This is a genomic window from Micromonospora sp. AKA38 (assembly GCF_027925725.1).
Classification (GTDB): Bacteria; Actinomycetota; Actinomycetes; order Mycobacteriales; family Micromonosporaceae; genus Micromonospora.
Window position 1 is genome coordinate 2,220,855 of record NZ_BNEI01000005.1, and the last position, 57,671, is coordinate 2,278,525.

At 71.4% G+C, this 57,671-nt stretch carries 38 protein-coding genes (1 of these 38 only partly in view); 17 read left to right on the top strand and 21 right to left on the bottom strand.

Annotated features, from left to right (window positions below):
- A protein-coding gene (locus tag TPA0908_RS26725) for a copper resistance CopC family protein (protein ID WP_281942465.1) crosses the window boundary here: on the bottom strand, positions 1 to 238 show its 5' portion. It extends 302 nt beyond the left edge of the window; 238 of the gene's 540 nt are visible here — the first part of the coding sequence; its start codon is at positions 236 to 238; the stop codon falls past the left edge of the window.
- On the bottom strand, positions 235 to 708 hold the full coding sequence (locus TPA0908_RS26730; protein ID WP_281942467.1) for a hypothetical protein: 474 nt from the start codon (positions 706 to 708) through the stop codon (positions 235 to 237). Before TPA0908_RS26730 ends, TPA0908_RS26725 begins: the two co-directional genes overlap by 4 nt.
- A gap of 241 nt (positions 709 to 949) precedes the next feature.
- Between TPA0908_RS26730 and TPA0908_RS26735 the strand changes: the two genes are divergently transcribed.
- Complete coding sequence (locus TPA0908_RS26735) at positions 950 to 2,302, top strand: FAD-dependent monooxygenase family protein (RefSeq protein ID WP_281942469.1); 1,353 nt, start codon at positions 950 to 952, stop codon at positions 2,300 to 2,302.
- Positions 2,303 to 2,375: 73 nt separating this feature from the next.
- Here the strand turns inward: TPA0908_RS26735 and TPA0908_RS26740 are convergent, their stop codons facing one another.
- The 8 genes from TPA0908_RS26740 to TPA0908_RS26775 all read right to left on the bottom strand — a co-directional run bounded on the left by TPA0908_RS26740 (position 2,376) and on the right by TPA0908_RS26775 (position 15,664).
- A complete protein-coding gene (locus TPA0908_RS26740; RefSeq protein ID WP_281942471.1) occupies positions 2,376 to 3,224 on the bottom strand; it encodes a maleylpyruvate isomerase N-terminal domain-containing protein in 849 nt (282 codons plus the stop codon).
- 220 nt (positions 3,225 to 3,444) lie between these two features.
- Positions 3,445 to 4,500, bottom strand: a complete 1,056-nt coding sequence (locus TPA0908_RS26745) for an enediyne biosynthesis protein (RefSeq protein WP_281942472.1) — start codon at positions 4,498 to 4,500, stop codon at positions 3,445 to 3,447.
- The gene (locus TPA0908_RS26750) at positions 4,497 to 6,467 is read right to left on the bottom strand and encodes a CRTAC1 family protein (RefSeq protein WP_281942474.1); all 1,971 of its coding nucleotides are present in this window, start codon (positions 6,465 to 6,467) and stop codon (positions 4,497 to 4,499) included. The genes TPA0908_RS26745 and TPA0908_RS26750 overlap by 4 nt, the downstream gene beginning before the upstream one ends.
- An 87-nt stretch (positions 6,468 to 6,554) precedes the next feature.
- Entirely contained in the window at positions 6,555 to 7,883 is a 1,329-nt protein-coding gene (locus TPA0908_RS26755; protein WP_281942709.1) for a cytochrome P450, read from the bottom strand.
- A 29-nt stretch (positions 7,884 to 7,912) separates the two neighbouring features.
- Entirely contained in the window at positions 7,913 to 8,446 is a 534-nt protein-coding gene (locus tag TPA0908_RS26760; protein ID WP_281942476.1) for a flavin reductase family protein, read from the bottom strand.
- The gene (locus tag TPA0908_RS26765) at positions 8,443 to 8,883 is read right to left on the bottom strand and encodes an acyl-CoA thioesterase (RefSeq protein WP_281942478.1); all 441 of its coding nucleotides are present in this window, start codon (positions 8,881 to 8,883) and stop codon (positions 8,443 to 8,445) included. Before TPA0908_RS26765 ends, TPA0908_RS26760 begins: the two co-directional genes overlap by 4 nt.
- A gap of 2 nt (positions 8,884 to 8,885) precedes the next feature.
- Complete coding sequence (locus TPA0908_RS26770; RefSeq protein ID WP_281942480.1) at positions 8,886 to 14,672, bottom strand: type I polyketide synthase; 5,787 nt, start codon at positions 14,670 to 14,672, stop codon at positions 8,886 to 8,888.
- Positions 14,669 to 15,664: a DUF1702 family protein gene (locus TPA0908_RS26775; protein ID WP_281942711.1), complete on the bottom strand. Its 996-nt coding sequence runs from the start codon at positions 15,662 to 15,664 to the stop codon at positions 14,669 to 14,671. The genes TPA0908_RS26770 and TPA0908_RS26775 overlap by 4 nt, the downstream gene beginning before the upstream one ends.
- Positions 15,665 to 16,612: 948 nt before the next feature.
- On the opposite strand from TPA0908_RS26775, the gene TPA0908_RS26780 reads away from it, so the two are divergent.
- The 4 genes from TPA0908_RS26780 to TPA0908_RS26795 all read left to right on the top strand — a co-directional run bounded on the left by TPA0908_RS26780 (position 16,613) and on the right by TPA0908_RS26795 (position 21,454).
- A complete protein-coding gene (locus TPA0908_RS26780) occupies positions 16,613 to 17,440 on the top strand; it encodes a helix-turn-helix domain-containing protein (RefSeq protein ID WP_281942482.1) in 828 nt (275 codons plus the stop codon).
- 837 nt (positions 17,441 to 18,277) lie between these two features.
- On the top strand, positions 18,278 to 19,822 hold the full coding sequence (locus TPA0908_RS26785) for an MFS transporter (RefSeq protein WP_281942484.1): 1,545 nt from the start codon (positions 18,278 to 18,280) through the stop codon (positions 19,820 to 19,822).
- Positions 19,800 to 20,450, top strand: a complete 651-nt coding sequence (locus TPA0908_RS26790) for a MerR family transcriptional regulator (RefSeq protein WP_281942485.1) — start codon at positions 19,800 to 19,802, stop codon at positions 20,448 to 20,450. Before TPA0908_RS26785 ends, TPA0908_RS26790 begins: the two co-directional genes overlap by 23 nt.
- Positions 20,451 to 20,578: 128 nt before the next feature.
- Positions 20,579 to 21,454, top strand: coding sequence for a S41 family peptidase (locus TPA0908_RS26795; protein ID WP_281942488.1), 876 nt, complete (start codon positions 20,579 to 20,581; stop codon positions 21,452 to 21,454).
- A gap of 235 nt (positions 21,455 to 21,689) precedes the next feature.
- Here TPA0908_RS26795 and TPA0908_RS26800 read toward each other — a convergent pair whose 3' ends face one another.
- From TPA0908_RS26800 to TPA0908_RS26825, 6 genes are all read right to left on the bottom strand, one after another.
- Complete coding sequence (locus TPA0908_RS26800) at positions 21,690 to 23,282, bottom strand: alpha/beta hydrolase (RefSeq protein ID WP_281942490.1); 1,593 nt, start codon at positions 23,280 to 23,282, stop codon at positions 21,690 to 21,692.
- Positions 23,283 to 23,478: 196 nt separating this feature from the next.
- A complete protein-coding gene (gene dpgB, locus TPA0908_RS26805; RefSeq protein WP_308447845.1) occupies positions 23,479 to 24,198 on the bottom strand; it encodes an enoyl-CoA-hydratase DpgB in 720 nt (239 codons plus the stop codon).
- Entirely contained in the window at positions 24,192 to 25,256 is a 1,065-nt protein-coding gene (gene dpgA / locus TPA0908_RS26810) for a 3,5-dihydroxyphenylacetyl-CoA synthase DpgA (protein WP_281942494.1), read from the bottom strand. Before dpgA ends, dpgB begins: the two co-directional genes overlap by 7 nt.
- 614 nt (positions 25,257 to 25,870) lie before the next feature.
- The gene (locus TPA0908_RS26815; protein ID WP_281942497.1) at positions 25,871 to 27,031 is read right to left on the bottom strand and encodes an epoxide hydrolase family protein; all 1,161 of its coding nucleotides are present in this window, start codon (positions 27,029 to 27,031) and stop codon (positions 25,871 to 25,873) included.
- A 124-nt stretch (positions 27,032 to 27,155) separates the two neighbouring features.
- Entirely contained in the window at positions 27,156 to 28,337 is a 1,182-nt protein-coding gene (locus TPA0908_RS26820) for an acyl-CoA dehydrogenase family protein (protein ID WP_281942499.1), read from the bottom strand.
- Positions 28,338 to 28,474: 137 nt separating this feature from the next.
- Positions 28,475 to 29,857: an FAD-dependent oxidoreductase gene (locus TPA0908_RS26825; RefSeq protein ID WP_281942501.1), complete on the bottom strand. Its 1,383-nt coding sequence runs from the start codon at positions 29,855 to 29,857 to the stop codon at positions 28,475 to 28,477.
- Positions 29,858 to 30,336: 479 nt separating this feature from the next.
- Between TPA0908_RS26825 and TPA0908_RS26830 the strand changes: the two genes are divergently transcribed.
- Together TPA0908_RS26830 and TPA0908_RS26835 are read left to right on the top strand one after the other, a co-directional pair.
- Complete coding sequence (locus TPA0908_RS26830) at positions 30,337 to 31,899, top strand: B12-binding domain-containing radical SAM protein (RefSeq protein WP_281942503.1); 1,563 nt, start codon at positions 30,337 to 30,339, stop codon at positions 31,897 to 31,899.
- Positions 31,900 to 32,434: 535 nt separating this feature from the next.
- Complete coding sequence (locus TPA0908_RS26835) at positions 32,435 to 33,556, top strand: pyridoxal phosphate-dependent aminotransferase (RefSeq protein WP_281942506.1); 1,122 nt, start codon at positions 32,435 to 32,437, stop codon at positions 33,554 to 33,556.
- A gap of 74 nt (positions 33,557 to 33,630) precedes the next feature.
- On the opposite strand, the gene TPA0908_RS26840 is transcribed toward TPA0908_RS26835, so the two are convergent.
- Complete coding sequence (locus TPA0908_RS26840) at positions 33,631 to 38,625, bottom strand: non-ribosomal peptide synthetase (protein WP_281942508.1); 4,995 nt, start codon at positions 38,623 to 38,625, stop codon at positions 33,631 to 33,633.
- A gap of 822 nt (positions 38,626 to 39,447) precedes the next feature.
- Between TPA0908_RS26840 and TPA0908_RS26845 the strand changes: the two genes are divergently transcribed.
- Entirely contained in the window at positions 39,448 to 41,175 is a 1,728-nt protein-coding gene (locus TPA0908_RS26845) for a hypothetical protein (protein ID WP_281942509.1), read from the top strand.
- Positions 41,176 to 41,266: 91 nt separating this feature from the next.
- Here the strand turns inward: TPA0908_RS26845 and TPA0908_RS26850 are convergent, their stop codons facing one another.
- Positions 41,267 to 43,021: a hypothetical protein gene (locus TPA0908_RS26850; RefSeq protein WP_281942511.1), complete on the bottom strand. Its 1,755-nt coding sequence runs from the start codon at positions 43,019 to 43,021 to the stop codon at positions 41,267 to 41,269.
- Positions 43,022 to 43,842: 821 nt separating this feature from the next.
- Here TPA0908_RS26850 and TPA0908_RS26855 point away from each other — a divergent pair.
- Both TPA0908_RS26855 and TPA0908_RS26860 read left to right on the top strand, forming a co-directional pair.
- Positions 43,843 to 45,027: an NAD(P)/FAD-dependent oxidoreductase gene (locus TPA0908_RS26855; RefSeq protein WP_281942713.1), complete on the top strand. Its 1,185-nt coding sequence runs from the start codon at positions 43,843 to 43,845 to the stop codon at positions 45,025 to 45,027.
- 106 nt (positions 45,028 to 45,133) lie between these two features.
- Entirely contained in the window at positions 45,134 to 45,931 is a 798-nt protein-coding gene (locus tag TPA0908_RS26860) for a hypothetical protein (RefSeq protein WP_281942513.1), read from the top strand.
- A 415-nt stretch (positions 45,932 to 46,346) separates the two neighbouring features.
- On the opposite strand, the gene TPA0908_RS26865 is transcribed toward TPA0908_RS26860, so the two are convergent.
- On the bottom strand, positions 46,347 to 47,342 hold the full coding sequence (locus TPA0908_RS26865; protein WP_281942515.1) for a DUF1702 family protein: 996 nt from the start codon (positions 47,340 to 47,342) through the stop codon (positions 46,347 to 46,349).
- A 56-nt stretch (positions 47,343 to 47,398) separates the two neighbouring features.
- Positions 47,399 to 48,478, bottom strand: a complete 1,080-nt coding sequence (locus tag TPA0908_RS26870) for a carboxymuconolactone decarboxylase family protein (protein ID WP_281942517.1) — start codon at positions 48,476 to 48,478, stop codon at positions 47,399 to 47,401.
- A 310-nt stretch (positions 48,479 to 48,788) separates the two neighbouring features.
- Between TPA0908_RS26870 and TPA0908_RS26875 the strand changes: the two genes are divergently transcribed.
- Together TPA0908_RS26875 and TPA0908_RS26880 are read left to right on the top strand one after the other, a co-directional pair.
- Complete coding sequence (locus TPA0908_RS26875) at positions 48,789 to 49,601, top strand: TIGR03084 family metal-binding protein (RefSeq protein WP_281942519.1); 813 nt, start codon at positions 48,789 to 48,791, stop codon at positions 49,599 to 49,601.
- Positions 49,602 to 49,953: 352 nt separating this feature from the next.
- Positions 49,954 to 50,850, top strand: a complete 897-nt coding sequence (locus tag TPA0908_RS26880; protein ID WP_281942521.1) for a helix-turn-helix domain-containing protein — start codon at positions 49,954 to 49,956, stop codon at positions 50,848 to 50,850.
- A gap of 72 nt (positions 50,851 to 50,922) precedes the next feature.
- On the opposite strand, the gene TPA0908_RS26885 is transcribed toward TPA0908_RS26880, so the two are convergent.
- The gene (locus tag TPA0908_RS26885; RefSeq protein ID WP_281942522.1) at positions 50,923 to 51,372 is read right to left on the bottom strand and encodes an SCP2 sterol-binding domain-containing protein; all 450 of its coding nucleotides are present in this window, start codon (positions 51,370 to 51,372) and stop codon (positions 50,923 to 50,925) included.
- 299 nt (positions 51,373 to 51,671) lie between these two features.
- Between TPA0908_RS26885 and TPA0908_RS26890 the strand changes: the two genes are divergently transcribed.
- The 5 genes from TPA0908_RS26890 (at position 51,672) to TPA0908_RS26910 (ending at position 57,476) form a co-directional block, all read left to right on the top strand.
- Positions 51,672 to 52,202: a DUF5987 family protein gene (locus TPA0908_RS26890; protein WP_281942715.1), complete on the top strand. Its 531-nt coding sequence runs from the start codon at positions 51,672 to 51,674 to the stop codon at positions 52,200 to 52,202.
- Positions 52,199 to 53,836, top strand: a complete 1,638-nt coding sequence (locus tag TPA0908_RS26895; protein ID WP_281942523.1) for an FAD-dependent oxidoreductase — start codon at positions 52,199 to 52,201, stop codon at positions 53,834 to 53,836. The genes TPA0908_RS26890 and TPA0908_RS26895 overlap by 4 nt, the downstream gene beginning before the upstream one ends.
- 70 nt (positions 53,837 to 53,906) lie before the next feature.
- The gene (locus TPA0908_RS26900; protein ID WP_281942525.1) at positions 53,907 to 54,995 is read left to right on the top strand and encodes a carboxymuconolactone decarboxylase family protein; all 1,089 of its coding nucleotides are present in this window, start codon (positions 53,907 to 53,909) and stop codon (positions 54,993 to 54,995) included.
- A 509-nt stretch (positions 54,996 to 55,504) separates the two neighbouring features.
- Entirely contained in the window at positions 55,505 to 55,942 is a 438-nt protein-coding gene (locus TPA0908_RS26905) for an SgcJ/EcaC family oxidoreductase (RefSeq protein ID WP_281942716.1), read from the top strand.
- 193 nt (positions 55,943 to 56,135) lie between these two features.
- Entirely contained in the window at positions 56,136 to 57,476 is a 1,341-nt protein-coding gene (locus TPA0908_RS26910) for an extracellular solute-binding protein (protein WP_281942527.1), read from the top strand.
- The last annotated feature ends 195 nt before the right edge of the window (positions 57,477 to 57,671 follow it).

Sequence of the window (57,671 nt, forward strand, 5' to 3'; positions counted from 1 at the left end):
CCTTGTCCCCGCTGGGGCCGATCACCGTGAGGTGCATGACGCGCGGGTTCGGGGCGACGTCGAACCGCAACGCCACCTGGGTGGGCGAGACGGCGACCGACGCGCCGTCGGCGGGCTCGACGGCCTCCAGCCGGGCCGGCGCCGCCCGGCCGAAGACGAGGTAGACCACCAGCAGCGCCAGCCCGACGCCGGCAGCGCCGAGGAGCAGCCGGCGACGGGTCGGTGACACGGCGGTCATGCCGGCAGTGGACGGCAGCTACAGATCATGTCTCGCGACTCGGCCCGCGACGGCCGCAGGTGGTAGTACATGGCGACGACCATCGGCAGGAACACCACCGTGTTGTAGAACAGGTGCAGTTCGACGCGGGGCAGCACCAGTTGCAGGATGCTGGTCGGCACCGCACGACCGGCCAGGAAGTGCCCGCTCTGCGCCTGGACCAGCAGCAGGAAGTGCTCGATGTGGTGCCAGAACTGGATGGCGAGCGCGACCGTCCACCAGGTCCGGCTGCGGCCGACGAACCCGGGGCGCAGCAGGAACAGGAAGACAAGCATCACGATCGCGTACCCGTAGTGCAGCCATTCGGACTTGATGAGCCACGGGAACGGCATCCCGAGCACGCCGCGTGCCTGCGCGGGCGTCCAGCCCAGCACCCAGATCTGGTAGGCCTGGGTGAGGTGCTCGGCCCAGTGCGCGAGAACGATGACCATGAACACGGAGAGAGCGGCTCGGTGGTGGCGGCCGTTGAGCCCCCAGGGACGGCCGGTTCTGGTGTCCGGCGAAGACTCCACGAGGTTGGACACTACGACTCCCGATGTCAACGAACACGAATCGCTCCATTGTGTAACGCCGCAGCGACGGATAGCTATCTCCAAACGTGCTGCCTTGCGCCGTCGAGGTGCGCACGCCGAGAGGCGGAGGGACCCGTCCGGTCCACCTAGCATTCCGGTCATGGTCTCCGCAGGCGACGCCGTGGTGCTCGGCGGCAGCATGGCCGGCCTGATCGCCGCCCGGGTGCTGAGCGAGGCGTACGACACCGTCACCGTCGTCGACCGCGACCCGCTGCCCGAGGAGGCGGCGGCCCGGCGCGGGGTGCCGCAGTCCCGCCAACTGCACGTGCTGCTGGCGCGCGGCCGGCGGGCCCTCGACGAGCTCTTCGAGGGGCTCAGCGACGAGCTGTCCGCCGCCGGCGCGCCCCTTGTCGACCTGCACGACCAGGTGCACTGGTGCAACGACGGCCATCCGATGCGGCGCGCCGCCTCGGACCTGGTCGGCGTGGGCGTCAGCCGCCCGTTGCTGGAGAGCACGGTGCGCGCCCGGGTACGGAACCTGGGCAACGTCCGGTTCTGCCCGCCCGCCGAGGCGACCGCGCTGCTGAGCACCGAGGACCGCAGCCGGATCATCGGGGTGCTCGTGACGCCGCGCGTCGGGGCCGCGTACCCGATCCACGCCGACCTGGTGGTCGACGCCTGCGGTCGGGCCTCCCGCAGCCCGGTGTGGCTGGCCGAACTCGGCTACCCGACCCCGCCGGAGCAGCGGGTCCCGGTGGACGTCACCTACGTCACCCGCGTCTACCAGCGCGAACCCCGGCACCTCGACGGACTGCTCGGCGCGCTGACCAACGCCGTGCCGGGTCGCCCCCGCACCGGCATCGTCGCCGCGCAGGAGGACGGCCGGTTCGCGGTGGCGCTCAGCGGGATGCTCGGTGAGCAGCCGCCGTCGGACCACGAGGGGTTCACCCGGTTCGCCGAGTCACTGGGCATGCCGGTGATCAGCCGCTTCGTGCGCGACGCCGTCCCGGTGGGCGGCCCCGCCCAGATGCGCTATCCGGCGAGCGTGCGCCGACGCTACGAGCGGCTGCGCCGCTTCCCGCTCGGCTACCTGGTGGTGGGCGACGCCGTGTGCAGCTTCAATCCGGTGTACGGCCAGGGCATGACGGTCGCCGCCACCGAGGGTCTGCTGCTCCGCTCGCTCCTGTCCGGCGGCCCGGACCGGCTGGCCCGGCGCTTCTTCCGCGGCGCGGGCAAGCTGATCGACGGCCCGTGGTCCATCGCGGTCGGCACGGACCTGCGGTTCCCGCAGGTGCCGGGCCCGCGCTCGGCGCGGGTCCGGCTGGTCAACTGGTACGTCCACCGGCTGCACGCGGCGGCCCGGACCGACGCGGTGCTGGGCGAGGCGTTCCTGCGCGTGCTCAACCTCGTGGACCCGCCGACCCGACTGCTCCGCCCCGCGATCGCGCGCCGGGTCCTGCGTGGTGGCGGCGCCGACCCGGTGCCGTCGGCGAGTGTCGCGGGCGGCCGGTGACCGTCGCGGGGTCGCCGGGCTCCGCACGGCGTCGACGCCCCACGCCGCCGGGTCACCGGCGGCCCGCGCACCGTCAGCTCGGGCAGCGGACCTTGCGCATGAACGCGAGCATCAGCCACGGCCTGGGGCCGCCGACGCGGACGCCGCGGGAGAGCATCGCCCGCACGGGTGAGACCCGGCCGAAGAGCATCAGGTTGAGGACCACCGGGTCGTAGCTGACCCGGACGTCCGGCCGGGTGCCCGGATCGGCGACGCTCACCACGTTCCGGTCGAGCAGCAGGGTCACCGGGCGCGCGTGCCGCGACTCGAAGGCGACCGCCACGCGCACGTCGGGCAGCGGCTTCGGGGTGTCGAGCAGGTGACCGTACCCGTCGCGGACCAGCCCGACGAAGAAGACCTCGAAGAACGCCGCCGCCTCGCCGGGCGGGATCTCGTGCGGGAGACCGGCGGCCCGGGCGATGTCCCAGCCGTGGATGTTGAACTCGTTGACGATGTGGGCGAACAGCCCTGCCATGGTGAGCGTCGAACTGCCCAGCCAGGGCAGCGGCGCCGACGGGTCGACGTCGCTCGTGGCGTCGAGCATCGCCGCGCAGTTCGCGCGGATGCGGGCCGCCAGCGCCCCCGGGTCACGCTCCTCGCACAGGCGCATCACCTCGACGTTGAGGAGGCTGAGATCGTCGACGTTGGTGCGCTGCCACTGCTCGTACAGGCCGGGGTGCGGAAACGCGGGTTCGGGGTAGGCCCGGGTGATGACGGCGTCGAGGTCGGTCACCGTGACCAGGTGGACCGCGGTGTCGACGACCGACCACTCCCGGGTCGCCCGCACGTCGGGCGGGGCCTTCTCGACCAGGGCGGCGAACCGCTCGCCGGCGGCGGTGACGTCGTCGCGGATCGACTCCCACTGCTGGGTGGACACTTCCATGCCGGTGCCTCCGTCCGGTTGCCGAGCAACGTGGGAAGCCCGCGGTGACCGAACATCACGGGTACCCAGTGTGCACAGTAGACGACGGAGGGAACATCCGGGGGAAGCTGTCCGCAATGCGCTGGCGAGCACGTGTCGGTGAAGCGACCGGACCGCCCTCCCCACTGCGGTGCCCCGCAGGGTGGAGGACGGTCCGGTCGGTGTCGTGCCGGGTGGCGGGTCAGCGCGCGATCGGTAGCTCGACCGCCGCGGGCGGCGGCACCGGCTGCACCGGGGTGCGCTCGCCACGCCGCTCCATCAGCCACTTGCCCCACCAGAACAGGCCCCGGGCCAGGCAGACGATGGTGACCGCGAAGAACAGCGTGTAGACCACGTTGAAGACCATCAGGACGCCGTACACCATGGCCACCGAGGAGCCGAACATGAACTGGTTCCGCGCCTTCGACGGCGTGGTGCCCGGGTCGGTGATCATGTAGTTGGTGAACAGCACGAACGCCACCCCGGTCATGATGCTCAGCGCCGACCAGAGCTGCACGTCCCAGACGTAGTGCCGGATCAGCGCCTGGATGACGAAGCCGCCGACCCAGCCCACGATCAGCGCGACCTTCTTGGTGAGCATCGCGTTGAGGATGGTGCCGGCGGTGAGGACCACCATCGGGATGAACATCCGGAAGACGTCGGGCACGTTCTCCGTGAAGTGGTACGGCGGTGCCACGTTGACCCACGAGAACGTGATCAGCGCGATCGTGATGCCGAAGTTCGACGGGTTCATGAAGTGCCGCATGCGCCCGTTGATCGGCGCCTGCAGCACCGCCTTCTGGCCGATGGCCACCACCGCCGCGAAGGCGATCGGCCAGAACATGTCGTTGGCGTAGAGCAGCATGTTCACCGCGAGCGCGGTGATGTGGGTGGGCAGCAGGAACGTGTAGACACCCCACGCGCCGTTGCCGCTGTAGGCCGGCCGGCGGCCCAGGGACCGGGCCGCGACCGCCTCGATCACCAGCTCCACGGTGTACCCGAGCGCCAGGATGAACAGCGGCCAGGTCCAGGGCTGCTCGAACCCGAGGATCGTGTAACCGAGGATGTTGAGGATGGACATGGAGATGGCGAAGTTCCGCAGGGCGAGGTAGCGCGGATCACGCTTGTCCACCCGGGGTACGGGCGGTCGGGTGTCGACGCCCCGGTGGGCCCCGCCCGGGCCGGCGCCGTTGCGGGCCGCGTCGGCGGCCTCGACCGTGGTGGTCGCGCCTTCCGGGGCGCGTTTGACGTCCGTCATGGCTTGGTCAGCTCCTGGGCTCGGTCGGTGAGCATGAGGTCGTGCCACCCGGCGGAGAGGGACAGCGTCTGCTGGTGCCGGGCGCCGGAGAGATCGCGCCAGCTCAGCTCGACGGTGACGGGTGCGGCGCCCTGGGCGCCCAGCCCGAAGAACACGTCGAAGCTGCGCTTGCCCGAGTGCCCGCCGCCGCCGTCGAGCTGGGCGAGCTGGGTGCGGCCGTCGGCCGTGGTCACCCGCGCCTGCGCGCCGTACGCCGGGGTGCCGGCGTCGCCGGACTGGCCGGCGCCGAGCGCGGGCCGGTGCAGCCGCAGCCCGAGGAAGTTGCCGATCTCCGTCTTGGTGTTCTTGTAGAAGGCCGGTGGCCCCCACTGCCGCGCCACCGCGAAGTCCTGGCGGCCGTCGCCGTCGGTGTCGCCCACGGCGACCCCGCGCGTCGGGGTCCGGTCGGCGAGCCCGAGCTGCGGGCTCAGGTCGACGTACCGGCCGTTGCCCTCCGGCGCCCAGAACGCCAGCGCGTTGGAGCCGGCGATGTCGTCGCCGGGCTGGGCGTTGGGCCACATGTCGGGCTCGCGCAGCATCAGGTCGTTGCTGGCGGCCAGCTCCTGGAGCCAGTTGAACCGGTTGATCGTGCCCTTGACGAAGCCGCAGGACTGCACCACGACGAGCCGGCCGCTGTTGTCGAAGTCGGCCATCTTCGCGTCCCAGCCCCAGCCGACCCAGGCGAGGTTCTTCGCCGCGGCCTCGTTCTCGAAGGGCGCGATGCCCTTGCTCATCCGCTCCCGCGCCTCCTGCGGGGTCTTCGCGGTGTTCAGCCAGACGAAGTTGCTCTCCTCCAGCCCCCACGACTCGGTGATGTTGCTGACGAAGGCGTCGAACCGGCCGGTGCCGGACAGGTCGGCGAAGTCGACCGACATCCCCTTGAACGAGTCGTGCCCCATCACCAGCGACTTCGGGTCCAGCGGGCCGCGGCGGCCCTCGGCCAGCTTGAACCTGATCCGGCCGGGCGTCGACACGTTGTGGAAGAACCGGTCGTTGCCGAAGTCGTTGGCGAGGTACAGCTCGGGCAGCAGGTCACCGTCGAGGTCGGCGGAGGCCGAGGCGAGCGTCCACCCGGTGGCGTACCGGGGGTCGATCGCGTCCTGCACCTCGTAGGTGGCGGTCGGCTCGGCGCCACTGGTGGCCCCGGTCCAGCGCAGGATGTGCGCCCCGCCCGCGTTCTGCGCGCGGGACATGGAGTGGTTCATCTGCACGTTGGGCAGGCCCTGCGGGTCGAGCACCTGCGAGTCCGGGAAGTAGTTGAAGATGCCGATGTCGGGCCGGCCGTCGCCGTCGAAGTCGGCGACCGCGGTCGCGTTGGTGTTCCAGAGCGGCCCGCGGTAGAGGCCGTCGGTGGTCTTCTGCTGCGGGATCAGCTCGACCGGGTGGTACGACGCCAGGCTCAGGCCCCGCGCGTCGCTCTTCTGCAGGAACAGCACGGGCGTCCGACCCCAGTAGTTGACCAGCAGGTCGGTGCGGCCGTCGACGTTGAAGTCGCCCGGCACGCATCCCATCGGCGCGATCGCCGGACCCATCGGCAGCGGCGCCGGCTCGACCACGAACGGCGCGTACGTGGCGCCGCCGCCGGGCGCGGGAGTGACGACGACGCTGTCGCTGCGCGGGTCGACGAGGCACAGGTCGTTGGCGCCGCCCTTCCCGTCGAGGTCGTTGAGCGCCACACCGGCGCCGACCGACGAGATCCAGGAACGGATGTGCTTGTACTTCGGGTTCACGGTACGGACCGTGCGCTGCGGCAGGCCCGGCGGGAACGCGATGGGCAGTTCGGTGAACGCGAACCGCGATGCCATCGCCTCCCGGTCCGCCGCGGACGCGGACGGCAGTCGCGAGATCGTGAACAGCCCCGCGACGAGCACCAGAACGAAGATTGCGGGAATGAGCCGGCGCAGCGGACCCACTGGTTTCGGTGGCAACGCTCCCCCTCGGGGTGACGCCCGTCGAGGACGGGCTCCTTGTGTGGTGCGGTCACAGGTGACGGCGGTCCGTCACCCGGTTGTCCGTCAGTCGGCCGAGCTGATGGTCATCGGCATGCCACCGCGCATGCGCAGCGACAACATCGGCTCCGGGACGACCTGGTGGGTGGCGACCTTGGTGAGCCGCAGCTCCCGGACCAGCATCGAGAGCACGAAGGCGGCTTCCATCAGGCCGAGATGGTTGCCGACGCAGAACCGCGGTCCCGCGCCGAACGGGATGTAGGCGTACCGCGGGCGGTCGGTGGACCGGACCGGGTCGAAGCGTTCCGGGTCGAACTCCTCCGGGCGGTCCCAGAAGGCCCGGTGCCGGTGCAGCGTGTAGGGACAGATCAGCACGTCGACGCCGGCCGGCACGTGATACCCGCCGACCACGTCGTCGGCGAGCGTCTTGCGCGGCAGGATCCACACCGGCGGGTACAGCCGCACGACCTCGTCGATGACCATCGCGGTGTACCGCAGCCGGCCCAGGTCGTCGAAGGTCGGCAGCCGGTCCCCGAGTACGGTGGTGGCCTCCTCCCGCAGCCGCTCGCGTACCTCGGGATGCTTGTCGACCAGGTAGAGCGCCCAGCTCAGCGTGCTGGCGGTGGTCTCGTGCCCGGCCAGCAGCAGGGTCACGAGTTCGTCCCGCAGCCGCTGCCGGCCGACCCGCGGGTCGGACTCGGCCCGGGCGGACACGATGAGCCGCGACAGCACGTCGTCGCGGTCGCCGGAGTGCTCCCCGCGCTCGTCGACGAGCTGGTCGACGATCGTCTGCAGCCGACGACGGGCGCGCCGGAACCGCAGCTGACGCGGCAGCGGCACCCAGGGCGGCACGGCGCTCAACGTCGCCAGCTCGAACATGGCCTGGTCCTGCACCGCCGTGAAGTCACGGCCGATCGACGGGAACCGGCCGAGGTCGGTGTCGAGCAGGGTGCGCCCGAGCACCCCGAGCGTGAGGCCGGTCATCTCGTGGAACACGTCCACCGGGCCCTGGCGGCCGAGCGTCCGGAGCCGGTCGACGAGGGCGGCCGCCTCCTCGGCGACGATGCCGGCCTGCGCGGCGATGCGTCGGCTCTGGAACGCCGGCTGCACCACCTTGCGTTGTTTGCGCCACAGCTCACCCTCGCTGGTGAGCAGTCCGTCGCCGAGCGCCCGGCGGGCGTGCACCAGACCGATGCCCTTGTGGTAGTTGGCGGCGTTGTCCGCGAGCACGTGCTTGGCGTGACCGGGGTGGTTGAAGAAGTAGAGCGTCTTCGGCCCGACCGGCAGCCGGGCGGCGTCGCCCCAGCGGGCCGCCGCGGTGGTCATCATGCCGAGCCGGTCCCGGTTCATCATGATCAACATGTTGACCGCGGCGGCGCGCGACGGCCCGTTCATCGACGGCGACGCCGGGCGGACGACCGCGGTCACGACGTCACCACCGCGGAGGGCGCCATCTCGAGCCGGCGGAACCGGCCACCGAGGAAGATCAGGGCGTCGCCGTCGCCGTACCGGCGCATGCCCCGCGGACGACCCAGGAAGATCGTGTGGTCTCCCCCGTCGTACGACCGCCAGAGCTCGCACTCGAAGTGGGCGACGGCCCCGGCGAGCAACGGCGCGTCCGTCCGCCCGCCCGGCCGCCAGTCGGCGAACTCGAACTGTTCCAGGCCCAGTGGCCGGCGCCGGTCCGCGTAGTAGCGCGCCACCGCCTCCTGGTCGGGGGCCAGCACGGAGATGCCGAAGGTGCCGGCGCGGCTGAGCGCCTGGTGCATGAGGGCGTCCCGGTCGATGCAGACCAGCACCAGCGGTGGATCGAGCGACACGGCGCTGAACGAGTTCGCGGTCATGGCGTGCGGCTCGTCGCCACCGACACTGACCACCGTGACGCCGGTGGCGAAGGTTCCGTAGACGCGACGCATGTGCGTCGAGTCGGTCACCTCTTCGGTGTCGAAGGTCGTCATCGCCGGGCTCCGACGGCGAGGTACGGCTCAAGGGCGTCCTCGAGCGCCTCCGGAACCCGGGTGGGCACGGTCCGGTTGTTCGGGCCGCGCATGCAGGCGACGCGCTGGATCCCCCGGGCGGCGAGGACCTCGCCGGCCGGGCCGAGGCGCACGTAGTCGAAGCCGAACTCGAGTTGCGTCTGCGCCCGCTCGATCAGCCGCATCCGGACGGCGATCTCGTCGAACGCGGTGAGTTCGGAGAAGAACTCGCACTCGACCTTGAGCGTGAAGAGCTTGAGGTCGGCCTGCAGGTCGGCGAGGACGGCCGGCGCCCGGTCCTTGAGGAACATCTCCCGGCACCGGCCCTGCCACCGCAGGTAGTTGACGTAGTAGACGTTGCCGACGATGTTCGTCTCCTCGAACCCGACGGTGTGCCGCAGCTCGTAGTAGCTCTCCATGGTCATCCCTTCGCACCAGCCAGAACAGTGATCACCACTTGCCCCTCGCCGCCGCGCAGACTGGTGACGAAGGAGGCGGCCCGGGCGCCGCCGGCGCCGAAGAGCACCCAGCCGGGACGTTCCTCGTCGGCCACGACGAGCGGCCCGTGCATCGGCAGTCCGGCCTTCTGCATCGCCTCCACCACGGTCCAGACGCGGGTCGCGGCGGTGTCCGGGGTCTCACCGGGGTTTCCGGCCAGCAGTTCCGCCACCCCGGCGTGCGGGCCGAGCAACCCCTGCCACTCCTCGGGGCCGCGCGGCGCCACGCTCTCGACGTCGCAGCCGAGCACGCCCTCCGCGGCGACGGCCAGCGTGATCCCGGCGCCGTGTGCGATCGAGATGGTGCGCTCCCCCGGGACCTCGGGTCGCCCGTCGGGCCGGTACGTGATCTCGACCGGCCGTCCGAGCGCGTGCCCGGCGGCCACCGCGCTGGTCCGGCGACGCGCGGCGGTCCGCTCGGCCGGGTCCGCCGGCGCGGGCGGGTCGGGCTCGATCGCGACCGCCACGTCGGGCATCCCCAGGTCGCCGAGCCCACGCTCCAGGAAGGAGCCGAGCAGCGGGGGCACCCAGGGGCCGGATCCGTCCTGTTTCCGGACCGCGCGCAGCCGCAGCCCCTCCCACCGCTCGACGGTGGTCCCGGCCTCGTCGCGCAGGGCGATGTCGTAGATGTACGTGTCGCCGTCGCGCTCCCGCTCGGTGGCGCAGTAGCGCAGCTCGCGGGCGGCGAAGAGCTTCGCGCCGCCGGGGTGGATCCGTTCCACGCCGGCGGGCAGCAGCGTCGCGTCCGGCACACACACCTGGTTGCCGTGCATGAGCGCGTCGCGGACGCCCGGGTCACCCAGCAGCAACGTCGGGGAGACGTACGGGGCGAACCAGGTGGTCGACTCGTCGGCCGCCACGATCGCGTCCACGTGGCGGGCGGCGGCCCGGTGGTACTGCCGGAGTCGCTGGAACCTCGCGCCCTGGAAGAGGATCTCGCCGTACAGGTCGTCGGACGGCGTGATCGAGGCCGGCGCCAACCCGTCCGACACCTGCTCCGGCGGGCCGTCCGGGGCGGCCTCGCCGCTCAGGCGCAGCCGCGCGGTGAAGTGGTCGGCGGCGAAGCCGGTCTCCTCGCTGCGGATCGCGACCTCGACGGTGTCGTCGTCCGTCACCAGCGCGGCCACCTGGATCTTCGTGTGCCCGTGCGGCGAGACGATGATGGGTCGCAGGAACTCCGCCCGTTCGATGACCGGGACCGCGTCGACGCCCGAGACGGCCGTGGCCACCTGCGCCATGGCCTCCATCCCGAACACGGCCGGGAACAGCAGGTTGCCGTCGAGATCGTGGTCCGCGAGGTAGCGGTCGGCGCCCACGTTCAGCTCCGTCTCCACCACCAGTTCGACCTGGTGGTAGCGGATCAGCACGCGGTCGACGAACCGCAGCAGCGGCAGCGACGGCAGGTCGTAGCGAACCGTGTGGACGCTCTCGGTGCGCCCGCTGATCACCACCACGCCCGGCGTCGCCGGGTCGGTGACCAGCCGCCGCAGGATCGCGATGCCCTGGTCGGGAGTGATGGGCATGACGCCCTCGCGGCTGAGCGACTCGACGACCGACAGTCGCTCGCCCATGCCGACGCCCGACCAGACCGACCACTCCAGACACATCGTTCGGCAGTCGGGGTACGCCCGGGCGAACGCCGTGGTCTCCTCGGCCAGCCAGTCGTTGGCGGTGGCGTAGTGCGCCTCGCCGCGCAGCCCCGCCCGGCCGATGATGCTGCCGAGCGTCACGAGCAACCGGAGCCGGGCCGGGTCGACCGCGTCGAGCACCGCCCGCAGACCGTCGACCTTCGGCGCCAGGGCGGCGCGGAACGCGGCCGGGTCGAGGCTCGGCAGTGCGGCCGGCTCGTTGCGGCCCGCGCCGTGCAGGACCGCGGTGACCGGCCCGAGTTCGGCGGACAGGTCCCGCACCGCCTGGCCGACGGCGGCGGCGTCGGTGACGTCGGCGCGGGCGTACCGCACGGTGACGCCGGCCTCCGCGATCCGGGCCAGGTTGGCCGCCAGCTCGCTGTCCTCGGCGGGGTCGGAGCGGCCCAGCAGCGCCAGCCGGGCGCCGCTGTCGCTGGCCAGGGCCAGGGCGCACTCGGCGGTGATGCCCTTGCCCCCACCGGTGACCAGCAGCACGTCGTCCGCGCCGAGCGGGGCCACCGGGGTGCCCGGCCGCACCGGCATCGCGCGCAGGGTCGGGACCCGCCGGACGCCGTCGTCGTGGTGCACCTCGGTGAAGGAGGTGGTGGCGGCGACCTCCTTCACCACCAGCTCGACCGCGGCCTCGGTGGCGGTGGGCAGGTGCACGACGGTGACCAGCACGGTCGGCGCCTCGAGGTGCAACGTCCGGGCGATCGCCGCCGCGCCACGCCCGTGTCCGACCAGGACGAAGCGGGTGCTGCCGGCGGTGAGCGCCTGCTGGGCGCCCCGCAGCGCGGACTCCAGTTGCTCCTCCGTGCAGTCCGGCGGCAGACAGACGAGGACTCCGCTGCCGAGCCCGGACTGTTCGAGCGTGCTCGCGAGCTCCGCGGCGAACGGGTGGTCCGCGTCGGCGTGCAGGTGCCACGGGCCGTTCTTCGCGGTGGCGTCGGCGGGCACCGCCGGCAGCGGCACCTCGTCGAGGTCGACCCGCCAGGGCCGGGCCCAGGCGGCCACCCCGGACACCACCGGGGTGGCGGCGGCATCGCTGTCCCGGGCCGTCTTCGCGAGATTCTCCATCGTCTCGGCCAGCTCGCGGATGGTGGCGGTGGCGAAGTTGATCGGCATCTGGGCCGGCGGCACGTCCAGGCGCTGGGCGAGCTGGTTCACCACCTGGCCGACCGTGATGGAGCTGAGGTGCAGGTCGTCGAGGAGCCGGCTGTCCGGCCCGACGAGTTCGAGCGGCAGCTCGGCGCGGTCCGCGGTGAGCCGCCGCAGCAGGTCCTGGGTGGATTCCCCGTCCGGCCCGGCGGAGTCGGCGACGACGGACGGCGCCGCCACGGCGGGACCACGCTCGATCGCCGGGTCGAGTTCCGGCGCCCGCTCGCACGGGCTGGTCAGGAACGAGAACGTGGCGCCCACTTCCAGCGGTCGGACGAGCCGGCCGTCGAACAGCGCCGCCGGGGCGGGCGCGGCGCCGGTGACGTACGCGGCGCCGGCGACCCGGAGCAGACTCGCGAGCGATTCGCTGTCGGTGTCCAACGCGACCACCGGAACATCCGTGACCGTGCCGGCCAGCCCGGTGAGCACCTGCCCCGGCCCGACCTCGACGAACAGGTCGGTGTTCTTGGCGGCCAGCGCGACGGCCTGGTTGAACAGGACCGGGTCGGTGATCTGGCGGCGGAGCAGGGCCCGCACGTCGGTCCGGGCGGGGAGCACGTCACCGGTGACGGTGGAGACGACCCGGGCCCCCACCCGGTGGAACGTCTCGTCCGCGAGGGTGTCGGCGAAGGCGTCGGCGGCCGGAGCCACCAACGGGGAGTGGAACGCGTGCGAGACGCGCAGCCGCGTCGCGCTCAGACCGGCCGCCTGGGCGTTGCGGCAGACCGCCTCGACCGCGTCGACCGATCCGGAGACAACGGTGTGCTCAGGCCCGTTGTAGGCGGACACGACGACCGGCAGGTCCCCGATGATCGTGTCGAGCATCTCGGGAGGCGCCCCGATGTCCGCCATCGTGCCGGCCTGGCTGTGCCCGGCCATGGTCCGGCCCCGCAGGCCGGCCACCCGCAGCAGGGTCTCCTCGTTCATCGCGCCGGCCCACTGCAGGGCCACGATCTCACCGAGGCTGTGCCCGATCGCGGTCGACGCCTCGATGCCGAGCAGCGCCAGGGCGTGCTGCCCGGCGACGGACCCGGTGACGATGCGGGGCTGGGCAACCTCGGTCGCGACGACGTCGCTACCGGTCGGCAGCGCGGCGCGCAGGTAGACGTCCTCGACCTCGGCGAACCGCCGCCGCAGCGCGCCGCCGCTGACGCCGCGTCCGGAACCCTGCCCCGGGAAGAGGAAGCTGATCCGGGCCGGGCCGCTGACGTGTCCGAGCAGGAACCGGCCGTCCGGACGGATCAACTTCGCCTCGCCGGACTCGACGGCCTCGCGGGCCGCGGTCAGCAGCCGCTCGGCCTCCTCCGGCGACGAGGCGACGATCGCCGCGCGGAACGGCCGGCCGCGCAGGTCGCGGTGCAGCGTCGCGGCGAGGTCACCGAGCTGCGCGTACGAGATCGCCGGCACGAAGGCGCTCAGCTCGGCGAGCCGCTCGGCGAGTTCCTCCGCCGAGGCGGCGTCGACCAGCAGCAGCTCGGCGTCCTGGACCGAGGTGGCGAGGGCCCGTATCCGGCGGTCCGGCACCGACCGGCGCGGCCCGTGCCGTTCGAGCACGACGTGCGTGTTGATGCCCCCGAAACCCATCGCGGTGATCCCGGCCCGCACCTCCACCTCGGCCGGCCACGGCTCGGCCTTGCGCAGCGTGCGCAGCCGGGCCTCGTCGGCGGTGAGGATCTCGTGCGGGTCGACGGAGCCGACGCTCGGGGGAAGCACCTCGTGGTGCACGGCCATCGCGGCGCGGATGAACCCGGCCACCCCGGCGGCCGCCTTGGTGTGCCCGATCATGCCCTTGACCGAGCCGATCACGGCCGGCGGCGCCTCAGGGTTCGCCGCCTCCCGGGCGCTGGACAGCGCCGTCAGCTCGGTGGCGTCCCCGACCTTGGTGCCGGTGCCGTGTCCCTCGAAGAGCCCGACGGTGTCGACGCCGAAGCCGGCCCGGGCGTACGCGCGGCGCAGCGCGAGCCGGTAGCCGTCGACCTCGGGCCTGGTGATGCCGCCGTGGCCGTCGGAGGAGATGCCCCACCCGGCGACCGAGGCGTAGATCCGGTGACCGGCCTCGACGGCCCGGTCGGTACGCATCAGCACCACCATGCCGCAGCCCTCACCGGGCCAGAACCCGTTGGAGGTCCGGTCGTAGACCCGCATCTCACCGGTGGCCAGCGCGCCGGTCTTGGCGAAGCCGATGACCTCGAACGGGTCGATGGACAGGTCGACACCGCCGGCGATCGCGACGTCCAGGTCCCCGTCGAGCAACGCCCGGCACGCGGTCACCACGGACAGCAGCGACGAGGAGCAGGCGCCGTCGACGGTGTAGCCGCCGCCCTTGAGGTCGAAGTAGTTGCAGATGCGGCCGGCGATGGTGTTCGACAGCGCGCCCGCGAGGGTGTCCTCGTCCAGCGGCGGGAACGGGCTCTTGTACGCCGCCTCGTAGCTGGCGAGGAAGGTGGAGATCCGCTCGTCGTCCCAGCCCTCCGCCCGCAGCGCCGCCGCCACGGTCCGCCGCACGTACGGCCAGCGCAGGCGCATCTGGTTGGCGCGGGAGAACTCACCGGTCAGGGTGTTGCCGACGACCACGCCGGTCCGCTCCTGCGGCAGGCCCTCACCCATCGGGAACCCGGCGTCGGCGAGCGCCGTCGCGGCGGTGTCCAGGGCCAGCCAGTGCGCCAGATCCGTGGACCGGTAGGTGCTGCCGGCGACCTTGTAGGCGACCCGGTCGAACTCGTAGCCCTCCAGGACGGCGGCGTTGCGCGCGTAGAAGCGGTCCGGGGCGGCCGGATCGGCGTCCCAGTAGTCGTCATGGTTCATGCGGACGTCGGGGAGCCGCCGGAACGCCCGGCGACCCGCGACGGCGTTCTCCCACAGCTCCTGCGGCGAACGGGCGTCGGGGTAGTGGCACGCCATCCCGACCACGGCAATACTGGTCATTGCTCACTCGGCTTTCGTGTCGCTACCAACGGAATGAAGGCGCTCTTGATGCGCTGGCGCCAGACTTCGTAGGCGGGCAGGACGTCGTCGGTGGGTAGCCCGACCCGCGCCTCATCGGTCACTCGTGTGGCCTCGTCCACCGACATTCCGCAGAGGACGCTCGTGGCCAGTTCGTTGTGCGGCATCACCAGGCCGGCGCGGACGCGGGCCGCGGCGCCGAACGCGGCGCCCTGCGCGAGCTCCAGCCGGTACGCCCCCGCGGTCCGGGCGAGCCAGGTCAGTTCCTGCTCACTCCCGCCACCGGCGTAGCAGACGGCGAGCCCGGCGCCGGCGTACAGGTCGGAGCGGCGGTGCGCGGGGAACGCGTCGAGGAGGCGGACGAGTTGCTGGGCGTCCGTTCCGGCCACGAACCAGCAGGCCCGCCCGATGCCCTGGTCGATCGCCCGCAGCGAGTAGTCCCGGGAGTAGTCCCGTGGACCGTCGGTGGGCCACGGAAACGCCGACGGAGCGTCCCGCCGGCGAACGTAGCGGTCGGTCCTAAAGTAAGCCTGGTGGAACCCGTACCCGTCGAGGACGAGCCAGCGCAGCAGGGGATCCGGGGCGTGCAGGCGCGACCACAAGGGACGCGGCAGGCGGGCCATCGCCCAGCCCACCCCGACGTACGCCATGTAGACGTGCTCGTCGTGGTCGGCGAGGAAGCGGGCGACGTGCCGCGACCGCCCGGGCAGGGCGTCGCGGATCGCGAACGCCATCGCCGCGCCCTCGTAGGCGAAGCCCCGGAACGCGGCCGGCGACGACTCGACCACCGGCGCCGCCTCCGGCGGGCCGTCCGCCTCCGCGGCGGCGGCGAAGCCGTGCAGGAACGAGCTGCCGACCGTCTCGAGGCGGTCGCGGGCCTGCTCGTCCTTGAGGTGGAATCCTCGCGTACTGAGTTTTGTCTGCCCCACATCGGGGGTCAGAATGCGGCGTCGAAGCTTGTTCCAAGCAGTCATCATCTTCTCCGGTCTGCCCACTTGAGCCTCATTGTTACGCATCCGTGGGCAGAAAATTCTCCTGCCTTGCGGTCGTTCGCATTCGCCACGGTGATCGCGCCGGTAAACCGCAATAAAATCGACTCCACGTGCCACGGAAACGGGAACTGGAGAGTACGCATTACGGTTTCCCGCAGATCAGCGCAATGCAGGAGACGGATGCGGAGGCTCCGCCGATACCACGATGGCCGTCGTCGGCCCCCGCCCGGAAGCGGCATCCGGAACTTGACGAGGGAGCGTGCCGGGGATTCCGACGGAGCGGCAGCACACCGGGTACGCACGAATGGTTCTGCGGGCACCCACCATCGCGGCCAATCAAGGAATGGACTTTCCGCAAATCTACGCAGCGGCCAGTGGACCGTCATCTTCAAACTTGCCTATCCGGCAACCCCCCGCAATTACGGGATGACCAGCGGAGACACCCGTCGGCAGCCGGCGGCGGAAGGCTTACTAGACGCACCGGACAGATCCGACCATTCCCGAACATCCACCCCGCGACAAGGCGGCACCAAGTGCGGCGCTTCGGGGAAAATGGACCTGGCTAATTATGGCGACTGGAGATTCGTACTATCAGCAGCGGAGTGTGCTGCTATCCGCCCGCCGCCATCCACCAATGCGGCTCTGACGTGCGAGGACAGCACTTCTGTGCATGCCACTCCATGACTGCGCTCCGTGCTCGCGTCGTCATTGACGGTGTTGCCATCGCCCGATGGCTCGGCTAGCCTCGACGCCAGCAATACCGCCGGTCGCAGGAGGTGGGAATAGGCTAATTTCATGGATAGCCCGCATAAATGCCAGCGGCGGTGACCACCGCCAATATTCGCCACACCAAAGCAGACTGGACTCGCGGGGGTCGTCCGCTAGGCAGTGTCAACATGATGAGATTTGCAGGTCATTGGGGGAACCGCTGTGGAAGATCCAATCGAGAAGGCTGTGCGGCGAGCGATCGCCGCCATGCACGAAAAACTAGGCGAGCAGCTCACCGTCGACGACATGGCCCGCGCTGCCATGTTCAGCAAGTTTCACTTCACGAGGGTCTTCCAGCGAGCCACCGGCGTGACACCGGGCCGCTTCCTCTCCGCCCTGCGCCTGCAGCGCGCCAAGCACCTGCTCGTCTCCACCTCATTGAGTGTCGCCGATATCAGCATGCGCGTCGGGTACAACAGCGTCGGGACTTTCAGCTCCCGGTTCACCCGGAGCGTGGGAATGCCACCCACGACGTACCGCCGACTGGCCGGCTTCGCCCCGCAGATCGCGACCGACCCCGATTACCGGATGGGGCACTCGCACAACACCCGGGTGCAGGGCCGCGCCTGGGCCCCGGAATCGCATGTGGACAGTCCGGTGTTCCTGGGCCTGTTCCCGGACCGCATCCCGGAAGGGCAGCCGGTCCGCTGCACGGTCCTGTCCCGCCCGGGCGCATACCAACTCGACGGCGTACCACCGGGTAACTGGTTTCTCCTCGCCCAGTCGGTCAACGGGGAACTGGACGCCGACATGGTCGCCGACGACGGGGACCAGACCGTCTGCGTCGCCACCGTCGGCCCCCTGCACCTGCGGGGCGACGGCGTGGTGCACGCCGACCTCGACCTGCAGCCGGTCCGCGCGATGGACCCCCCGGTCCTGCTGGCGCTGCTCGACCAGCGCAAGTTCGCGCTGGCCCGGGTGGCCGAGGAGCGGATGGGCGCGGTGTCGTCGATCGGCGCCGCGGTCACGGCGGGCCGCTCCGCGGCGTGAGCGGTCCGATCTGATTCCGATCCGACGAGGTCGACGGCCCGGCTCGGCCAGGTGAGGCGGGCTGGCCACGGAACGACCCGGGTGACGGGCGACCGGATCGCCACGCCCCGACTCCCACCGCGGCCGCCCGCCATTCACCGTCGCCGCCGCGCCCGTCGGGCCGGCCAGGCCGGCCGGCGTGACCGAAATGCCGCCCCCGAGCGCTCGGGCAGTGGCCCGCGAGGCCGTCGCGCCTTCGCCGCGAAGGCCGCCCGCGTAACGCGTCCGGGATGTGGTGGCCACGCTCCCGCGCCTTCCGCCAGGATGGCGGACGCCCACCGGCGCGCCCTCGCGCGCCGAGCGTGGTCCCGGCCCGACGAGGTCGCGCCGGCGCTCGACCGCCCACCGGTCGCGGGCTTCGACAGGCGACCCGGACTCACCCTCCCCGGCGGCTCTCGTGCCACGAGCACGGCGTGGGAATCTCCCGCGCGTCAAGAACTCCCGCCTGACCAAAGAGCGCTGCCATCCACTGTCGTCAATGGGAAGCAACCACGGAGGTGCACCCGATCCGGGCCTCCCAGACGATTGATCCGCAATTCCTGATCCCACCGACAGGGGGCGACGCCGTGACACCCGGCAGACCGGCGACGTAACCATCGAGGCGCCACCGGTCGACGCGCGGACCCGGGTCGACGTGACGTACGCGGGCGACGGCACGCGGGCGCGCGGGCCGGGACCGCCCTCCCCGATGTCCACGGCCGTCGGCCGGGCGCCGCACTCGCGGACCCGTCGCCGAGCGGCGCGTCGAGGAGTGACAACCCCTCGGCACCGTGGCCGGGAATCGATGCGAGGAGTGACATGCCCCACCGACCGGCGCACCGCAACCCGTGGTCCGTCCTTGCCGTGCTGTGTCTGGCGAACTTCCTCATCCTGCTGGACACCACGATCGTCAACACCGCGACGCCGCACATCATGGCGGAACTGCGCACCCCGGTGGACGGGGCGCTGTGGGTGCTCAACGGATACCTGCTGGCCTTCGCCTCGCTGCTGATCACATTCGGCCGGCTGGGCGACCGGGTCGGCCCGCGCCGGGTCTTCGTCGTCGGCCTCGCCGTGTTCACCGTCGCGTCGGTCTGGTGCGCGTCGTCCCGGCACACCGGCGAGCTGGTCGCCGCCCGGGTGTTGCAGGGGGTCGGCGCCGCGGCGTTGCTGCCCCAGGCCCTGGTCCTGATCTCCGCCGTCTTTCCCCCCCAGCGCCGCGGCGCCGCCTTCGGCATCTTCACCGCGGTGGCCGGCGTCGCCGCGGTCAGCGGCCCCACCCTGGGCGGTCTGCTCGTCACGGAGGCCGGCTGGCAGTCGATCTTCTACCTCAACGTGCCGGTGGGTCTGGCCGGACTGCTGCTCGCGGCACGGTACCTGCCCCGCCTGCGGCCCGACCGGGCGCACCGGTTCGACGCGGTGGGCGTCGCGCTCGCCACCGGGGGCCTGCTGGCCATCGTGTTCGGCCTCGTCGAAGGGCAGCGGTACGCGTGGGGTCGGGTGCTGGGACCGGTCGGCATCCCGCACGTCCTCGTCGCCGGCGTGGTGCTGCTCGCGCTGTTCGTCCGGTGGGAGCGGCGGGCCGCCGAGCCGCTGCTGCCGCTGGACCTCTTCGGTGACCGGAACTTCACCATCGCCACGGTGCTGACGGCCATCAGCTCCCTCGCCCTGTACGGCTTTCTGTTCGTCTTCGTGCTGGAGACCCAGAACATGCTCGGCATGAGCCCGCTCGCCTCCGGCCTCGCCGCGCTACCCTGGACGGTCACGCTCAGCGCCGTCGCGCCGGTCGCCGGCCGGCTCGCCGACCGGGTGGGCGGCCGGATCCTCCTCGTCGTCGGCCTCGCCCTGCAGGCCGTCGGCGTGCTCGGAGTCGCGCTGCTGCCCGGCCCCTCGTCGTCGTGGCGCACCTTCGCCGGGCCGCTCGTCGCGATCGGCGTCGGCATGGGCCTGTCCATCGCGCCCACCACGACCGAGGCGATGCGTCGCATCACCCCGCGACGCGCGGGGGCGGCTTCCGGCCTGCTCAACACCGCCCGCCAGGCCGGTGCCGCGCTCGGCGCCGCGCTGATCGGCGCCGTGCTGCAGAACCGCCTGCCCGACTCCACGCACCGCGCCGCGTTCCACGACGGCTTCGCCACGGCCAGCCGGCCGGCGCTCTCGGTGGTCGCCGGCGTGCTGTTCGCCGGCGCCGGGCTGGCCGCGGCCATGCGGCGGCACCCGCGGGCACCGGCGCCTATCGATCCGTGGGAGCAAGTTGCACCAAACGCAACATCGAAGGTGACGAACATGCAGCCCGACCCTTACTCTGGTCTGGCCGGTGCTGTCGACAGCGGGGAACCTGATGCGTATCTCAGATCTCAGTAGGCAGACAGGCGTACCGATCGCAACGATAAAGTTCTACCTCCGGGAGCGCCTGCTCCCACCCGGCACCCCGACCGGCCGTAACCAGGCGGCGTACGGCGAAGCGCATCTGCGACGGCTGCGGCTCATCCGGGCCCTGACCAACATCGGTCAGCTGGAACTCACCTCGGTGCGGGAGCTGCTGACCGCGATCGAGAACGACAAGGTGCCGCTGCCCGCGCTGTACTCGCTCGTCGACCGCGCCCTGTTCCCGCAGGAGCCGGCGCTGCACAGCGTGGACGGCGCGAAACAGGTGCGCGCCGACGTCGACCGTTTCGTCAAGGAACTGGGCTGGTCGCTCGACATGGACGCGCCCAGCCGGGACCGTCTCGCGCTCGTGGTCCTCACCCTGCAGCGGCTGGGCTGCGAATGCGGGATGGAATACTTTCTCCCGTACGCCGAGGCGGCCGAGAAACTCGCGGTCCAGGATCTCGACCTGCTGCCCGCCGACGGGGTGGGCGCCGACCGGGCCGCCGTGGTGGTGCGGGGGGTCCTGCTCGACGTGGCGCTGTCGGCGTTGCGGCGGATGGCCCAGGAGCACCACGCGACACTGCGCTTCGGCCCGAAGACGGCCGACGCCCGGCCCGCGTAGCGCCCGGCCCCGACCCGCGGTCACGCGCAGGCGCGCACCGCCGCGCACCGCCCGGCCGACGGTCCGGGCCGGCCGGCTGCGGCGACGACGCCCGGCGACGGCCCCCACCTCGACGAATGTGAGTTCTCATGATCGTCACCCATCCCGACACGGTGCGCGTGCACCCGGTCGAGCGGGCGATCGAGCTGCTGCGGGAGCGTTACGTCTCCCCGGAGCGGGCAGAGGCGGCAGCCACGGCGCTGCGGCAGCGACTGACCGCCGGCGCCTATGACGGCCTGGACGACTCGACGCTCGCCGAACGCCTCACCGAGGACCTGCTCGACGTGTGCCCGGACACGCACCTGTGGGTCCGGGTGCGCGACGAGCGCCGCGCTCCCGCCGGCGCCAGCGTCCGTCGGGTCGAGATCCTCGACGGCAACATCGGCTACCTGGACGTACGCCGCATGAGCGGCTCCACGAACGGCGGCCGGGCGATCATCGGCGCGATGGAGCTGGTGTCCCGCACCGACGCGCTCATCCTCGACCTGCGGGAGAACGGCGGCGGCTCACCGGACGGCGTCGTGCTGTGGAGCAGCTACCTCCTGCCGGCCGGACCGACGCACCTGAACAGCATCTACGACCGGGTCACCGACCGGACGCGACAGCTGTGGAGCCTGGCGTGGCTGCCCGGCGAGCGGTACCTCGACCGTCCGCTGTACGTGTTGACCAGCGACCGGACGTTCTCCGGCGCCGAGGATCTCTGCCTGAACCTGAAGGTGCGTGGTCGGGCCCGGTTGGTCGGCGAGACGACGCGTGGCGGAGCGAACCTCGCCACCGTCCACGAGCTGACGCCGACGATGGAGATCGCGGTGCCGCACGCCTATTCGATCAACCCGATCACGGGCGGCAACTGGGAGGGCACCGGTGTCGAGCCCGATCTCGCGGTGCCGGCGGCGACCGCGTTCGACGTGGCGTACGCGGAGCTGCTCGACGCGCCGGGGGAACCGGGGCGGCGCGGGCACTGAGCGGCGGCCCCGGGGATCGGCCACCCGCCGCGCCCGGCCCGCGTCGCCACCGGTCCCGCGGTGCACGCCTCCAGATCAGCCAGCACGGTCGGCAGTGCGCCGTCCGCGGCACCGGGCAGCCCTCGACCGGCCCGTCAGCGGCGGCCCGGCGCGAGGGCCTGTCCATCCTCGTCCGCGTCGACGGCCGCGCCGCGGCACGTCACCCCGGAGCCACGCGACGTCGACCGGCGTCACCTCAGCGTCGTGCGCCGTACCCCGGCGCCCACGCCGCGCCGGTGTCGACCAGTCGGGACAACGTCCGCGACGAGGTGGCCGTCGGGTCGGGCGGCGGCAGGGCGTCGCAGGTCGCGTCGGGTCGGTCGCCGGCCTTGCGCTGCGGCAGCCGGCCCGTCCTGAGGTAGTCGGCGATGACGCCGGTGACGCACGGATTGCCGCTGAACGAGAGGACGTGCGTGGTCTGGCCGACCTCCGCCAGCAGCGATCCGTTCGGGAAGCGGCGCCGGGCCTCGATGCTGCCCTCGAACGGCGTGGCCGCGTCCAACGTGCCGCCGACGAACAGCACGCTCCGCACCTTCGAGCCGTCGACCTCGACCGGCGTGGAGACCTTGCCGGGCCAGAAGAGGCACGGCGCGTTGCCCCAGGCGTTGTACCAGGTGGCGAACGGTGCGTCACGGAACGTACGCCAGTTGTCGCGCCGCCAGGTGGCCCAGCTCCGCGGCCACCGGGTGTCGGTGCACTGCACCGCGTTGAAGACCGCGAAGACGTTGTCGTCGGCCGGGCGGAAGGAACTCTCGTACGCCCCGACCAGCACCTCGGCGTCGGGGTCCTCGACGGCGCTGACGAACAACTCGGCCAGGGTCGGCCAGATCGCCTGGAAGTAGCCGGCGTAGATGAAGATGTCGGTGAACTCGGCCGGGCCGACGACGCCGCCGGCCGGCGCCGTACGCAGCTTCTGCTGCGTCGCGTACCAGCGCTTCCTGACCTGGTCGGCCGTCCTGCCGAGGTGGTAGACGTGGTCGAACGTCGCCACCCACGCGAACCACATGCGCAGGCTGCGTTCGAAGTTCACGTCCTGGGCCAGGGCGGCCTGGTACCAGACCTTGCGCGGGTCGATGTTGCTGTCGAGCACCATGCGGCGCACCGTCCTCGGGTACACCGTGCCGTACACCTGGCCGAGGTAGGTGCCGTACGAGATGCCGTACAGGTTGACCTGGCCGACGCCGAGCGCCTTGCGGATCGACTCCACGTCCCGGACCGTGTCGAGCGTGGTCATGTGGTCCAGCAGCGCGCCGCCGGCCACCCGGCAGGCTTCGGCGTAGTTCCTCGACCGGCGGAGCCAGGTCTGCTCGATGCCCGGGCGCCAGGGGACGTACTCCGGGCGCGGCCCGTGGAGGTAGTCCTCGTCACAGGACAACGCCGGAACGCTGGCGCCGACGCCACGCGGGTCGAAGCCGATCCAGTCGTAGGCGCCGCCGACGCCGGCGGGGACGCACACCGCCGCCGACGTGCAGAGCCCGGAGTTGCCGGGCCCGCCCGGCAGGGCGATGATGACGCCCTGGTAGTCCTCGGCGGACACCGTCGCCCGGATCCGCGAGAGCGCGATCTGGATCTTCCTGCCGGTCGGCTTGCGGTAGTCCAGCGGCACGTCGAGCAGGCCGCACTCGGCGCCGCCATCGTGCGGCTCGGGCGTCCCGCAGGGTTTCCAGGCGATCCTGGCGGTCGTCGCCGGCTCCACGGTGGGCGCCGCCGAACCGCCCGCCGCGGGCGTGACCGCCACGATCACCGCGGTGACGACGAGGGCGAGGCCCTTCGCGATCTTTCGATCCACAATTCCCCCTCATCGCGGGACTCGTCTCTCCGCCCGGGAAAGGTCCACTGTAGATGGAGTGACGGGCCGGCGATTCTCGCAGAGTGCGGCGTCCGCATCCGGAGACAGCTCACGCGGTGAGTGGGGCCGGCGCCGCCAACGGGCTCCGGCCCCACTCTCACCCCCGGCTCCCCTCCGTTGCGCGGGAGCGGATCCGCTACCGTGCCCCGGGGCCGGCCGACCGCCGCAGGGCTCTGTCGCAGGCCGCGAGGTGACGGCCGAGGGCATCCTCGAAGCTGGTGGTCGGCGCGTCGAACATCAGTTGTCGGCGGACGGCCACCTCTCTGCCGGAGAGGCCGCTCACCATCTCGGCCGCGGCGGTCAGGGCCATGGCCGGATCGCCTGTCACCTCGTCGACGATGCCCAGGTCGACGCTTTCGGTGGCGTCCAGATGGGCGCCGAAGAGGATCGCCCGGCGCAGCCGGGTCCCGCCGGCCTGCTGGGCGAGTCGGAAGATCGCCATGCCGGGCCAGGTGGCCTCGCCGTCGACGTAGAGGGACAGCCGGACGTCGGGCGTGGCGATGCGGTAGTCCGTCGCCAGCAGGGCGTCCAGGGCGAGACCCCCGCAGTCGCCGGAGGCGACCGCGACAGTCGTGACGGTGAGCCGCTCGAGCCGGCGCAACGCCCGCTCCCACTTGCTGACCAGCGCCACCTCCAGGCCGTGCGTCCAGTCCTTGCCGGGGGTGCCGGTCAGGTGCACCGCGAGCATGGTGGTGGCCTTGGTCGACTCGGCCACCGTGCAGGCGGCGTCCACCGCGGCGACGGATTCCATCGTCAGGGGTTTCGAGCCGTCGATGCGAAGCTCGACATCGCCTCGGGTGCCGTCGGCGGCGCCACGCTCACCCCGGCCGGTCCGGACGGTTGCCGCGCTCACCACTGGATCAACGCTGTCTCGATCGTGGAACCAGGACCCATGGTCATCAGCACTCCATAATCGCCCGGGGCCGTCACTCTCTCCTGCTGGAGCCGTTCGTACGAGAAGATGAACGAGCCGCTTGATACGTTGCCGTAGTCACGAAGCACGCTTGTGGTGTGCCGCACCTCGTGACGGTTCAGTCCGAGATTCACCGTCACCGCGTCGACGACCTTCTTGCCGCCCGCGTGCACGAGCCAGTGCCCGATGTCGCTACGACGCAGACCGGTGTTCGCCAGCAGCCGGTCCGTGACGATTTCCGCGTGTGCGCCGACGACGTAAGGAATCTGCGGGTCCAGGAAGAAGCTGAACCGGTTCTGGACGCTGTCCCAGTCGTAGCGCATGGCGTCGATCGCCTCGGGGATGATGCAACTCGCGAACTTGAGGATGCGAGGACCGTCGGCGGCGCCCGAGGAGTCGCCGCCGGTGGCGTCCAGGAAGTCGCCGGCGGGGCGGCCGACAAGGGCCAGCGCGGCGGCGCCGTCGCCGAACAGACTGTTCACCACCGCGGTCCGCATGGTCGAGTCCATCACGTACGCGGCAGAACACGCCTCGGTGCACAACACCACGGCAAGCTCGCCCGGATTGGCCACGGACCAGCTCGACACGACGTTCAGCGCGTTGAGCCCCGCGTTGCAGCCCATTCCCACGATGTCGCTCCGGCTGCAGTGCCGGTCGATGCCCAGCTCACGGATGAGCAGGGCACTGAGCCCCGGTGTGAGGAATCCGGTGGACGTCACGCAGCAGAGGTGGCGGATGTCGGAGAGCGACGCCCCGGCATCGTCCAGACATGCCTGCAGGGCACGCCGCCCCATGTCCACGGCCAGCCTCTTGTGCCGGTCGAGCAGGTCCGCCTGGGTCTCCGGGGACGGGAGGCCGTCGTCTCCCGGCAACGGCAGGTCGAGGAAACGCCGGCGGATCGCGCTGTTGAGGAAGACCGACCGGATCTTCGGATCGGAGATCGCGAAGGTGTCCAGCAGGTCCTGCTGGGAGAAGGGTGTGGAGGACGAGGCCGTGCCCACCCCGACAATTGTGGACTCGCAGGGGCTGGACTGGAAAATGGGAGACTCTGCTGCCAGTGTCCGAGCGTACGGCCTCTGGGTGTTGGCGATGTCAACGGTCACGCGCAGATCTTCCTTCCGCATCTCAGCAAGCCTGGCTTTTTGGCCAGGCGCATTATGCTCGTACGCCCACGATGCGGTCTCAGGTGGGGACGCCGCATCTTGGGGCTTGCGCGGTGTCGGCTCGAATGAGTCACGCTCGCACCTAATCAACAGCTAAGACTCTATCGCCCGCCGGATACCCGATCACATCCCATAGTGCGCCGTCGAATGTGACCGCCGTCCATGCCGGCGTAGTCAGGAAATGTGTTTCCGATGTCTGCCGGAGTCGCCCGAGGCTTCGGAGCGGGGATTGTCGGAACACCTTCCGCACGCCCTGTCGGGTCGCGTGCGCGCCGCACCGGCGACCCCGGATCCGTCAGGTGGGCAGACCCGCCAGCGCACGATCCGAGGGGCCACTCGCCGAAGCGGCCACCGCGTCCCTCGTCCTTCGTCGACGAGGTCGTCGTGAAGGACCGACGCGATGGCCGCCTCTTGTCCCGCCGGTCCGCCCGGTCACGGGCGGAACCGGGCGGTCAGCGTGCGAGCGAGCGGACGAACGTGCGGACGTCGTCGACCAGCAGCTGGGGCTGCTCCAGAGCGGCGAAGTGCCCTCCCCGGTCGAACTCGGTCCACCGGGTGAGGGTGGGCAGGATCTGGTCGGCGAACCGGCGCACCGGCCGCACCGCGTCCTTGGGGAACGACGCGACGCCCACCGGCATCGTCAGCGGCCACGGCCCGGCCCAGGTCCGGACGAAGTCGGCGTCCATCCGGCTGGACTCGTAGTAGAGCTGGGCGCTGGACCCGGCCGTCGCCGTGAACCAGTAAATCGAGACCGCGGTGAGGATGTCGTCGCGGCTCACGGCGTCCTCCGGCACCTTCGCCGAGTCGGTCCATTCCTTGTACTTCTCGGCGATCCAGGCGAGCTGCCCCACCGGCGAGTCGGTCAGCGCGTAGGCGAGCGTCTGCGGCCGGGTCGACTGGATCCGCTGCCAACCGGTCCCGTCCTGCATGAACGTGCCGGTGAACTGGAGGCGGGCCAGGTCGGCCTCGCCCAGACCCTCCATGGCCGCGGGGTCGGGCGGCGGGAACGCCACGCACATGTTGAGGTGGATGCCGATGACGTGCTCGGGATCGGCCAGCCCCAGTCGCAGCGAGATCGGCATCCCCCAGTCACCGCCCTGCACGGCATACCGCTCGTAGCCCAGGCGGCTCATCAGCTCCTTCCACGCGCCGGCCACCCGGCCGGTGTCCCAGCCCACCTGACCCGTCGGGCCGGAGAACGCGTAGCCGGGGATCGACGGGATCACCAGGTGGAAGGCGTCGGCGGCGTCACCGCCGTGCGCGACCGGGTCACTGAGCGGCCCGATGACGTCCAGGAACTCGGCCACCGTGCCCGGCCAGCCGTGGGTCAGGATCATCGGCGTCGCGCCCTCCTCGGGCGAGCGGACGTGCAGGAAGTGCACGTTCACGCCGTCGATCTCGGTGACGAACTGCGGGTACGCGTTCAGGCGCGCCTCGGCCGCCCGCCAGTCGAAGCTGTTCCGCCAGTGGTCGGCCAGCTCCTTGACGTACTCCAGCGGCGCACCGCGATCCCAGCCCACACCCGGCATCTCGTCCGGCCAGCGCGTGTGGTCGAGCCGCCGGTGCAGATCGTCGAGATCGGACTGCGGCACTTCGATACGGAACGGACGCATCTAACAACCTCCCTGTGTCGGTCGAGAGCCGCCAGGAGCGGCGCTGGGCTCAGATCGAGGACGGCGGCGCGCCGGAGCCCGAGGCGCTGACGAGAGCGCCCCGGGCGGCCGGCGAACGCGCCGATCAGATGAACGGGGTGTTCGGGCCCAGACCGCAGACGATCCGGCCGTAGAGCTCCAGGTTGGTGCTCGGGTGCAGGATGGCGTGCAGGTTGAGCGTCTGCACGTCCCGCTGGATGCGCTGGATCGGCACGTCGCGGTAGATCGACGAACCGCCACTGGCGCCGACGAGGATGTCGACCGCCTCCTTGGCCCGCTGGCACGCCGCACCCAGGTCGAGCCGGACGCGCGCCCGCTCCTCAAGCGTCCACTGCTCCCCCGCGGCCCCCTTGGTGTCGAGCATGCGGGCCGCCCGGTGGGCGTGGAACCCGACCTCGTCGATCTTGGTGACCGCCTCGGCGATCTCCAGGTGGGTGACCGGCGCCTCGCTCTGGTTCTCGTATGCGGTGTAGGTGATCTTCCGGCCGGGCAGCCGCTCCAGGAACACGTCCTTGGCGCCCATCGCGAGGCCGAGCGCGGGCGCGCTGATCGTCGCGCACGCGGTCGGCATGAACGGCGCCTTGAAGATCGGCGAGTCCGCGTTCAGCTTGGACATGTGCTGGCCCTGGAGCACCGGCCCCATCTGGAGCACCCGCTCCTTCGGGATGAAGAGGTCCTTCGCGATCGTGGTGACGCTGCCGGAGCCACGCATGCCCGAGGTGTGCCAGTCGTCGACGACCTGGAGGTCGGAGTTCCGGATGAGCGTCATGACCGGCGCCATCCCGCCGTCCTCGGTCGGCGTGACCGCCGCGTTCGTGTTCCACGTGCTCTGCTGCACGCCGCTGTTGAACGACCACTTGCCGTTGACGATGTAGCCGCCGTCCGTCGGCACGGCCACCGCGCCGGGGCTGAGGATGCCGCTGATCCGGACGTCGGGCGTCGCGAACACCTCGTCCTGCACCTCGTCCGGGAACAGCCCCATCATCCAGGTGCTGATCGCCCACACCGAGGCCGTCCAGGCGGTCGAGCCGTCGCCCCGCCCGAGCTCGGCGATCACGTCGACGACGGTCTCCATGTCGGACTCGAAGCCGCCGTAGCGGGTCGGCACCCGCATCTTGAGCAGGTCGGCGCTGGTCAGCGCTTCGATGACATCGGGATGGATCCGCCGGTTCTCGTCCATCCAGGGCGCCTTCTCCCGCAGGAGCGGAACGAGTTCGGACGCGCGCTTGACGAGTTCGGTCTTGCCCGGTGCGTGAACAGTCACCATCGTGTTCCTCCTAAACGGACGTCCGCTGACGCGGGGTCGCCTCGCAACGGGCGACGCGGGGTGGAGCTGAGCAGGTGGCTCGCTCGGAAGGCAGAAGCAGAAAATCGTGGCGCACGCGCGGACGGCACGTCCCGGCGCTAGTCGCGGCCAGCGCCGAGCGGCGCCGCTGCCGGGACCCGGTTCGGCCGGCGACCGGCCTGCCGCAGCACGCGGAGCATCCGGCCCGGGCGGAGCAGGGACGTCGGCTCGTCGATGAGGCCGGCCACCCGCATGAGGGCATTGGTGAGGCTCGGGTCGTGCACGGCGGCCCGCTGGACCTTCGCCACGTAGGCGTTGATCATGCGGATCTTGGCGGTCCGCCGGCCTTCCACGCCCGCGTAGCCGAGGTCCGCGGTCGCCGCGAACTCCCAGGGCGAGTCGATCTGGCGGGAGATCTCCTGGAAGAACTCGAGCGGATCCGGCACGGTCGTGCTGCTGAGCTTGTCCGCCAGGACGCGGGACTCGACCGCGGCGATGGCCATGCCCTGGGCGTAGATGGGATTGAAACTGCAGACCGCGTCGCCGATGACCAGGAACCCGGCCGGGAAGCGCGTCAGCCGCTCGTAGCGGCGGCGGACGCTCGCCGGGAAGCGGAACATCACCGGGTCGTTGAGCGGCTCGGCCTCGCGGACGGACTCGTAGATCTCCGGCACCGGAACCGACCGGACGAACTCGAGGAACTTGTCCGGGTCGGTCGGCGGATGGTCGCCGAGAACGCCGGTGAGCGACAGCTCGACCCGTCCGTCGTCGCCGGGCAGCCGGTAGTAGAACGCGCCGCGCGGATGCGTGGGTGTCGCCGCCGCGATGACGGCGATGTCGCTACCGAACGGGTCGTTACGCACCCGGTAGTGGCGGGTGGTGTAGGCCAGGTCGACCTTCACCCGGTCCTCCTCCGGCCGGGAGTAGCCGAACTCCTCCAGCCAGGTCGGCGTCCTCGACCCCCGCCCGGTGGCGTCGACCACCAGGTCGGCACGGAGCACCTCGGGGTCCGAACCGCCGTCGCGACGCTGCACCCGCGCGCCGACGACCCGGCTCTTGTCGGGCGTCGCCTCCAACCCGACGATGTCGTAGCCCTCCAGGAAGCGTATGTTGCTGACCTTCTCCACCCGGTTACGCACCTGGTGCTCGATGACCGGCCGGGTGCACGGCACCGAGAGCAGGCCGGTATTCGCCTGGCGGAGCTGCATTCCGTTGAAGTACCAGCGAATCGCGCCGCTGAAGTCACCCGGCTGGACGCCGGCGGCTTCCATGTCGGCCGTCAGCCCGGGAAACTGCTTCTCCAGGATCTGTTGCCCGCGGGCGACCAGACCATGGGCGTGCCGACCGTGCGGAACGCCCTTCCGGTAACCCGCCACTCCGGCCAGTTCGTCGCGGTCCACGACGAGCACCTCGGGATACACCTCGGCGAGCACATTGGCGGCGAGCAGGCCGGCCAGGCTGCCGCCGAGTACCACCGCGCGGCCGACAGGCTGTTCAGGCATCGCGATCTTCCTCCTCTGCGAACCAGAAACGTGCGCCTTCCCCATGCCGTCAGCCGCGGTGTCGGGCGAGCGAAGCCGCTGCCCGCTGCGTGAGCCCGGCAGGGCCGACTGGGTGTCAGAGCCATCTTCGGCGCTACCGGCACCGATGGCGTCTTTCTCATTGCGGAGCCCGCCGGGGCGGGAACGACGACCAGGTGAGCCGGGATGCGTGCACCCCAGCAAGCTGCGAGATGCCGCCCTCCCTGGTCGCTCTGAAGAATGGGGGCTTGAATACTTTCGGCCGGACAGTCCCGCGTCGGGAGAAGTGACGCTTTTCAATGAGTTATTCGGGACAGGGCCACAGGACCTGTGAATAGTCGGAGGTGGTGGCCATGAAGATGAGCCTCAAGCCCATTCAGGAAATCGTGGGGGCCGATCCTCGCTACCGCTGGGACTATCCCGGTCCCTCGGTGCCGACACCATCGAAGAAGCTTCGATCGGTGTGGTATTTCGGTCTGCCGCTCACCTCCGCGCATCGCGATGCCCACGACGCCGGCAACGCCATGCTCGACGGGAGATCCGAGGAGGAACGGCACCTCAACGAGGGGTCCGTGTACCCGCACGCCGCCCTGGTCGAGATGATCACGTATCAGGACAGGTGCTTCCCGGACCTCCCCTGGCGCTACATCGACATGAGCCACCTGGACTGGCAGCACGTCAGGACCGCCATCAACGAGGACCCGCCCGACGTCGCCGCCTTCACGGTCTACACGGCCACCACGCTGTGGGCGATGATCGTCGCGGCGGAGATCAAGCGGGTCAACCCCAAGGCCGTCGTGGTCTTCGGCAACGACCACGCCGGCATCCTCTACCAGGAGACCCTGACCGGGAAGTACGGCAGTCGCCTGGTGGACTTCATCAGCACCGGCAACAACGGTCCGTTCACCATGATGGGCCTGTTGACCCACCTGCAGGGCGGGCTGGAGCTGAGCAAGGTCCCCTCCGTGGCGTACCGGTCGGCCGGTGGTGAGGTCGTCAACCAGGACGCCGGCACGTTCCCGCTGGACCGTCGGATCCTGCCCGACTACCGACTCATCATCGACCAGCTCGAGAAGCACTACGACCGTGCGTTCAACGTCTGGTACTCCCAGCACTACGACCTCAAGCGAATGGTCACGGTGCCGCTGGACGGCGGGTGCACCTGGGGAAAGCGGCCGGGCCGCCGGTGCAAGCACTGCTCGATCCAGGGCCTGACCCCGAAGACGACGGATGTCGCGTCCGCGATCCCGGTGCTGGAGAACATCGTCGGGGACATCGGCGCGAACGTGTACGCCGCCGGCGACTCGACGCTCGGCTTCTCGCGTGAGCAGTGGGAGGGAAACATCTCCTACCTCAACGACATGGCGGAGGCCTGCGCCAAGTCGCCGATCCTGCAGAAGCACCGGTTCATGCTGGCCTACGGGCTGGTCTACGAGTTCCTCGAGTCGGCGGAGCTGTGCAAGGGGTTCGTGCGCACGTGGAACGTCGGGCTGGAGGCGTTCGACCCCAAGTTGCTCAAGGCCGACTCCAAGGGGATCAACAAGGGGCCGGAGCGGATCGGGGAGGCGCTGGAGCTCGCGCGCGACCTCGACTACAAGCTGTACGCGTCGGGCATCATGGGCCTGCCGGGCACGACGATGAAGAACCTCAAGACCGAGGTGAACAGCTGGCTGTCGATGGCCGACGAGTACCGCGACCTGATCACCAGCATCTCCGTCGCGGCGCCCGGGATCATTCCCGGCTCGCGCATGTACTGGGACACCTACAACGAGTCCCCCCAGGTTCGGTCCTGGCACGGTGAGATCCTTCCCGCGCGACGGATGACCGCCCTCTACATCCGCGAGAACACCGAGGTGGAGCTCGAGGACGTGGAGGCGGCGATCACCGACCTCCGGAACGGGATCCTCCAGATCAACGGCCCGATGGAGCACATGAAGTTCGGCTACTACATGCTGGGCGGTCGAGACGAGGACGAGGCGGCCGAATACCGCCTCCTCGAGGAGATCTGCGCGCAGCTCGACTAGTCACCGGTGCCACCCCCTCCCGTCGAGATGGTCCACGAGCCGCGTCGTCGTCCCGGGCTGCTGCCTCCGACGGCCCGGCTCGTGGCCGGATCCGCCGCGCGGTCGGCCCCGCGACCGGCGACCGTGACATGGCCGTCCGCCCGCCCGGCGCCGCGATCCGCGCGCCCCGCCCGCGATCCGGCCGTCCCGACCGAACCGCGGCCACCGCAGCGGCGCGTGCGCCCCCTCGCCGGGCCCGCGCCGGACCGCCCCACGACTCCGCGCGTCCCGGCGCACGACGGCCGGCGACACGAGCCGGGGAACGCCGTGGCACGCTCGGGGACATACATCGATCGACATCTTCGTGATCCCCCCGTGGGACCGGCCCCTCGAACCGAGCACGCGCGGCGGCGGCTCGACCGCGCAGACCGTCGGGGTTCCACCCCGACGCCACGTCAATCCCGGAAGGAAGCAGCTCATGTCGGTGACGTCAGATCTGGAGAACATATTCAGGTCGCCAGCGAACATTCCCGCTGGCGAGTCGGTGATCCGCGGGATGACCCGCGCGTGCCAGGCGGCAGACGCGGTGAACCTGGCCCAGGGCATCCCGAGCTATCCGCTTCCGCTGAGCCTTCAGGAGGCCGCCGTGGCGGCCATCCGCTCGAACGACAACCAGTACACGTCCCCGCGCGGCAGCGAGCCGTTCCTCCAGGCCATCAGTGACTTCGAGCAGCGACGCTGGGAGATGCCGACGCCCTACGACCCGGAGACGCAGATCTGCGTCACGTGCGGGGCGACCGAGGGCATGCTGGCCACGCTGCTCGCCGTGGCGGAGAAGGGCTCCAACGTCATCATCGTCGAGCCGGCCTACGAGTCCTACGCGGTCAACCTGCGGCTCATCGACGTGGAAGCCCGGTACGTCCAGCTGAAGGGGCCGGACTGGGTGCTGGACCCGGCCGAGATCGCCGCCGTCGCCGACCGGAACACCCGCGCGATCATCATCAACTCACCGCACAACCCGACCGGGCGCGTCTTCACCCGGGAGGAGACCCAGGGCCTGGCCGACGTCTGCCTGCGGCTCGGCATCATCGTCATCCACGACGCGATCTACGACGAGCTCTACTTCACGAACGAGCGGCCGCCCAGGATCTCCGACATCCCCGGGATGGACCAGCAGTCGATCACGATCAACGCGCTCTCCAAGATGTTCTCCGTCACCGGCTGGCGGGTCGGCTGGGTGACCGGGCCGCAGCGCCTCATGGAGCGGGTGGCCCGCGTGCACGACTTCCTCACCATCGCGGCGCCGACCCCGTTCCAGGCGGCCGGCGCCGCGGCGCTCTCGCTGCCGGGCAGCTACTTCGAGGAGCTGCGGGAGGTCTACGGCAAGCGGCGCGACATCCTCGTCACCGGCCTCGAGAAGTGCAACATCGAGTTCCAGCGGCCGGCCGGCGCCTACTACGTCATGTGTGACGCCACCTCGTTCGCGCGCCCCGGCGAGGGGGAAGCGGAGCTGACCCAACGCCTGCTGCGCGAAGGCGGCGTCGGCGTCGTACCCGGCCTCTGTTTCTACGGCTCGGACCGGAGCGGCCCGCCGCAGATCCGGATCGCGTTCGCGAAGGGCGAGGACACCGTCGCCGAAGGCGTCCGCCGCCTCTACAACTACCTCAGCGCGAGCTGACGTAACCCGCCGGCGCACCGCCAAAACGCACCGGGCCTGGTGGAGTCTCCACCAGGCCCGGTGCGTTTCCGCGTTCAGACCGCGTTGACGGGGGCGCTGGGCTCCGGCGCGTCGGCCGACGACACGTAGCTGGTGACGCCCTTGACGGAGGGGTTGGCGAGGAACGCCTTCAGCCCGATCTTGATGTCGAGCTGGTCCTCCAGCCGGGCCAGCAGGATGGCGGCGAGCAGGGAGTGGCCGCCCAGGTCGAAGAAGTTGTCGTCGACCCCGACCCGGTCGACGCCCAGGGACTGGGCGAACAGGTCGCACAGCACCGACTCGCGCGCCGTGCCCGGCGCCTGGCCGCTGGCCACCGCGCTGTAGTCCGGCACCGGCAACGCACGCCGGTCCAGCTTCCCGTTCACCGTCAGCGGCAACGCATCCATCACCACCACCGCCGACGGGACCATGAACTCCGGCAGCGTCCGCGCGATCTCCTGCCGGGCCGCCGCCGGGTCCACCCGACCACCGGGCGTCGGGACCACGTACGCCACGAGCCGCCGGTCACCGGGACGGTCCTCCCGGGCCACCACCGCGGCCTGGCCCACCTCCGGCTGCGCGACGAGCACCGCCTCGATCTCGCCCGGCTCGACCCGGAAGCCCCGGATCTTCACCTGCAGGTCGACGCGTCCCACGAACACCAGCAGGCCGTCGGCGTTCCACCGGACCAGGTCGCCGGTGCGGTACATCCGCTCGCCCGTCTCGAACGGGCAGGCCACGAACCGCTCGGCGGTCAACCCGCGTCGGTTCATGTACCCGCGCGCCATGCCCGCGCCGGCGATGTACAGCTCACCCGTCACGCCCACCGGCACCGGCCGCAGGCTGCCGTCGAGCACGTACAGCCGCATGTTGGCCATCGGGCCGCCGATCGGCACCGGCTGCGCCGCCTGCTCGTCCGAGAACTCGGTCATCGCGTGCAACGTCGTGAACGTGGTCGACTCGCTCGGCCCGTACCCGTTCACCATCAGCACGCCCGGACACCGCTCGACCACCCGCCGCACCGCGGTGCCGGACACCGCGTCGCCGCCGACCACCACCATCCGCAGCCCGGCGAGCGCCGACGGCTGCTCCGCCGCCACCGCGTCGAACAGCGCCGACGTGAGCCACATGGCCGTCGGGGCCGCCCAGGCGATCACCTCCGCCAGGCGGGAGATGCTCATCTCCTCCGGCGGCGCCGCCACGTGCGTGCCGCCGCGCAGCAGCGCGATCCACAGCTCGTACGTCGAGATGTCGTACGAGTGCGGCGAGTGCACCAGCATCCGTTCGTGCACGCCCTCCGGCCACCCCGGATCCCGCACCATGTCCACCACGTCCTGGTGGGTCACCGCGACGCCCTTGGGCACCCCGGTCGACCCGGACGTGAAGATCACGTACGCCAACTGGTCCGGGTGGATCTCCGCGTCCCGGAAGTCCTCCCGCGCCCCGGTGGCGGCGTCCCCGGCGGTCGCCAACAGGATCGGCGCCCCGTCCGGGCGCACCCGCTCGGCGAGCTCCGTCAGCTCCTCGTCGCACAGCACCGCCACGCTGCCCACGTCGCCGGCCACGAACGCGATCCGCGACTCCGGCCAGCTCACGTTGACGGGCACGTACACGCCGCCCGCCTTCAGGACCGCCAGCAGCGCCACCCACAGCTGCGACGACCGCCGCATCACGACGAGGACCCGCGACTCGGCGGTGACGCCCGCGTCCACGAGCAACGCCGCCAGCCGGCTGGACCGCTCGTCCAGCTCCCGGAAGGTCAGGCTCGTCCGGCTGTCGACCACCGCGACCGCCTCCGGGTCCCGGGCCACCTGGGTCGCGAACACCCCGGGCACCGTCGCCGCCTCCACCTCGAGGGCGGTGTCGTTCCACCGGTGCAGCACCAGCTCCCGCTCGGCCGGCGTCAGCAGGTCCAGCTCGCTGATCCGCCGGGTCGGCTCGGCGGCGGCCTGGTCCAGCAGTCGCGCCAACCGGCCGCCGAGGGCGTGCACCGTCGACTCGTCGAACAGGTCCCGGGCGTACTCGAACGAGTAGCGGATCCCGGCCGGCGAGCCGTCGGCTTCGTACTCCGGGCGGAAGAACATGCTGAGGTCGAACTTGGCCGTCTCACCGGCCAGCGACTCGGCCCGCGCCTGAAGGCCCGGCACCTGCCACTGCTGGCTGGTGTCGTCGTCGATGGTGAGCATCACCTGGAACAGCGGGTGCCGCGAGGCGGACCGGACCGGGTTGAGCTCCTCCACGAGGCGCTCGAACGGCACGTCCTGGTTGGCGAACGCGGTCAGGTCCAGCTCCCGCACCCGGCCCAGCAGCTCGCTGAAGTTCGGGTCCCCGGACAGGTCCACCCGCAGCACCAGCGTGTTGCCGAAGAACCCGACCAGATCGTGGAGCGCCTCGTCGGTGCGGCCGGCCACCATCGTGCCGATCGGGATGTCGGTGCCCGCCCCGGAGCGCGACAGCAGCATGGCCAGCCCGGCCTGCAACACCATGAACACCGTCACCCGGTTGGCGCGCGCCACCTCCTCGAGACCGCGGTGCAACCCGGCGTCCAGCTCCAGCTCGACCAGGCCGCCACGATGCGACGGCTGCGGCGGGCGCAGCCGGTCGGCCGGCAGGTCGAGCTGGTCAGGCAACCCCGCCAGCGCGGAGCGCCAGAAATCGAGCTGCCGCGCCAGCACGCCGTCGGAGTGGCGGTCCTCGCCGAGCAGCCGGCGCTGCCACAGCGTGTAGTCGGCGTACTGCACCGGCAGCGGCGCCCACTCCGGCGCCTGCCCCGCCAGCCGTGCCCGGTACGCCTCGCTCAGGTCCCGTACCAGCACCTCGGCCGACCAGGCGTCGCTGGCGGTGTGGTGCATCACCAGCACCAGCACGTGCTCGGTGGGCCCGGTCCGGAACAGCCACGCGCGCACCGGCAGCTCGCCGGCCAGGTCGAAGACGTACCGCACGGCCTGCTCCAGCAGGCCCGGCAGGCTGGCCTCGTCGGCCACCGCCATGGTCACCTGCGGCACCGCGACCGCGGCGTCCACCACCCGCTGGTACGGCTGGCCGTCGGCGACCGCGAAGACGGTACGCAGCGCCTCGTGCCGGCCCACCACGTCCCGCAGCGCGGCCATCAGCGTCTCCGCGTCCAGCCCGCCCCGCAGCCGCCACGCGAACGGCACGTTGAACAACGGGCTCGGGCCGTCGTACTCGTTCATGAACCACAACCGCTGCTGCGCGAACGACAACGGCAGCCGCTCCGGCCGGTCCACCACCCGGGTCAACGGCGTACGCGCGCCGGTCGCCTCCCCGAGCGACCGGGCCAGCGACTGGACCGTCGGATTCTCGAACACCGTCCGGATGTCCAGCTCCACGCCGAGCGCCGAGCGCACCCGGCTGATCAACCGCGTCACCATCAGCGAGTGACCGCCCAGGTCGAAGAAGTTGTCCTCGACGCCGACCCGGTCGACGCCCAGCACCTGCGCGAACAGCTCACCCAGCACCGCCTCCTGCGGGGTGGTGGGTTCCTGACCACCGGCGGCGGCGCCGAAGTCGGGCGCCGGCAGGGACAGCCGGTCCAGCTTCCCGCTCACCGTCAGCGGCAGCGTGTCCAGCACCATCACCGCGGCCGGCACCATGTATCCCGGCAGCTTGCGGGCCGCCTCCTGCCGCAGCGCCGCCGGATCCACCTGACCGCCGGGCCGGGGCACCACGTAGCCGACCAGCCGCGGGTCGCCGGGGCGGTCCTCCCGCATCACCACCACCGCGCGGCCCACTCCGGGCTGCGCGGCGAGCACCGCCTCGATCTCACCCGGCTCGATCCGCAGTCCCCGGATCTTCACCTGGTCGTCGGCGCGTCCGAGGAACTCCAGTTGGCCGTCGTTGGCCCACCGGACCAGGTCCCCGGTGCGGTACATCCGCTCCCCCGTGCCGAACGGGCACGCCACGAACCGGTCCGCCGTCAACGCCGGCCGGTTCAGGTAGCCCCGCGCCAGCCCCGCGCCGGCGAGGTACAGCTCGCCGGTCCCCCCCATCGGGACCGGCCGCAGCCGGTCGTCCAGCACGTACACCTGCGCGCCCGGCAGCGGCCGGCCGATCGGCACCGGGCGGTCGTCCCGCTCGGGCCCGGCCGCCAGGTCCCCGGTGGTGGCGGTGGCGTACACCGTGGCCTCGGTCGGGCCGTACGCGTTGATCACCTGGGCGCCGGGCACCGCCGCCCGCACGGCCCGCAGCACCGGCCCGGTCAGCGCCTCGCCCGCCAGCACGACCGTCTGCGCGGTCGCGGACGTCTCCGCGGCGGCGAGCACCCCCGCCATCGCCGACGGGGCGGTGCTGATCAGGCTGCCCGACCAGCCGCCCCGCGCGAGCACCAGCACATCCTGCACCACCTCGACACACCCGCCGCAGGCCAGCGGTCCGAAGACTTCGAACACCGACACGTCGAAGCTCAACGACGTCGACGCCAGCACCCGGCGGAACCGGTCCGCGCCGAACGTCGACGCCGCCCACGACACGAACCACGCCGCGGAGTGGTGCTCCACCGTGACGCCCTTGGGCCGGCCAGTCGAGCCCGACGTGTAGATCACGTACGCCGGGTGCCCGGGCCGCAGCGGCGCGACGCGGTCCGCGTCGGACACCGCGGTGTCGGGCAGCGCGGCCACCTCGGCCTGCACCGCCGGGTCGTCCAGCATGATCGTCAGCCCGTCGCGCACGCCCGGCTGTCCGCCGTCCGACGCCGCGCCCGGCGCGGTGGTGGCCAGGGCGCGCGAGGTGAGGATGGCGGCCGGGCCGGCGTCGGCGAGCATGAACGCGATCCGGTCGGCAGGGTTGGCCGGGTCGATCGGCAGGTAGGCCGCGCCGGACTTGAGCACCCCCAGGACCGCGACGATCATCTCCGCGGACCGTTCGGTCGCCACCGCGACCAGCCGGCCCGGCCCGGCGCCGCGCGCGGCCAGGTACCGGGCCAGCCGGTTCGACCTCGCGTCCAGCTCCGCATAGGACAGCGACACGTTCCCGGACACCACCGCCACCGCGGTGGGGGTCCGGGCTGCCTGCGCCGCGAACAACTCACCCAAGAGCTCCTCCGCCGGAGCAGCAGAATCCGGCGTTTCCTGATCACTGACGCGCGTTGTCACGGCTGCTCCACTCACGCTCGACTTTGATTGGACTGTTGAGCCATATGGCGGTCCGATGCTCTGCTCCGCACCTGAGGCAAGCGGCGCTGGTTCTCGTTATCACGAGAACCAGGTAAAGGACATCGCTCGCTCACACCGGTCGATGACCCAGGATCACACTCTGTTTCCGGCGGCGCATCTCCGGGAGTGCTCGCCCGTCGTTTTGTCCGCAGCGACCCACATCCTGGCAGGTCCGACGGTCAGCGCCGCGGTATGCGTACCGGCCTGCGACATGTCATCACCGATGCGCCCCGGCCAGCCATCGGACGCGCATGTCCGCCATTGCCCCAGACAATAGGAGACACGTGTGAGCGGTGTCGTGACACGGGCGTTCAAATGGTGTTTCGAGAGGCGCGGTGACTCGCGGTGCTCCATTTTCCGGCTCGAATCGTCAGGCCGGCACGGCTGCCGCTGAATACGACGGTGAACGGGATCGGCGGCGCGTCCGCCGGCACACGGCCGTACGCCCCGACCGCCGGCGGCGCCACTCGGCGGGCCCGCGACCGCGCGCGGGCGGTGGTCGACGGGCCGGCCGGCGCCACCCGGACCGGTCCGGGCCCGCCCCGGACGCCCACCGCCCCACCGGCGCCGCGGACGGACGACATGGAATTCCGTGACCGCGTTGTCTATGGTGCGGTAGGTGATTGACCGTCGTAACTGCCTGGGACTGGAGTCGCCGGTGTCGATCAGCGTGCGCCGCGTCGTCAGCAGTCAGTCCGTCCGATGAGGACCCGCGTCCACCACGCCGGGACGGTGGCCGTCCTGGCCGCCGTGGCGGTGGCAACCAGCACCGCCCCGGCCTGGGCGCAGGCGCACGATCACGAGGCCCCGGCCGGCGTGGCCCCGAGCGGTGGCCTCGCGGTCGTCATCCACTGCCTGAGCCTGCTGGCCACCGCGGCGGCCGTGGCGACGGCCTGGGGCGGCGGCCGGGCGGAGCGGTCGCGGACCTCAGTCGCCGCGGTCGTCGCCGCCGTCGCGGACATCGGCGCGATCCAGGCGTGCGGCACCGCGGTGGTGCCCTCGATCCTCCTCGCGCTCGGGACGTTGACACTGCCCTGGCTGGTGACCCGCCCCCGGGCGGCGCTCGCGCTCGGCGCGGTCATCGGCGCGGGTCGCGTCCTGCAGGCCGTGCCGGAGGGATCCCCGGCCCGGGCACTCACCGCCGCCGGGCTCCTGGCCGCGATGTGCTGTGTGGGCGCGATCTCCGCGATGCTCGCCGGTCGCCGTGGCGCCGGCCCGGTCGCGTTGGGCCCGGTGGCCACCGGGGCGGCGTTGGTCACCGCCGGCGTCGCCACGGCGTACTGCGTGCGCGGCGAGGTGCGGCTGGACGCCACGCTGCTGTGGTTCACGTTCGGCTGGCTCAGCGTCGCCTACTTCGGGCTCGCCGCCGTGGCCGTGACGATCGGGCCCGCGTCGCGCCGGCTCCAGGCGGTGACGGCGGCAGCCGCGCTGGTGGCGGGCGTCGGGCTGGTCGGTGTCCCACTGCCGCCCGCGCCGGCCGACGTCGGGATCCCGATGGTGCGGCAGGTCGACGCCGCCGGCCACCGGTTGCCCGTGCTCGTCACCCCGCAGCGCCCGGGCTGGAACCTCGTCCACGTCGGCGCCGACGACGTGCGGGTCGGCCTCGACCCGGGCCGGCTGGCCGCGACGGGCGCCCGGCCCGGCACCACCGGATCGTGGGGGCTGGTCCGGCTGCCGGCCGGCCGCAGCCGGCTCTGGCTCGCCCACGGCGGCGCCACCGCATCCCTCGCCGTCGACACGGGCCGGGCCGGCCCCGGCCCGGACGTGACCACCCCTGACGGCCCCGAGTGCGCCAGCGCGAGCCTGGGTGCCGTGCTCGCCGGCGCCGGGCGACCCCTGGCGGCCTGTCCGGCCCAGGAGCTGACCACCGAGGACGCCGACGCGCTGCGGGCGATGGTGTCCTTCATCGCGGGGCGCGGCGTCACCGCGATCTCCGTCAGGTCCGACGACTCGCCCCGGGGCGTCGCGGCCCGGCAGCTCGTCGAGGCCGCCGCTGCCGCCGAGAAACTCCGCGTCACCGACCCCGGCGACCACCCGCTGCTGGTGGTGTCCGGATGGGCGACGGCCGAGACGACGCTCCGTGCGGTGGCGGCCGACCGGTTGCCCGCGCAGGGCACCTACCTGGCGCCGTGGCTGCTCACCGGGCCGCTGCTGGCCATCCCGAGCGGTCCGCTGCTGCCGCTGCGCTTCGATGTGCGCGACGACGCCCCGACCGCGTACCTGACCGAGCTCTCCGAACTCTTCCCGCTCGAACCGCCGAGCGGAGCCGGGTACCTGACGTGGATGCGCCAGCGCGCCGTGCCCGCCGGGCCGCTGCGCCTCTACGCTGCGAGCCAACTGTTCGTTCCGGGCGCCGGTGGCCACGACCACCAGAGCACCACCTGGGTGCCCCACGGCACCGTCACGGCGGTGAGCGGCCAGTTGCCCTGACCGACACCCCGCGCGACACCCGGACGGCGGACGAGGCGCAGCGGTCGCTGCGCCTCGTCCGGTTGACTGTCTGTCCGGCGTTGCTACCCGGTCAGCGGAGGACCTTGTCGCTGACCACGAAGAGCACGCCGTGCGGGCGGGCCACGCCGACGCTGCCGTGCGGCCAGTCCTGGCGGTTGAAGCTCACGCACGACTGGTGCGTCTGCTCGTCCCGGAACGCGGTGTCCGGGGACAGGACGCCGGCGCGGTCGAAGTTGAACATGCAGATGCGGTGGTCACCGTCGAGGCCGGTCTTGGCGACGAAGTAGTTCGAGGTGGCGACCCGCTCGATGTGGTCGGCCTCCCGGTAGAAGCCGTTCCGGTCCCGGGTGAACATGTCCTGGCTGCCCCAGTGCGGCCCGACGCCGATGTTCGGCGTCACCTTGTCGGCGACCGGCACGACACTGGTCAGGGCGGGACAGTCGGACTCCGCCCCGCCGGCGGCGACCTCCTCGATCGTGTCGATGTTGCACGCGGGGTTGGCCCCGGACGCGAGGAGTTTCTGGATGTCGAGCACGAAGACCATGCCGCTGGTGACGTCGCGCGGCAACCGCGGGTCGGTGCCCATGACCGTGTGGATCAGGAACCGGTCGTCGGGGGTGACCTGCAACCAGCTACCGCCGGCGTTCGACCCGGTGAGCACGCCGGTCGGGTCGAACCTGCGGTACGCCGCCGTGTCGTCGAAGATCTCCCGCCACTTCGGCGAGCGACTGGTGATGTCGGGGGTGTAGAAGATCGACCCGCCGGCCATCGTGGAGGCGAAGGCGCCCCGGTGCCGGCGCTGGTTGGTGAGCGCGTTCTCCATCACCATGCGGTTCTCGTTGACGGCGATCGAGTCGTCCACGCGCGGCCCGTCGGGCAGGTACGACACCGAGCGCAGCTTCGGATTGTTCCGGTTGGTGATGTCCAGGACCCGGATGCTGGTCCGCAGCAGAAGCGGGTCGGTCTCCACATCGGAGGGCTCGAGGAAGCTCCTGAGCTCGGCGAAGTCGCTCGCGACCAGCACGTTGAGGTCCTCGCGGACCTGGAGCCCGTGCGGGTTGGCGCACGTCGCCGGCGTGATGCTCGGCCGGTTGTGGCAGATCGCCGGGTCCTCGCCGTTCGGCAGCGCCATCGGGATCTCGGCCAGCGTGCGCCCGTCGGCCGACATCCGGACCACCTGGCCGGGCGAGCCGTTGGCGCCGTTGCCGACGCGGACCTGGCCGTTGGTGTAGCGGCAGGGCCCGGCGATGTCGGGGCCGCCGAGGTAGGTGGCGTAGGCGGTGCCGTCGCGCAGGGACCAGAACGCGTCCGGCGCGGAGCCGCACGGCGTGTCGACGGGGAGGTTCACACCGGTGAGGCGAAGCACCGGCAGGCTCCGCGAGTCGAACACGTAGGCGGTGTCGCTCAGGATGCTCGCGGCGAAGATCCGCTGGCCCTTGTGCCAGATGTACTGCATGTGGTGCGGCTCGTTCTGACGTTGCGGACTCAACGTCACGGTGTTGACCACCTGCCCGTACGTCCGCGAGCCCCGCGTCGCGTCGATGACGGCGATGAAGTCCTTGGCCGCCGGGTTCGACGCGTCCGCCGCACCGGCCCAGGCCAGCAGCCACTCACGGGGACCGCCGCGAAACGCCGCCGCCGTGAGGTGGTTGGTGGCGGTGTACGTCCGGTGGTCCGAGCCCTGCACGCTCGAGGACACCTGCGTGACGGCGAAGGCCGTGCTGCCGGGCGCCGCGACCAGGCCCGTGCTGGCCACCAGGACCAGCGCCGCCGCGAGGCCGGCGACACGAGGGATGTGCAGTCTCGGCACGTGCTGTCTCCACATGGCTTGCTCCTGTCAGGACAAGTCGGCGGTGAGTTGGATCGGAGGTCCACTTGACCGGCCGGAATGCCGGCGAGGTACAGCGGGTCGTACGAGCGACCACCCGTGTTGCGCGTACCGCACCCGGTGCCCGTCGGGCCACACCGGGGCATGTCGAACTCCCGCCGCCGATGAGGCCGGTCCGGAGTTCGTGCGTGTCGAAGGCGAACTGCTCGGGCAGGTGGTGCCGTCGAGCACGATGATCAGGTCGTGGCGTCGAAGCTGGCCTGTCCGACGCCGACATCCGGCGGCGGCGAATGTGGGTGCACGTTCCCGTCCAGGGTGATCGCAGTCCGATGAGACGACATTCGACGGGACGTCTTGCGTAGTCCCGTCCGGCGCATAGAGCGTAGACGATATTATCATCGCCGAAAGTTGAGTCAAGGTAATGACGATTGCCGACAGAACGCGGAGATCAATTGTCCCGGTCGAAAGTCGTCGACCATTCCTAACTGGCCATTGACCACCAAGCAGTGGCAAAACGTTCGAGACAGCCGCGGTCGGCGGCCGTCAACCGCCGCCACGCGCCTCGTCGAGTCGGTCGCCGCCGTCGGGTGCGGGCCGACCCCGCACCGCACCGGGCGGTTCGCGCCACCGCCGGTGAGCCGGGCCGGCAGTGCGCGTCACCCACCCGGCACCGGATACGCCGGCACCGCCCGCTGCGCGCCGCTTCGGCCCGGTTCGACCTCCGGATCGGGGCGACAGCCGGCGGCAGGTCGGGCACGAGCAGAGTTGGTCGGGCCGGTGACCGGCCCGACGATGGAGTGGTGACCTATGACGCCATTGTGGTGGGGGCGCGTTGTGCGGGTGCCACAACGGCGCTCCTGCTCGCCCGAGCGGGACACCGGGTGCTCCTGCTGGAACGTGCCAAATACCCGAGTGACACGCTGTCCACCTTGTACATCCACCAGTCCGGGGTCGAACGGCTCGCCCGCTGGGGCCTGCTCGACCGGATACGGCAGACCGGCTGCCCACCGCTGACCACGGTCAGCTACCGGGTGGCCGACGTCTACCTGCGCGGGCCGGCGCCGACGCTACCGGGTGTGGTCGGCGCCTTCGCTCCCCGTCGATACGTCCTCGACCCCATCCTCGCCGAAGCCGCCGCGGAAGCCGGCGTCGAGGTCCGGGAACAGACGCTGGTCACCGGCCTCACCACCGAGGACGGCCGGGTGACCGGCGTCCGGCTGCGCACCGCGAACGGCGCCGAGACGACCGAACGGGCCAACCTGGTCATCGGTGCCGACGGGATGCGGTCCACCGTCGCCAAGTTCGTCGACGCGCCCCACTACGCCGAACATCCCAACCTCACCTGTGTCTACTTCACCTACTGGTCCGGGATTCCGGCCCACTTCGAGATCTACGAACGCACCGGCGGCTGGGTCGCCGCGGTCGGCACCCACGACGACCTCACCCTGATCGCCTCCTACCTGCCCCAGGAGCAGTTCGCGCAGGTACGGCGCGATCCCAAGGCCGCCTACCTGGCGAACATCCAGGCCACCGCGCCGCCCCTCTGGGAGCGCCTCGCCGAGGCGACCATGGCCGAGCGCCTCTACGGGACCGGCGACCAACGCAACTTCTTCCGCCAGGCGCACGGCCCCGGCTGGGCCCTCGTCGGCGACGCCGGCCACCACAAGGACTCCATCAACGCGCACGGCATCACCGACGCGTTCCACCAGTCGGAGCTGCTCGCCGCCGAACTCACCAGCGGCGACGACCCGTCGGCCACGATCAACGACCCGGTCCGCCAGCAGGCCGCCCTGGCCCGCTTCGCCAGCGCCCGGGACACCCAGATGAAACCGACCTACCACACCAACCTCGTCACCGCCCGCCTCGACCCCGACCCCCACCTGCTCAGCCTCCTGCGCGCCGTCCAGGACTCCCCGGAACTCACCGAGCGCTACTTCAGCGTGGTCGCGGGCATCCTCTCGCCGGAGGACCTGTTCACCAGGGATCTGCTCGCCCGGCTGTGAGCGGCGGGCGCGGACCCGAGACCGCAGTTGTCCGACAAGAATCAGCGCGTCGGCACCCGACGACGGCCGTGAGCGGCGCGCGATGACCCGAGCGGATAAGGATGACATGACCCGTTCAGACCTCGACGAACCGGTGCTGCGACGGCTCAGTCCCGGCGACGCCGATCCCATCCTGGTGGCCGACTTCCAGGCGCTGTCCATGGCGCCGCGTCTGAGCGAGATGCTCAGCGAGCGCCTGCCGGGCCGGCCGGTGTTCCAGATCGACCCCATCGGCGCGCTCAGCGGCAAGCGCCTCTACATTCCGCTGCCGGAGCTGGCCGAGGCCTGCGCGGACGAGTTCCTGAAGTCCGGCGCGGACCAGGGCCGGGTGTACGTGATCGGGCACTGCAGCTCCTCGGCGGTGGCCCTGCGCGTCGCGGGCCTGTTGGCGGCCACCCGGCCGGTGACCGCCCTCCTGGTGCAGCCGGGATGGCCCGACGACGAGCTCGTGCGGGAGAAGTTCGACGAGTACCTCGGGAAGTTCGGTCCGGCCACCCGCTCGTGCCCGGATCTGGACGGGGACCCGTCCGCGGTCGTCGCCGCGATGGAGCAGGTCTTCCAGGACGAGGTGACCGCGTTGGCGGCCGGCCGAGGGCTCGGCGGCACCATGGGGGCCTTCTCCGACCTGATCGTGTGGTACCGCGGCTGGCTCGCCTTCCTGCTGGCCGGCCGCAACGACACGTCCAGCACGGAGGCCGTCGGTCGGGCGACGGTGACGGCGCTGACCGACTCCCCCTCGACGGTCGAGGTGAAGGGCCTCAGCCGGGACGCCTACCAGGTGGTGGAGCTGCCGACGACCCAGCCGGCCGGTCCGATCAAGCCCGAGCTGACCGAGTTCATCGCGACGCGGGTCGAGCCGCGCTGACCAGCGCCGCCCGGGGCGATCCCGGGCGAGGACCCGCTCGACACCACGACCTGTGCCGGCCGGTGGCCGGCACAGGTCGTCGTGTGTCCCGCCATCCGACGGATTCCGACGGGTCGCCATTCCTCGACTGCGATGTCGCCGCGTGGACCAGCTTCTCCACGGTTTCCCGGAAATCCATCGGGAGAATGCCACAGCCGCGCTGAGTTGGAAGGGCCGAACGCGGTCGTCGTCAATTCGATCGACCGCGCCCAGCCCTGCTTCTCAATGGTGCGGTGTCCGATGTCGCGGACACATCTTCAACGGTGCGGAACGCGTTTCCGGCGGCCCGTGCGCGATGACGCGTCCGGTCGGACCCGCACCGCGCCACCGGCGGGCCGGCGCGGGGGCGCGCCGGGCGGTCCCGCCGACGGGCGGCTCAGCGCGCGCCGTGCGCGGTCGACGCCGCGACGGCGGCACGGATCCGCTGACGCCACTGCTCGTACGCGGGGCTGCCGTCGGCGTCCCGTTCGGCCACGGCGACGTCGTCGGCGAGCGCCGCGGCCTTCTCGACGGTCAGCCCGGCCAGCGCGGCGATCGCGGCCTCGGTGTGCGGCGGCACGGTGCCCGAGTAGTGGCGCGCCTTGGCGGCGAACACCGAACCCTGTGCCACCTCGGTCCACCGCGGCCCGGCCAGTCGTCGTAGCGTCGCCAGGTCGGCTGCCGTGCAACCGCCGGCGAACGTCGACGCCAGGCCGACTCCACTCCACAGGTCGGCCTGGCGTTCGGTGGCGAAGCGCCCGACCGCCGTGGCCACGTCGGTGACCCGTCCGTCGTGGATGAACCACAGCGCCCGGCCGATGCCCTGGTCCACGGCACGGTGGAAGTAGTCCGGACAGCCCTGGAACGGATACGACGGCGGCACCCGCTGCTCGTCGACCCACCGCCCGGTCTTGAAGTAGGCCAGGTCGAAGCCGTATCCGTCGACCGCGAGCCAGCTCATCGTCGGGTGGTACGGCGTGCCGTCGAGGTCGGGGACGATCCGCTTCCACAGCGCCCGCGGCAGCTTCGCCATCGCGAAGCCGATGCCGATGTAGGCCAGGAAGATGTGCGGCTGGCCCGGCCCGAGCAGCAGGTCACGGGTGCGGTGCCCGCGTCCCCCGCGCATCGCGTCGAGGACGGTGAACGCCATCGTGGCGCCCTCGTAGGCGAACCCCCGCTGCTCCGCCTCGACGAGGCTGAGCCGCCGCTCCACCTCCCACTGGTCGCGGGCGTCGATCCCCCACTCGAAGCCGCAGATCACCGCTTGCGGGATCGCTTCGAGGCGGCTCGCCGCCGACGAGGACGCGCCCGGGAACCCGCGGCGTTCGAACGTCACCTCGCGGAGCGGGGGTGTCAACACCAACCGGCGTAGCGATCCAAGCGTGGTCGGCATGCGCCCTCCCATACATCAACATCTCGGTACAGACTTGTGTGTTCGGCACGAAAGAGCTACTCCGGAAGTGCGTTGCTCCCGGCGGTCACCTGCCACGCGCCCACCTGCCTGGCGGCCGCGTAACTCGCCCACGCGACGACCTCCACCAGCGCGGCGTCGCCCGGCTCCCGGGCCCGGAACTCGGTGATCACGTCCTCGTCCACCTGGTACGACGCGAAGACGGTCAGCAGCGCGAGTCGACCGGCGGCGCGGTCCGCCTCGGGCAGCTCGGCGACCAGCCGTTCGCACCACTCCCGGCTGAGCCCGGGATCCTCGCCCCGCCAGGTCGACAGGCGCTCGCCGACCAGGTGCCGCACGTCCGGGGACAGCGCCCGCGCGCCGACGGCGTCCAGCGCCGCGAAGGAACGCGCCACCGCCGCGGCCACCGCCGGGTGCCCCTCGGCCCAGGCCGCGTCCGCCGGCAGCGGGGCGTCGTGCAGCAGCGCCAGCGCCCGGCCCGACAGGCGGGTCTCGCGCAACAGCGGACTCAGGACCTGACTCAGCCCGTGCTTGAACCGGCGGCGGGCGTTCGGCCCGAACCGGCGAGGGACGAGGAAGCCCGGCAGGAACACGTTCACCACCCGGGTCAGGTAGTGGAACGTGACCGCGACACCGACGAGTTCCGGTCGGTCGGACGGGGCGAACGGCGGCTGCCGCACGGCCGGCTCGTCCGGTCGGTGCGCGACCCGCGCCCAGCCGGCCACGGCACGCAGTCCCGGGTCCGGGACCTCACCCGCGCGGTCGGCGACGATCGCCTCCGCGGTCTGTTCGCAGGACAGGTCGTACAGGCCGATGCTGTGCATGTCGACGCAGTACGGGCAGGTGTTGGCCACCGACACCGCCGCCGCGACGACCTCCTTGCGGGCGCGGTCGACCCGACCGGTGGCGGTGAGCGTCTCGCGGGTGAGCATCCAGTAGGCGGCCAGCGCCGCCGGCGACGGGGACTGCGCGAGGATCGGCGGAATGACCACCCGCATCTCGTCGGCGGCCTGCGAGTAGACCTCGGCGACAAGGCCGGTGGCGGCCGTGGGCGGCACCGGGCTGATGTACTTGACCTGCCGCTGGAGTACGGAGGAGATGACCCGCCTGGCAACCATGACCGGGTCTCACGAACTCGGTGCGGTGAGGCGCCGCGGCGGGGTCGGGGCAGGCGGTTCCGATCGGAAAAGCGGATAGGTGACCATGCCCTCAGCATGGGCGCGCCGTACACGCCACCACGTCTCCGGAAATGCGCAGCGGTCGAGGAATTGCGCAACCGGGAAGACTCCGCGTTCCGGTGACGGAGACGTCCGCAACGACGGAGATGAATGCCGACCGGGCTCGGTCATGCTGAAATGGACCGCGCCAAGTCCAGGCCGAATTCATTCGTGACGCCGAGGGCGCGGGCTATCCAGAAAGGACTGTCTGTTGCCCGACCATGAGCAGATCATCTCCGCACTGGTCGCCGACGGCGACGATGTCGACCGCCTGGTGGCGAACCTGACGCCGGATCAGTGGGCCTTGCCCACCCCCGCCGACGGGTGGACGATCAGACACCAGATCGCCCACCTCACGGCCACGTTCCATCTGGCGGGCACCGCCGCGTCCGACCCGGAGGGCTTCGCCAGGATCGCCGCGAAGCTGACGCCGGATTTCGACGCCAACGTGCGGGGCGCCATGCAGCGCTTCCTCGACGACCCGCCCGAGGTGCTGCTGGGCCAGTGGCGTGCCGTGCGGGCCGCCGCCGAGAAGGCGCTCGCCGCCGCGCCGCCGGAACAGCCGGTGCCCTGGCTGGTCCGGCCGCTGCCGCCGGGCGTGCTCGCCGCCGCCGGCATGATGGAGTTGTTCGGGCACGGCCAGGACATCGCCGACGCGCTGGGGGTGCGGCGCACGTACACCGACCGGCTGCGGGTGCTGGTGGCGTTCGCGGTGCGGGTCTGGGACTTCGGGTACCTCGCGCGTGACCTGACCCCGCCCGACGTGGAGTTCGGCTTCGACCTCACCGCGCCCTCGGGCGCGCACTGGCGGTTCGGTCCGGACGACGCCGCCCAGCGGATCACCGGCCCCGCGGTCGATTTCTGCCTGCTGGTGACCCGTCGCCGGCACCGCGCCGACCTCGCCGTGACCGCGACCGGTCCGGACGCCGAGTCCTGGTTGGACATCGCGCAGGCGTACCGCGGGCCGGCCGGGTCGGGACGCCGGCCGGGCCAGTTCGACCACATCCCGGCCACCGCCGGCTGATCATCGAGGTCGTTTCCATCCGGCCCCGGGGCCCGGGGCCGGTCGACCCGTACGGCATTGCCGTGCGCCTATACCGAAAGCCCCAGCGAGCGCATCTGCGTGTCGATTGTGGGCCATACCGCCGGAAAGCGGTCACGCGGTTACAGGGCACGTGAAAGCAATCCTAAAGATGCGCCCCGGCCGATTGGCTCAGAGACTCAGTGGTGGGGCGGCAGGCAGCCGTGGGAGATCGCCACCGAACGGTGGCGGTCTCTTTTCTGAAGCCCCGCGAACCATTTTTGCGCTCATCATGTCGATGCGGTCGTGCGGCACGCTACCCCGGGCGGGATCCCTGGGGAACCGGGGAGGCGACATGGACAAGGCAATCGAGCAAGCGGTCCACCGGGTCATCAGGTTGATGCGGGAGCGCCTCGGCGAGCCGCTCACGATCGACGACCTGGCCCGCACCGCGATGTTCAGCAAGTTCCACTTCTCGCGGATCTTCCAGCGGGCCACCGGCCTGTCCCCGAGGAAGTTCCTCTCGGCGATGCGGCTACAGGAGGCCAAGCAGCTCCTCGTGTCGACCTCCCTGAACGTCGTCGACATCAGCCACCGGGTCGGCTACAACAGCGTCGGCACGTTCAGCACCCGGTTCACCAGCAGCGTCGGGGTGTCGCCGACGACCTACCGGCGGTACGGCGGTCTCGTGCCGCGGATCGCCGTCGACGACCGGTCCGACGGGGCGCGTGGCCCGTCGGCGACCGTCGGCGGCACCATCTCCTCCGCTCCGGACATCCCGCTCGGCCACACGTTCATCGGTCTGTTCCCGCAGCAGATCCCGCAGGGGCGGCCGGTGAGCTGCACCGTGCTCGAACGACCGGGGCCCTACCTGCTGGACAAGGTGCCGCCGGGATCCTGGTTCCTCCTGGTGCACGCCCTGCCGCCCGGCGTGGTCAACGAGCCCGCCGCCCGTGGCGTGCGGCCGTACGTGTTACGGCACGGGCCGATCCGGGTCCACGACGACGGCGAGGTCGCCCTGCCCGACCTGGCGCTGCGTCCGCTCCGGCTGCTCGACCCGCCGGTTCTGCTGGCGTTGCAGGACGTCCGGTCGACGGCCCGGCGCATCGTCGAGGCGCGCTCCCGGCAGGGGCACGGGTTCGGCCTGTCGACACCTGGCGAACCCGCCACCGACAGGCAGGAACACGGGGGCGTCGGCGGACACCTCGGCACGGCCACCCGCGCGCCGAGCGACGCCGCCCGCGCCGCCTGACGCCCGGCACCGCGACGCCGTCGGCGCCCCCGGATCCCACCGGGGCGCCGACGGCGACGGAGCGACCGGGCGTCAGGGCTTCGGAGGGTCGAACAGGGTCGGGAACTTGGCGGTCAGCGCGAGGTCGCCGCTGGTCTTCAGCTTGCCGCGCATGACCAGCGCCACCGCGTGCGCGTTTCCGGTGACCAGGTTCAGGAAGTCCACCGCACCGAGCGCCAGGGTCAGCCTGGGTTCCGCGCGGGGCGCCGGCGACAATGTACACGCACCATTCGCGATCACCATTTCATAGGTGTCCGTACCGCCGTCGGGCCGGTCGCCGATGACCCAGTGAATCACCGCGTCGAGAGTGCGCGCCCGGTCGGCCCGGAACACCCCGGGCATGCTGCTGAACAGCTCGTCGAGGACGGCCGTACGCCGCTCGCTGTGCATCATCTGGCGCAACTCGGCGGTCGGGGTCTTCTTGACCAGCCGGGCGAACTCACGCGGATCCATCGTGGCCGGATCGGCGTCATTTACAGTCATAGGAACCCCTCAATGGGAGACGATGTGCGCACTGGTGCTGCTGCCGATTGTTGTGCATCGGTCACGAATGATCCGACTCCGAGGTTGCGTGACCACGGATAACACCGGCGACGCAACGCGGGAGATGCATCAGCCTGTTTATCCCCGCCACGATGGGTCCATCGCGAACGGAACCGCCCACTCTGGTCCACGCCCACCGGCCGCCAGAGACTGCGTGCAATCCCGTCCAAACGGCAGCACGACCTACTGGGAGAGACGCCGTGCAACCCGAAACCCTAGACGCCGATCCGGCGCGCACAATGACAATCGAGGCGTTCGCCGACACGATCGTCCCCGGCGAGAAACGTTCGCCCGACGACCGCGCCATCGCCGGCGCCGCTACCGGCGGCGGCGCTGTGGCATCGGGCGCTATCGACCTACTGGAACAGCCCGGCGGTGGCCTGGCGCCCGCCCTGGACTCGCTCGCCATTTCCCTCAACGACCACGCCATCGAGTACGCGCAGAAGCGCGACCTCGTGCTCGACGACGACGTGCCGCCGTTCGTGGCGTTGTCGTTCGCCGACCGCACGGAACTCGTCCAGCTCCTCACCGCCCCGGAGCACCCGGAGCGACAGATGTGGGTGTCCCTCGCGCTGTTCAGCAACATGGCCTTCGACAGCGCCGCGCACCTGGGCACGCTGGACGCGATGGCCGCCGGCCATCCGGGTCTGCTGAGCATCGGCTACTTCCGGCCGGACACCGACGGCGTCTGGCGCTTTCCCCAGTTCTCCTACGGCCGGCAACTGGCCGACATCCATCCGAACACCACCACGACGGGCAGCCCAGCGTGACCGCTATCGAGTCAACCGACGTCCTCGTGATCGGCAGCGGCTTCGGCGGCGCGATCGCGGCCTACCATCTCGCGGCCGGCGGCGCGCGCGTCACCGTTCTGGAGCGCGGCCCCTGGCTCACCGCCGAGGAGTTCGACCACGACTTCCTGCTCGGCTCGTCCTACACGCGCATCTTCGACTTCGTGGTCGGCGACGGCATGAGCGTGCTCAGCGGCAACTGCGTCGGCGGCGGCAGCGTCGTCTACTTCGCCACCATGCCGCGGGCGCCACGGTTCGTCTTCGAACGCCGGGGCAGCATCGGCCGGCGGATGTGGCCGGCCGCCATCAGCCGGGACACCCTCGAGCCGTGGTACGACCGGGTCGCCGAGGCCCTGCCGGTGCGGCTCACCCCCTGGGACCAGGTGCCGTTCGCCGGAGGGCTCTTCGCGGCGGCCTGCGCCCACGCCGGCCGCACCGCGAATCCGGCGCCGTCCGCGATCGACCTCGACCTGTGCACCAACTGCAACTGGATGATGGCCGGGTGCCGGTTCGACGCGAAGCGCTCGCTGCTGCTGAACTACCTCCCGGCCGCGCTCGCGCACGGCGCCGAGATCCGGCCCATGCACGAGGTCCAGTACCTGTCCCGCAACGACGACGGCGGCTACCGGGTGCACTACCGGATCGTCGACGACCTCGACTACCGGGTCCTGCACGACGAGGGCGCCATCGACGCGAAGATCGTCGTGCTGGCCGCCGGCGCGGGCGCCACGCCGGTCATCCTGCAGCGCTCCGAGCCGCGACTGGGCCCGATGCCGCACGCGGTGGGCCGCTACTTCTCCGGCAACGGCGAGCGACTCAACACCGCCGTCTTCGACGAGGACCGGGTACGCGAGGTGCTCGGCCTCACCCGGGACGGCGGCCAGGCCTACGCCGCCTACCAGATCGGCCGGGGACCCACCGTCGCGAGCTGGGACCAGCTCGACGGCAGCCTCCCGGAGTACGAACGCTTCTCCCTCGAACAGCTCTACTTCCCGCCGGGGCTCGGCACGATCCTGGCCCAGGCGCCCGACGCCACCGGCCCGACCTGGTTCGGCGTGGAGAAGAAGGAGATGATGCAGCGCTGGCAGTCGTGGCTCACCATCTTCACGATGTCCGAGGACGACAACGAGGGTGTCTTCGGGCCGCCGCCCGAGACCGGCAACTCGCACCGGCTCTCGCAGCAGATGCTCGGCAACGGGCCGCTCCGCTACCACCCGACCGCCAACACGTGGCGGGGCTGGTCGCTGTCCGACGCCGCGGTCAAGGACACCCTGGAACGCGACGGGCTCGCCCGCGTCATGCCCTGGACCAACGATCTGGTGGGTGCGTACACCGTGCACCCGCTGGCGTCCTGCCGGATCGGCGACGACCCGGCGACCTCCGCCCTGGACGACGGTCACCAGCTGCGCAACCATCCGGGGATCTTCGTCACCGACGGCTCCGCGGTGCCCGGCGCGCTGACGGTGAATCCGGCGATGACGATCGCGGCCCTGGCCGAGCGGGCCATGCCCGGCATCGTCAGGGCCGCGCAGGAGCGCGGTGTTTCGGTACGCTACGGTGCGCCGTCACCCGAGGGTGAGACCGCCAGCCGGCGGGCGGTCCCCCGCGCCGCGTAGCTGAGAGGGTGCCGGCGCACCGTGCGCCGGCACCTTGCCGCGATCCATACCACGTGGAAAGAAGTCCGTTGTGGTAACGCTCTTCGCCCGGGCCACCCGGCGGGTGTCGGTGACGCACATCCGCCACGTCGCCCCGGTTTCGCTCCGCGCCGCGACCGGCCTGACCGCCCGGGTGTACCGGCAGATGGAAGCCGACTTCGGCATGGTCGCGCCACCGGTGATGCTGCACGCCGCCGCACCCGACACGCTCGCCGCCTGCTGGTCGATCCTGCGGGAGACGATGCTCGCCCCGGGCCTGGTCGACCGGTCCGTCAAGGAGGCGGTGGCCGCCGCGGTGTCGCTGACCAACCAGTGCCCGTACTGCGTCGAGGTCCACGGTGCCGCCCTGGCCGGGCTGCTCCGTGGACCCGACGCGTGGGCCGTCGCCGGGGACCGGTTCGACGACCTCAGCGACCCGGACGTACGGGAGTTGGCGCGGTGGGCCCGGGCCAGCGGGAACCCGTCGGCGCAGGCACGGCATCCGGCGCCGTTCCCATCCGGGCAGGCGCCGGAGCTGATCGGCGTCGCGGTCACGTTCCACTACATCAACCGGATGGTGAACGTCTTCCTGCAGGACTCCCCGATGCCGCCGGCTCCCGCCCCGGTGCTGCGGGTGGTCCGGCGGGTCACCGCCCGGCTCATGCGGGGCATGGCGAGCCGGCACTCCGACCCCGGTCGGTCCGCCGACCTCCTGCCCGACGCTCCGCTCCCGGCCGACCTCTCCTGGGCCGCCGGGCCACCACACATCGCCGGCGCGGTGGCCCGGGTCGCCGCCGCGATCGACGCCGGTGGGGCGCGGAGCGTGCCGGAGCGGGTCCGCCGGTTGGTGTCGGCTCAGCTGGCCAGCCGGACGCCCGAGCCGGCCGGGCTCGGCGGTGACGCGCCGTGGAAGTCGGCGGTCGCCGAACTCCCGGAGAGCGACCGACCCGCCGCGCGGTTGGCGTTGCTGGCCGCGCTCGCGTCCTACCGGGTCACCGACCCGGTCATCGAGGACTTCCGCGCTCAGGGCCACGACGACCGGGCGATCATCGAGCTGACCTCCTGGGCGAGCTTCGCGGCAGCCCGGCAGATCGGCGCCGAGCTGCACCGCGACCTCGCCTCGGGCCCGAGCCCGCGGTGACCCGCCGGGCGGCCGGCCCCCTGTCACCGGCCGGTCCCGGCCCGGTGGAGCGGCCCGGCCCGCGGCCCTGATCGCACCGTCACGCCGGGTCGCCACCGGGGGCCGGCCTCGGCCTCGTACGCGCCGCACGCGGACCGCGAGGCCCCGGTGGTCCCGGGTCGACGCCGGCGGCCGGACCGTGGCCGGGATCCGGCGCGGCGGGACACCCGTACCCGGGCGGATCCGCCGGTGCGGACATTCGCCGTCACTGCCGTTCGATCAGGAACGCGCCGCCATCTGACGGTCGGCGCAGAAGTCGCATTCCCATCCGCCCCCGACGTGATTCGGATCGCCTGCTCCGTGCCGATGACCGGCGCCATCGGGCGCGGCAACACCGAAGATGCAGCGATGTGGTCGCGGTGCGATTGTCGTTACGTCGGCAGCCGCTGTCCGCGCCCGAATACGCCGACGCCCACCCCTCACGCCACGGCCGAACGAGCCGCCACCGGCCTCATGGAAGCGAGAACTGCATGACGACGAATTCCGCACCGACCGGCGCCAAGACCGCGGACCAGGACGCGGACCAGGCCGAGATCGCCGCCCTCCCCGCCCGCATGATCAAGACGTGGGCGGCGCATGACGCCGACGGTTTCGCCGATCTGTTCGTCGAGGACGGAACGCTCATCCTGCCCGGCGTGTACAAGAAGGGCCGCGCGGAGATCCTGGAGTTCATGGCGGCCGGATTCGCGGGCCCCTACAAGGGCACCCGGGTGACCGGTCAGCCCATCGACATGAAGCCGCTCGGCCCCGGCGCGGTCGCCCTGATCAGTCAGGGTGGCGTCATTCCGGCCGGCGAGACGGAACTCCCGGACACGGCCGCGATCCGCGCCTCGTGGATTGTCGTGAAGCGCGACGGCCAGTGGCGTCTCGCCGTCTACCAGAACTGCCCGCGCAACCGTCCGGAGTAGCACGACCGAGCCCGGGTGTCGCGGCTGCCGGCGCGGTACGTCCCTCGGCCGACCGCTGCCGTCCGGCGTCCCGCCCCGGGCTCCCCGCAAAGTCGAAGTTGCGGCCCGTGCCGCGCCGCTGGGACGCTGACCCGAGCCAACTTCTCGTCACCATACAAATTGACCCACAACGATAATGACGGAGGGTTGACATATGGCCAAGAAGACCGGTATCAGCGTGTGGTTGAGCGATCCCGCCAGTTACCGGATGGCGGATCAGCCGGACATCGCGGTGGCCGCTGCCCGCGAATTCAACGAGAAGCACCCGGAATATCTGGTCGAAATCAAGCCCCACGACTTCTACACGATGCCCGAGGCCGTGACCCGAGCCGTGGAGGAGGGGAATCCGCCCGACGTCGCGGAATTCCACTTCACGCTGACGCGGACCATGATGGACACGCTCAAGAGCGACGGCACGCCGCTGTTCACGTCCATCGACCAGGCCATCGCGGGGCGGACCGAGATCCTCGGCGAACCGGTCATGTTCGACGACATGCTGCCCACGGCGCGGGAGTTCTTCCGCTACGCCGGCGAGCTGGTCTCCGTGCCCCGGACGGCGTCCACCCTGGTGCTCTACGCCAACATGAGCATTCTCAACCGCGCCGGCGTGACCAAGCCCCCGCGCACCTGGCGCGAGGTGGAGGCCGCGTGCGAGGCGGTGGCGAAACTCCCCGACGGGCCCTCGCACGGCATCGCCTGGCCGAACTGCTACTGGTTCTTCCTGCAGTCCGTCGCCCAGCAGGGCGGCCTGATCGCCGACCACGACAACGGCCGTTCGGCGCGGCCGGAGAAGGTGAACCTCGCCTCGGACGAGATGATGGCCTACGTCGAGTGGTGGCGACGCCTCCACCGGAACGGCCACTATCTCTACACCGGGACGGCAGGTGACTTCCTCGGTTGCTTCAAGGCGTTCGAGAACCAGGAGATCGCGCTGCTCATCACGTCATCCGTCGACGCCACCCACCTGATCCAGCGAGGTGAGCGGCACGGGTTCACCGTCGCGGCCGGCCGCATGCCGTACAACGACGAGGTCCCCTTCGCGGGCAACAGCCTCGGCGGGTTCTCGCTCTTCCTCGCCTCGGGTCTCAGCAAGGAGAAGCAGGACGGCGCGCTGGCCTTCATGCAGTACCTGAACAGTCCGCGCTACGTCGCGGAATGGGCCAAGCTGCACTGGCGCATCCCCATCACCAAGCCGGCGCTCGACGCACTCGCCGCCGAGGACTGGTTCGCCCGCAACCCCAACCTGCTACCGGCCAGTGAGCAGGCGGCGGAGACGGACGGCTCGCCGGCGTCGCTCGGACCCCTCATGGGCGACCACGCCGCGATCGTCGCCAAGCTGGTCTCCGCGATGCAGGACGTCCTGGTCGACGACGCCGACCCGGCCGTCGCGTTCGCCAAGGCGAGCGAGGAGGCTCAGCAGATTCTTGAGGCCTACCACGCGTACGTCGACGGGCCGCCGCGTCGGACCCCGCGCGACTACACCGTCAGCATCTGATTTCGCGCCACCGTCGCAGCCGCCGGGCAGCATCGCAGACGAGTCGCCACCTTCCAGATATCCGGAGGGTGGCGACGGCGCTTTCACCGATCGACCGGTCACCGGAGCCGGCCGGCCGGCGGCCGCGATGTCACCCGGCCACCCCGGCGCCGCTCGACAATTCCCGCACGGTCGGAGATGCCCGCCGGCGATGTT

What these genes read in the sequence shown, in the direction of transcription:
- TPA0908_RS26730 (WP_281942467.1), bottom strand. Translation starts at nt 708, where the DNA reads ATGGTCATCGTTCTCGCGCACTGGGCCGAGCACCTCACCCAGGCCTAC.
- TPA0908_RS26735 (WP_281942469.1), top strand. Translation starts at nt 950, where the DNA reads ATGGTCTCCGCAGGCGACGCCGTGGTGCTCGGCGGCAGCATGGCCGGC.
- TPA0908_RS26740 (WP_281942471.1), bottom strand. Translation starts at nt 3,224, where the DNA reads ATGGAAGTGTCCACCCAGCAGTGGGAGTCGATCCGCGACGACGTCACC.
- TPA0908_RS26745 (WP_281942472.1), bottom strand. Translation starts at nt 4,500, where the DNA reads ATGACGGACGTCAAACGCGCCCCGGAAGGCGCGACCACCACGGTCGAG.
- TPA0908_RS26755 (WP_281942709.1), bottom strand. Translation starts at nt 7,883, where the DNA reads ATGAACGGGCCGTCGCGCGCCGCCGCGGTCAACATGTTGATCATGATG.
- TPA0908_RS26760 (WP_281942476.1), bottom strand. Translation starts at nt 8,446, where the DNA reads ATGACGACCTTCGACACCGAAGAGGTGACCGACTCGACGCACATGCGT.
- TPA0908_RS26765 (WP_281942478.1), bottom strand. Translation starts at nt 8,883, where the DNA reads ATGGAGAGCTACTACGAGCTGCGGCACACCGTCGGGTTCGAGGAGACG.
- TPA0908_RS26770 (WP_281942480.1), bottom strand. Translation starts at nt 14,672, where the DNA reads ATGACCAGTATTGCCGTGGTCGGGATGGCGTGCCACTACCCCGACGCC.
- TPA0908_RS26775 (WP_281942711.1), bottom strand. Translation starts at nt 15,664, where the DNA reads ATGACTGCTTGGAACAAGCTTCGACGCCGCATTCTGACCCCCGATGTG.
- TPA0908_RS26785 (WP_281942484.1), top strand. Translation starts at nt 18,278, where the DNA reads ATGCCCCACCGACCGGCGCACCGCAACCCGTGGTCCGTCCTTGCCGTG.
- TPA0908_RS26790 (WP_281942485.1), top strand. Translation starts at nt 19,800, where the DNA reads ATGCGTATCTCAGATCTCAGTAGGCAGACAGGCGTACCGATCGCAACG.
- TPA0908_RS26795 (WP_281942488.1), top strand. Translation starts at nt 20,579, where the DNA reads ATGATCGTCACCCATCCCGACACGGTGCGCGTGCACCCGGTCGAGCGG.
- TPA0908_RS26815 (WP_281942497.1), bottom strand. Translation starts at nt 27,031, where the DNA reads ATGCGTCCGTTCCGTATCGAAGTGCCGCAGTCCGATCTCGACGATCTG.
- TPA0908_RS26820 (WP_281942499.1), bottom strand. Translation starts at nt 28,337, where the DNA reads ATGGTGACTGTTCACGCACCGGGCAAGACCGAACTCGTCAAGCGCGCG.
- TPA0908_RS26825 (WP_281942501.1), bottom strand. Translation starts at nt 29,857, where the DNA reads ATGCCTGAACAGCCTGTCGGCCGCGCGGTGGTACTCGGCGGCAGCCTG.
- TPA0908_RS26835 (WP_281942506.1), top strand. Translation starts at nt 32,435, where the DNA reads ATGACCCGCGCGTGCCAGGCGGCAGACGCGGTGAACCTGGCCCAGGGC.
- TPA0908_RS26845 (WP_281942509.1), top strand. Translation starts at nt 39,448, where the DNA reads ATGAGGACCCGCGTCCACCACGCCGGGACGGTGGCCGTCCTGGCCGCC.
- TPA0908_RS26850 (WP_281942511.1), bottom strand. Translation starts at nt 43,021, where the DNA reads ATGTGGAGACAGCACGTGCCGAGACTGCACATCCCTCGTGTCGCCGGC.
- TPA0908_RS26860 (WP_281942513.1), top strand. Translation starts at nt 45,134, where the DNA reads ATGACCCGTTCAGACCTCGACGAACCGGTGCTGCGACGGCTCAGTCCC.
- TPA0908_RS26865 (WP_281942515.1), bottom strand. Translation starts at nt 47,342, where the DNA reads ATGCCGACCACGCTTGGATCGCTACGCCGGTTGGTGTTGACACCCCCG.
- TPA0908_RS26870 (WP_281942517.1), bottom strand. Translation starts at nt 48,478, where the DNA reads ATGGTTGCCAGGCGGGTCATCTCCTCCGTACTCCAGCGGCAGGTCAAG.
- TPA0908_RS26880 (WP_281942521.1), top strand. Translation starts at nt 49,954, where the DNA reads ATGGACAAGGCAATCGAGCAAGCGGTCCACCGGGTCATCAGGTTGATG.
- TPA0908_RS26885 (WP_281942522.1), bottom strand. Translation starts at nt 51,372, where the DNA reads ATGACTGTAAATGACGCCGATCCGGCCACGATGGATCCGCGTGAGTTC.
- TPA0908_RS26890 (WP_281942715.1), top strand. Translation starts at nt 51,672, where the DNA reads ATGACAATCGAGGCGTTCGCCGACACGATCGTCCCCGGCGAGAAACGT.
- TPA0908_RS26905 (WP_281942716.1), top strand. Translation starts at nt 55,505, where the DNA reads ATGACGACGAATTCCGCACCGACCGGCGCCAAGACCGCGGACCAGGAC.
- TPA0908_RS26910 (WP_281942527.1), top strand. Translation starts at nt 56,136, where the DNA reads ATGGCCAAGAAGACCGGTATCAGCGTGTGGTTGAGCGATCCCGCCAGT.